At 55.6% G+C, this 54,431-nt stretch carries 42 protein-coding genes (1 of these 42 only partly in view); 30 read left to right on the plus strand and 12 right to left on the minus strand.

Features of this window, described 5'->3' with window-relative positions; genetic code table 11:
* From IM282_RS09805 to yegD, 10 genes are all read right to left on the minus strand, one after another.
* Positions 1-182 carry the start of a hypothetical protein gene (locus IM282_RS09805; protein ID WP_023306583.1) on the minus strand. Its footprint begins 424 nt before the window's first position, so only the first 182 of its 606 coding nucleotides appear in the window; the start codon lies at positions 180-182; its stop codon lies beyond the left edge, outside the window.
* 7 nt (positions 183-189) lie between these two features.
* A complete protein-coding gene (locus IM282_RS09810; protein ID WP_023300559.1) occupies positions 190-1,155 on the minus strand; it encodes a hypothetical protein in 966 nt (321 codons plus the stop codon).
* Between the two features lie 408 nt (positions 1,156-1,563).
* Positions 1,564-2,925, minus strand: a complete 1,362-nt coding sequence (yegQ, locus tag IM282_RS09815) for a tRNA 5-hydroxyuridine modification protein YegQ (RefSeq protein WP_038416385.1) — start codon at positions 2,923-2,925, stop codon at positions 1,564-1,566.
* A 209-nt stretch (positions 2,926-3,134) separates the two neighbouring features.
* Positions 3,135-3,857 carry a two-component system response regulator BaeR gene (baeR, locus tag IM282_RS09820; protein WP_015572364.1) on the minus strand — a complete coding sequence of 241 codons (723 nt, stop codon included), beginning with the start codon at positions 3,855-3,857 and terminating at the stop codon, positions 3,135-3,137.
* Positions 3,854-5,257 (minus strand): two-component system sensor histidine kinase BaeS, encoded by a 1,404-nt coding sequence (baeS, locus tag IM282_RS09825; protein WP_022648650.1) that lies wholly within the window; start codon positions 5,255-5,257, stop codon positions 3,854-3,856. The genes baeR and baeS overlap by 4 nt, the downstream gene beginning before the upstream one ends.
* Positions 5,254-6,669, minus strand: coding sequence for an MFS transporter (locus IM282_RS09830; RefSeq protein WP_032623937.1), 1,416 nt, complete (start codon positions 6,667-6,669; stop codon positions 5,254-5,256). Before IM282_RS09830 ends, baeS begins: the two co-directional genes overlap by 4 nt.
* Positions 6,670-9,747: a multidrug efflux RND transporter permease subunit MdtC gene (gene mdtC, locus IM282_RS09835; protein WP_047716290.1), complete on the minus strand. Its 3,078-nt coding sequence runs from the start codon at positions 9,745-9,747 to the stop codon at positions 6,670-6,672.
* The gene (locus tag IM282_RS09840) at positions 9,748-12,870 is read right to left on the minus strand and encodes an MdtB/MuxB family multidrug efflux RND transporter permease subunit (protein WP_023300557.1); all 3,123 of its coding nucleotides are present in this window, start codon (positions 12,868-12,870) and stop codon (positions 9,748-9,750) included.
* Positions 12,870-14,072, minus strand: coding sequence for an MdtA/MuxA family multidrug efflux RND transporter periplasmic adaptor subunit (locus IM282_RS09845; protein ID WP_032623941.1), 1,203 nt, complete (start codon positions 14,070-14,072; stop codon positions 12,870-12,872). The genes IM282_RS09840 and IM282_RS09845 overlap by 1 nt, the downstream gene beginning before the upstream one ends.
* A 209-nt stretch (positions 14,073-14,281) precedes the next feature.
* Entirely contained in the window at positions 14,282-15,634 is a 1,353-nt protein-coding gene (gene yegD, locus IM282_RS09850; protein ID WP_126490561.1) for a molecular chaperone, read from the minus strand.
* Positions 15,635-15,764: 130 nt separating this feature from the next.
* Between yegD and alkA the strand changes: the two genes are divergently transcribed.
* Positions 15,765-16,637 (plus strand): DNA-3-methyladenine glycosylase 2, encoded by an 873-nt coding sequence (gene alkA, locus IM282_RS09855; RefSeq protein ID WP_126490560.1) that lies wholly within the window; start codon positions 15,765-15,767, stop codon positions 16,635-16,637.
* Here alkA and IM282_RS09860 read toward each other — a convergent pair.
* Complete coding sequence (locus tag IM282_RS09860) at positions 16,602-19,931, minus strand: diguanylate cyclase (protein WP_032623944.1); 3,330 nt, start codon at positions 19,929-19,931, stop codon at positions 16,602-16,604. The two genes, alkA and IM282_RS09860, sit on opposite strands and share 36 nt — an antisense overlap.
* Before the next feature lie 342 nt (positions 19,932-20,273).
* Here IM282_RS09860 and udk point away from each other — a divergent pair, with 342 nt between their 5' ends.
* From udk to asmA, 3 genes are all read left to right on the plus strand, one after another.
* A complete protein-coding gene (gene udk, locus IM282_RS09865; protein WP_000130320.1) occupies positions 20,274-20,915 on the plus strand; it encodes a uridine kinase in 642 nt (213 codons plus the stop codon).
* A 91-nt stretch (positions 20,916-21,006) separates the two neighbouring features.
* Positions 21,007-21,588, plus strand: coding sequence for a dCTP deaminase (gene dcd / locus IM282_RS09870; RefSeq protein ID WP_006811250.1), 582 nt, complete (start codon positions 21,007-21,009; stop codon positions 21,586-21,588).
* 23 nt (positions 21,589-21,611) lie between these two features.
* Positions 21,612-23,462, plus strand: a complete 1,851-nt coding sequence (gene asmA, locus IM282_RS09875) for an outer membrane assembly protein AsmA (RefSeq protein WP_192970359.1) — start codon at positions 21,612-21,614, stop codon at positions 23,460-23,462.
* Between the two features lie 90 nt (positions 23,463-23,552).
* Here asmA and IM282_RS09880 read toward each other — a convergent pair whose 3' ends face one another.
* Entirely contained in the window at positions 23,553-25,136 is a 1,584-nt protein-coding gene (locus IM282_RS09880; RefSeq protein ID WP_015572372.1) for a TerC family protein, read from the minus strand.
* A 693-nt stretch (positions 25,137-25,829) separates the two neighbouring features.
* Here IM282_RS09880 and IM282_RS09885 point away from each other — a divergent pair.
* From IM282_RS09885 to IM282_RS10010, 26 genes are all read left to right on the plus strand, one after another.
* On the plus strand, positions 25,830-26,966 hold the full coding sequence (locus IM282_RS09885; RefSeq protein WP_022648641.1) for a polysaccharide export protein: 1,137 nt from the start codon (positions 25,830-25,832) through the stop codon (positions 26,964-26,966).
* Between the two features lie 6 nt (positions 26,967-26,972).
* The gene (gene wzb / locus IM282_RS09890) at positions 26,973-27,416 is read left to right on the plus strand and encodes a low molecular weight protein-tyrosine-phosphatase Wzb (RefSeq protein ID WP_003862078.1); all 444 of its coding nucleotides are present in this window, start codon (positions 26,973-26,975) and stop codon (positions 27,414-27,416) included.
* 2 nt (positions 27,417-27,418) lie between these two features.
* Positions 27,419-29,581: a tyrosine-protein kinase Wzc gene (gene wzc / locus IM282_RS09895; protein WP_192970360.1), complete on the plus strand. Its 2,163-nt coding sequence runs from the start codon at positions 27,419-27,421 to the stop codon at positions 29,579-29,581.
* Between the two features lie 122 nt (positions 29,582-29,703).
* Positions 29,704-30,546: a colanic acid biosynthesis glycosyltransferase WcaA gene (gene wcaA / locus IM282_RS09900; RefSeq protein ID WP_006811246.1), complete on the plus strand. Its 843-nt coding sequence runs from the start codon at positions 29,704-29,706 to the stop codon at positions 30,544-30,546.
* Positions 30,546-31,037 carry a colanic acid biosynthesis acetyltransferase WcaB gene (gene wcaB, locus IM282_RS09905; RefSeq protein ID WP_023300548.1) on the plus strand — a complete coding sequence of 164 codons (492 nt, stop codon included), beginning with the start codon at positions 30,546-30,548 and terminating at the stop codon, positions 31,035-31,037. Before wcaA ends, wcaB begins: the two co-directional genes overlap by 1 nt.
* Positions 31,034-32,251: a colanic acid biosynthesis glycosyltransferase WcaC gene (gene wcaC / locus IM282_RS09910; protein WP_192970361.1), complete on the plus strand. Its 1,218-nt coding sequence runs from the start codon at positions 31,034-31,036 to the stop codon at positions 32,249-32,251. The genes wcaB and wcaC overlap by 4 nt, the downstream gene beginning before the upstream one ends.
* The gene (wcaD, locus tag IM282_RS09915; protein ID WP_022648637.1) at positions 32,226-33,446 is read left to right on the plus strand and encodes a colanic acid polymerase WcaD; all 1,221 of its coding nucleotides are present in this window, start codon (positions 32,226-32,228) and stop codon (positions 33,444-33,446) included. Before wcaC ends, wcaD begins: the two co-directional genes overlap by 26 nt.
* Positions 33,447-33,462: 16 nt before the next feature.
* Positions 33,463-34,209, plus strand: a complete 747-nt coding sequence (gene wcaE / locus IM282_RS09920; protein WP_192970362.1) for a colanic acid biosynthesis glycosyltransferase WcaE — start codon at positions 33,463-33,465, stop codon at positions 34,207-34,209.
* 16 nt (positions 34,210-34,225) lie between these two features.
* Positions 34,226-34,774: a colanic acid biosynthesis acetyltransferase WcaF gene (gene wcaF / locus IM282_RS09925; RefSeq protein WP_003863512.1), complete on the plus strand. Its 549-nt coding sequence runs from the start codon at positions 34,226-34,228 to the stop codon at positions 34,772-34,774.
* 24 nt (positions 34,775-34,798) lie between these two features.
* Positions 34,799-35,920 carry a GDP-mannose 4,6-dehydratase gene (gene gmd / locus IM282_RS09930; protein ID WP_003863514.1) on the plus strand — a complete coding sequence of 374 codons (1,122 nt, stop codon included), beginning with the start codon at positions 34,799-34,801 and terminating at the stop codon, positions 35,918-35,920.
* Positions 35,921-35,922: 2 nt separating this feature from the next.
* The gene (locus IM282_RS09935; RefSeq protein WP_015572377.1) at positions 35,923-36,888 is read left to right on the plus strand and encodes a GDP-L-fucose synthase; all 966 of its coding nucleotides are present in this window, start codon (positions 35,923-35,925) and stop codon (positions 36,886-36,888) included.
* Positions 36,889-36,890: 2 nt separating this feature from the next.
* Positions 36,891-37,370 carry a GDP-mannose mannosyl hydrolase gene (locus IM282_RS09940; RefSeq protein WP_072201098.1) on the plus strand — a complete coding sequence of 160 codons (480 nt, stop codon included), beginning with the start codon at positions 36,891-36,893 and terminating at the stop codon, positions 37,368-37,370.
* Positions 37,367-38,590: a colanic acid biosynthesis fucosyltransferase WcaI gene (gene wcaI / locus IM282_RS09945; protein WP_022648633.1), complete on the plus strand. Its 1,224-nt coding sequence runs from the start codon at positions 37,367-37,369 to the stop codon at positions 38,588-38,590. The genes IM282_RS09940 and wcaI overlap by 4 nt, the downstream gene beginning before the upstream one ends.
* A 3-nt stretch (positions 38,591-38,593) precedes the next feature.
* Positions 38,594-40,030 (plus strand): mannose-1-phosphate guanyltransferase, encoded by a 1,437-nt coding sequence (gene cpsB / locus IM282_RS09950; protein WP_192970363.1) that lies wholly within the window; start codon positions 38,594-38,596, stop codon positions 40,028-40,030.
* Positions 40,031-40,138: 108 nt separating this feature from the next.
* Complete coding sequence (gene cpsG, locus IM282_RS09955) at positions 40,139-41,509, plus strand: colanic acid biosynthesis phosphomannomutase CpsG (protein WP_022648631.1); 1,371 nt, start codon at positions 40,139-40,141, stop codon at positions 41,507-41,509.
* 128 nt (positions 41,510-41,637) lie between these two features.
* A complete protein-coding gene (gene wcaJ, locus IM282_RS09960; RefSeq protein WP_038416372.1) occupies positions 41,638-43,032 on the plus strand; it encodes an undecaprenyl-phosphate glucose phosphotransferase in 1,395 nt (464 codons plus the stop codon).
* Position 43,033: 1 nt separating this feature from the next.
* Positions 43,034-44,512 carry a colanic acid undecaprenyl disphosphate flippase WzxC gene (gene wzxC, locus IM282_RS09965; protein WP_126291219.1) on the plus strand — a complete coding sequence of 493 codons (1,479 nt, stop codon included), beginning with the start codon at positions 43,034-43,036 and terminating at the stop codon, positions 44,510-44,512.
* Positions 44,513-44,527: 15 nt separating this feature from the next.
* Positions 44,528-45,808, plus strand: coding sequence for a colanic acid biosynthesis pyruvyl transferase WcaK (wcaK, locus tag IM282_RS09970; protein WP_126291221.1), 1,281 nt, complete (start codon positions 44,528-44,530; stop codon positions 45,806-45,808).
* On the plus strand, positions 45,805-47,025 hold the full coding sequence (wcaL, locus tag IM282_RS09975; protein WP_180243355.1) for a colanic acid biosynthesis glycosyltransferase WcaL: 1,221 nt from the start codon (positions 45,805-45,807) through the stop codon (positions 47,023-47,025). The genes wcaK and wcaL overlap by 4 nt, the downstream gene beginning before the upstream one ends.
* Positions 47,026-47,037: 12 nt before the next feature.
* Positions 47,038-48,429: a colanic acid biosynthesis protein WcaM gene (gene wcaM / locus IM282_RS09980; RefSeq protein ID WP_192970364.1), complete on the plus strand. Its 1,392-nt coding sequence runs from the start codon at positions 47,038-47,040 to the stop codon at positions 48,427-48,429.
* 174 nt (positions 48,430-48,603) lie between these two features.
* On the plus strand, positions 48,604-49,500 hold the full coding sequence (galF, locus tag IM282_RS09985) for a GalU regulator GalF (RefSeq protein WP_023306567.1): 897 nt from the start codon (positions 48,604-48,606) through the stop codon (positions 49,498-49,500).
* 359 nt (positions 49,501-49,859) lie between these two features.
* Positions 49,860-50,945, plus strand: a complete 1,086-nt coding sequence (rfbB, locus tag IM282_RS09990) for a dTDP-glucose 4,6-dehydratase (RefSeq protein WP_192970365.1) — start codon at positions 49,860-49,862, stop codon at positions 50,943-50,945.
* Positions 50,945-51,844 (plus strand): dTDP-4-dehydrorhamnose reductase, encoded by a 900-nt coding sequence (gene rfbD, locus IM282_RS09995; RefSeq protein WP_192970366.1) that lies wholly within the window; start codon positions 50,945-50,947, stop codon positions 51,842-51,844. The genes rfbB and rfbD overlap by 1 nt, the downstream gene beginning before the upstream one ends.
* Positions 51,845-51,896: 52 nt before the next feature.
* On the plus strand, positions 51,897-52,775 hold the full coding sequence (gene rfbA, locus IM282_RS10000) for a glucose-1-phosphate thymidylyltransferase RfbA (protein ID WP_045341336.1): 879 nt from the start codon (positions 51,897-51,899) through the stop codon (positions 52,773-52,775).
* A 3-nt stretch (positions 52,776-52,778) separates the two neighbouring features.
* The gene (gene rfbC, locus IM282_RS10005; RefSeq protein ID WP_063150030.1) at positions 52,779-53,315 is read left to right on the plus strand and encodes a dTDP-4-dehydrorhamnose 3,5-epimerase; all 537 of its coding nucleotides are present in this window, start codon (positions 52,779-52,781) and stop codon (positions 53,313-53,315) included.
* A 14-nt stretch (positions 53,316-53,329) separates the two neighbouring features.
* Positions 53,330-54,431: flippase (locus tag IM282_RS10010; RefSeq protein WP_192970367.1), on the plus strand; the 1,102-nt coding region annotated here is incomplete at its 3' end.

Consider the following 54,431-nt stretch of genomic DNA (forward strand, 5'->3'; position numbering starts at 1 on the left):
CAAAAAATAGCCAGTAACGTGCTCACTGCCAAAGGAATTCCTGTCATATGGACGCCCACAGGAACGCCGAACCGATCTTTTAACTGTTCTTTTAATGTTTCAAGCTGGTTGGGATCATCGGTCGCCATTTTACTTTTAACCAAAGCACTTAATGCAAGGCTATCTTTAATGTATTTCATCATGGACGGGTCAATAACTTCCTGTAAATGAAAAAGACTGAATTAAACCAAAAATGTATTTACCCGTTTGTGCAACATTCTGTGGATTTCTGATATTTCCTGAGATGGCACTTCCAACGAAGGCAGAAGAATTTGAAATGGTATTCAGCAACTCACGCTGTAAGAGCAACTGCAACGCTTCTGACGGATAACGTTTGGGATACACGCCTGCCTTCATTGCTGCTTTTACACCTGAATTCGAGATGCCGGGATTGCGGATACGAATAATCTCCTCTGTTAATCGCGTACGGTCGGCCCGGCTCATTTTTTGTAATAAGGAGAGCAAACTCTCAGACGATGAACGGTTAAGAAGGCGATATGTTAATGCAGCGCTTTTTAAACCCGCAGCAGCCCCGGCAAGAGAAATCGCATCCAGGGCTGTGTTGGTTGCTGTATACCACTCCTGGGAGTCCATCCACGCAACGTAGTCATCGTGATTCATAGCAATCAACGATAGTCGGCCAAGCCCATTTGCACATTGAATTCCAGTTGCTACACCACCGGCTAAAATCACAGCGGCTATAGCACCGGAAGACCCTGCAGTGAGAGGTATAGCCATACCGGCCCCTGCCGCAAGTACAACAGTAAGAATTGCGGCTCCGCAGGAAATTGCCGTTGAACCAATTTCAGTCGCCAGGGAAGGGGACTGAATCGTAGCCGTTGTTGCGTGAACGGGGTTAACTTGTGAGGCATTTACTTTGGTTATGACTACATGACTAACCGAGCTTTCGTTTGGTGTCGCAATCCTTCTTGATGGCCGTACTAGCCACTGACGTGTACCGTCTGAGTAGATAATCCCGGCCTGGCTAAAATTTCTGCTGCAGTCCAGTTGACCTGCAAGTGCTGTGAAATTTATATCGCCGCCAGAGGCAAGACCAAGACTGCGTGCGAGTTCGTAATCTGGAAGATCCTTTGAAAGTTGTCCTGTGAATGTCACTTCATCTCTCCGTCCGTGTGAAGCATTGATTGTTAATAAATCAAGAGTAAAGGTCCTGTTAACACTTAAAATTAGGAATGTTCCGAATAGTGTTCATCCCTCTCAAATCCATTAAAAATGTGATTAGGATCCTTTGTTCGTTCGACTTGCTTAGATGATACGCCTAATGCTGACACAAACCTTTCCCGGGTCAATGCAACGCCATATTTATCAGGGGGAAAAATTTCAGGAGTTAACAAAAAAATAAGCCCGCGTAAGGGAGATTACGCAGGCTAAGGAGGTGGTTCCTGGTACAGCTAGCATTTATGGGTTATGTTTTTCAGCGGGGGGATAATACTCGTATTGAACGAAGCGGTATGTGATCCGATTCTAAGAATTATCCCAGCGTGAAAAAATCCCGTTGATTGACTATTTGCCGTGCGGATTTCGGGTATTTTCACCTTCAAAATTGCGCATCAGCAGCGCAAACTCCAGCTCTACTTCTTCAGGAACCGGCAGCCAGACCACATGGCCGTCGCCAGGTGCGACCTCAATCGCCTCACCTTTTTTGTTTTCCAGATGCTCCAGGCGGAAGTTCATGTTGCCCTGCGGTGTCATCAGCTCCAGGCTGTCGCCTTTAGTGAATTTGTTTTTTACGGCGACGGCGGCCAGCGGGCCTTTACGCTCGCCGGTGAAGTCGCCTACAAACTGCTGGCGTTCGGAAATCGAATAGCCATGCTCGTAGTTCTGGTAGTCGTCGTGGGTATGTCGACGCAGGAAACCTTCGGTATAACCGCGATGCGCCAGGCCTTCCAGCGTTTCCAGCAGGCTGGTGTCGAACGGTTTACCGGCGGCGGCATCGTCGATGGCTTTGCGATACACCTGCGCGGTACGAGCGCAGTAGTAATAGGACTTGGTGCGGCCTTCGATTTTCAGGGAGTGCACGCCCATCTGGGTTAAACGCTCCACGTGCGCGATGGCGCGCAGATCCTTCGAGTTCATGATGTAGGTGCCGTGCTCGTCTTCGAAGGCGGTCATGTACTCACCCGGACGTTTGGCTTCTTCGATCATAAACACGCTGTCGGTAGGCGCGCCGATACCCAGCGTTGGCTCAACGTTGGTGACCGGGATCGGCTCGTGTTTATGCACGATGTTACCGATGTCATCCTCTTTGCCTTCCTGAACGTTATATTCCCAGCGGCAGGCGTTGGTGCAGGTGCCCTGGTTCGGGTCACGCTTGTTGATGTAGCCAGAGAGCAGGCAGCGGCCGGAGTAGGCCATGCACAGCGCGCCGTGGACGAAGATTTCGATTTCCATATCCGGCACCTGGGTGCGGATTTCTTCGATCTCTTCGAGAGACAGCTCGCGAGACAGAATGACGCGGGTCAGCCCCATCTGCTTCCAGAATTTCACCGTTGCCCAGTTGACGGCGTTAGCCTGCACCGAGAGGTGAATGTCCATATCAGGGAAGTTCTCCCGAACCAGCATGATTAAACCCGGGTCTGACATGATCAGTGCGTCCGGCCCCATCTCCACGACCGGCTTCAGGTCACGAATGAACGTTTTCAGCTTGGCGTTGTGCGGCGCGATGTTCACCACCACGTAGAATTTTTTGCCCAGGGCATGCGCTTCGTTGATGCCGAGCTGAAGATTCTCGTGGTTGAATTCGTTGTTACGCACGCGCAGCGAATAGCGCGGCTGGCCCGCGTAGACGGCGTCGGCACCATAGGCGAAAGCGTAACGCATATTTTGCAGCGTTCCCGCCGGGGAAAGGAGTTCCGGTTTAAACATGTTTGTTCTCGTTCTGATGACAGGTCAGATCCGCGTGCACCAGGTGCAGCGGTAAGGGGAGATCCCCCACTTTAAGGGCGGGCATTGTAGCGCTGCGGGGCGGGGAGGTAAAGCCCGGACCCCTCACCCTAACCCTCTCCCCAGGGGGGAGAGGGGACTAAAACACCCTCTCCCCCCTGGGGAGAGGGCAGGGTGAGGGGAGAATGTTGTCAGGCAATCCTGCACGCATCCGCTTCCCAGCGATACCCCACGCCGTACACCGCGCGAATAAACGACTGGTCGGCGTCGAGCGCCTCCAGCTTGCGGCGCAGGTTTTTGATGTGGCTGTCGATGGTGCGGTCGGTCACTACGCGGTAATCATCATACAGATGGTTGAGCAGCTGCTCGCGGGAAAACACTTTGCCCGGCTCGTGGGAGAGCGTTTTCAACAGGCGAAACTCTGCGGGGGTGAGATCCAAAAGTTTGCTGCGCCAGCTTGCCTGGAAGCGGCTTTCGTCGACGATCAGCGGGCTTTGCGCATCGAGCACCTGCAATTCACGCTGCGGCTTACAGCGGCGGAGGATGGTTTTCACGCGAGCGACCACCTCCCGCGGGCTGTAAGGCTTGCAGATGTAATCGTCGGCGCCGATTTCGAGCCCCAGCAGACGATCGATCTCTTCGATTTTGGCCGTCACCATCACGATGGGCACATCGGAGAAACGACGAATTTCGCGGCACAGGGTCAGGCCGTCGGTACCCGGCAGCATCAGATCCAGCAGGATCAGATCCGGCGGCGTCTGGCGCACGTAGGGCAGCACCTGGTCGCCGTGGCTGATAAGCGTTGGCGCATAGCTCGCAGCGCGCAAATAGTCGATCAGCAGTTGCCCAAGTTTAGGCTCGTCTTCCACAATCAAAATACGCGGTGTGTTGTCGTCAATCGGTAACTCGGTCATGCTTCCCTCGATAAATCCCGTTCCAGAGGTAACTCTACTGTAATGCTAACCCCGCCAAAAGGCGAATGGGCGGCGCGGATGGTGCCACCATGCGCCTCCACAATGTTTACGCAAATCGCCAGCCCAAGGCCGGAGCCCCCGCTGGCGCGGTTACGCGAACCTTCGGTGCGATAGAAGCGCTCGAACAGTTTTTCCAGCTGCGCATCCTTCACGCCAGGGGCGGAGTCCGCAAAGGTCAGGGCAAAGCGCCCGTTTTCCTGCTTGCCGGAGATATGCAACCCGCCGCCGCCGTCGGTGTAGCGGAGGCTGTTCTCCAGCAGATTATTGAACAGCTGCATCAGGCGATCTCTGTCGCCGAATACCACCGCGCTGTCAGGCAGCGAGAGGTTGATTTTCAGGTCACGGCTGGCGAAGCGTTCGCGGAACGCGCCGGTCACGACTTCAAGGATATTGATCACGTCGATTGGGGCTTTCTGGTAGGCCAGGGCGCCTTCATCGGACATGGAAAGCTGATGCAGATCGTCCACCAGTTTGGTCAGCGTACCGACTTCCGCCTGTAGCGAGGCCACGGATTCGGGGGTGAACTGCCGCAAGCCGTCCTGAATCGCCTCCAGCTCACCGCGCAGCACCGCCAGTGGGGTGCGCAGCTCGTGCGAAATGTCGGCCATAAAGTCGCGGCGCATCTGCTGGTTTTTCTCCAGCGTGCTGGCGAGCTGGTTGAAGTCCTGCGCCAGCTTGCCCAGTTCATCCTGGCTGCGGGTGTCCACGCGGGTCGAGAAATCACCCGCCGCCAGCTTATGCGTGCCTTCCACCAGGCGTTTAACCGGCGCCAGCAGGCCGCGCGCCAGCGGGAAGGTGGCGAGCGCCGCAAGCAGGGTAGAAAGCGCGACAATCAGCCAGCTGGTCTGGCGCTGCTGGCGATCAAAGTTGATGTCGGTGTTGCGCGTCAGCCGCTCGACCGGCGAGGCAATAACCCAGCCCACCGTGGCGCCGTTCGAGGTAATGGCGCGCTTTGTACCGTCCGGCGGTACCGGCGAGCGCGGGCCAACGAGCACGCGCATCTCCTGATCGATCACCCAGAACTGGGTGCGCCAGCCGTGCGGCGGCATGCCCGGCCCCGGGCGGTCGTCGTCATTATCGTGCTCCAGCGAGCGCAGAATTTGAAATATAAAACGATCGTTATTGCGCAGAAAACGCCAGTTACCGTGCAGGCTATACTGTTCCCCCAGCGCGTCGCTTAAGCCCTGTAAGCGCTGTTCGTTACCGTGCTTGATGTAGTCAATAAAGCCGCGCTCAAAGCTGACCCGCACCGCCCAGTGCATGGTAATCAGCAGGACGATACAGGTGGCGAAAATCGCCACAAAAAGCTTACCGGTGATCCCCGGACGCCAGAATTTCATGGTGCACTCCTTTTGCCGCGTCGGATCACAACGTTTTTGGTCGTGTCATTCGGTACTCTGGCAAAGATAAAAGCGGGCAGGGCGATAATTACCGCCATGCTGAGGTAGGTGTATAAAAAGACCTGATGCGCGACGGGGGTGTCGGCGCTGAGATGGTGCTGACCGTACATGCCGAGCAGCAATCCGGCGACCGTGACCCCCACGCTCATAGAGAGCTGCATGATCATCGACAGCAGGCTGTTACCACTGCTCGCCAGTTCGTCCGGCAGATCTTTCAGCGTCAGGGTGTTCATCGACGAGAAGCGCATGGAGTTGATGATCCCCTGGCAGAACAGCACCAGTGGCAGGATGTAGTACCAGCCCAGCAGCGCCACGGTCATAAACAGCAGACTAACCAGCGCCAGCCCGAGCGTGGCGGCCACCAGCACCCGGCGATAGCCAAAGCGGTTTACCACCTGCACCACAATACGCTTCATCCCCATGCTGCCGAGCACCATCGGGATCATCATCAGCCCGGCATGGAACGGCGAGAAGCCCATCCCAATCTGTAAAAATACCGGCGTCATAAACGGCAACATGCCGCTGCCGATGCGTCCGGCAAAGCTGCCGAACAGACCAAGACGGTAGGTGGGATTCTTGAACAGGTTCAGGCTAAACAGCGCGTTAGCGTTGCCTCTGGCATGCCACAGATACCAGAGAATGGCGGTGACACCCAGCGCTACCAGCAGGGCGAGCGACAGGGAGGAGATCCCCAGCCCTTTTTGCCCGTCGAGCGCCAGGGTGAGCGTCGCCATGCCAGCTGCCAGCAGGATGAAGCCAAAGAAATCAAAGCGCCGGGTCTGCATTTTATAGTTCGGCATCAGCGTCAGGGTAGCAATCGCGCCGATAATACCGACCGGCAGGTTGATCAGGAAGATCCAGTGCCAGGAGGCATACTCCACCAGAATACCGCCCAGCGCCGGGCCCAGCAGCGGGCCGACCTGACCGGGCAGGGTGACGAAGGTCATCGCCGCCATATACTGCGCGCGCGGAACAATTTTCATCACCGTTAACCGCCCGACGGGCACCATCATCGCACCGCCGACGCCCTGTAGCACGCGCGCCATCACCAGCTGGTCGAGGGTATTGGCCTGGGCGCAAAACAGCGACCCGGTGGTAAACAGCACAATGGCGGTGAAGAAGATGTTCCGTACGCCCACTTTATCCGCCAGCCAGCCGCTGGCGGGCAGCATCACGGCGACCGTCAGCACGTAGGCGACAATCACCATATGCATGTGCAGCGGGCTCTCCCCCAGGCTTTTCGCCATTGAGGGGAGGGCTGTGTTCACGATGGTCGTGTCCAGCGACTGCATAAAGAAGCCGAACGCGACGATCCACAATTGCCAGCGAACGTTACTGGGTAGGTCGGTCATTTACTCGGTCACCGTGGTTCTCTTTTTTCGCGAAAAACGCAGCCGCAGGCGGTCAAAGAACAGATAGACTACCGGCGTGGTGTAGAGCGTCAGCAACTGGCTCATCACCAGGCCGCCAACGATCGTGATCCCCAACGGCTGGCGCAGTTCAGAGCCGTCACCGCCGGATATGACCAGCGGCAGTGCGCCGAACAGCGCGGCCAGCGTAGTCATCATGATCGGGCGAAAACGCAGCAGACAGGCCTGGAATATCGCCTCGTCCGGCGTCAGGTTGCCGTTGCGCTGGGCGTCCAGGGCAAAGTCAACCATCATTATCGCGTTTTTCTTCACAATACCTATTAATAGCATGATCCCAATGAGCGCGATGAGGCTGAATGGAGCACCGAACAGCTCCAGCGCCAGCAGCGCCCCCACGCCCGCAGAGGGAAGCGTGGAGAGAATGGTCAACGGATGCACGTAGCTTTCGTACAGCACGCCCAGCACGATGTACACCGTGGCAATGGCCGCCAGGATCAAAATGACCTGCGAGTTCATGGTGTCCTGGAACACCTGCGCCGTACCGGCAAAGCTGCCGCGCACGGAGGAGGGCACCCCAAGCTGGGTCATGGCGCGGTTAATGGCATCGCTGGCCTCAGACAGCGACGAGCCGGTTGGCAGGTTAAACGACACGGTCGAGGCGGCGGAAAGCCCCTGGTGGTTCACCGACAGCGGCGCGTTCGACGGCTGCCAGCTGGCGAAGTACGACAGCGGGATCGCCTTGCCGTCATTATTGATCACAAACATCTTGTCCAGCGCGCTGATGTCCTGGGTGTAGCGCGGATCAACTTCCATCACCACCTTGTACTGGTTCATCGGCTGGTAGATGGTGGAGACTTCACGCTGCCCGAAGGCGTTGTTAAGCAGGCTGTTGGCCGCTTCAACGTTAATGCCCAGGCGGGACATGGTTTCGCGATCGTAGGTGAGCGCCATCTCCGCGCCGTTATTCTGGCTGTCGGAGTTCACGTCCGCCAGCTGCGGCAGCGCGGCCAGCGCTTTACGGATCTTAGGCTCCCACTCGCGCAGGGCAGCTAAGTCATCTGAGAGCAGGGTGTACTGATAGCTGGCGTTAGCCTGTCGTCCGCCGACGCGGATATCCTGAACGGCCATCAAAAACAGATTTGCCCCCGGCTCTTTGGCGAGTTTCAGCCGCAGGCGGTCAATGATCTGCTGCGCCGTTTCGTGACGTTCACCGCGCGGCTTAAGGGTAATAAACATCATCCCGCTGTTCACGCGCGAGCCGCCGGTAAAGCCGGTGACGTTATCCACGGCCGGATCTTCCCGGATGATTTTCATAAAGTCTTGCAGTTTGCCCCGCATCGCCTGGAACGAAATGCTCTGGTCCGCCTGAATACCGCCCATCAGCACGCCGGTATCCTGCTCCGGGAAGAAGGTTTTCGGGATGGTGATATACATCCAGACGTTGAGGACAATGGTGCCGATCAGCACCAGCCCGACAAGACGCGTGTGGTTCAGCACCCATTTCAGCGATTTGCCGTAGCCGGACTGCATCGCCATCAGGACGCGGCCAAAGCCTTTCCGGCGCGGCTGTGAGTGTGGTTGGCTGCGCTTTAGCATCCAGCCGCACATCATCGGCGTTAGCGTCAGCGAAATCACCAGTGAGATACCAATGGCGACGGAGAGCGTGACGGCAAATTCGCGCAGCAGTCGCCCCGGCAGGCCGCCCATCAGCAGCAGCGGCAGGAACACCGCCACCAGCGACAGGCTCATGGACAGGACCGTGAAGCCCACTTCGCGCGTCCCCTGAAGCGCCGCCTGGAGCGGCTTCATGCCCGCTTCCAGATGACGCGAGATATTCTCCAGCACCACGATGGCATCATCCACCACAAACCCGGTGGCAATCGTCAGCGCCATCAGCGACAGGTTGTTAAGGCTAAACCCGCACAGGTACATGGCGGCAAAGGTGCCTATCAGCGATACCGGGACCGCCACCGCCGGGATCAGCGTGGCGCGCCCCGAGCGCAGGAACAGGAACACCACCAGAATTACCAGCGCGACGGAGATGATCAGCGTTTGCTCTACCTCTTCAAGCGAGGCGCGGATGGTGGGGGAGCGGTCCTGCGCAATCTGGAGATCGATGGCCGCCGGAATGGTTTCCTGAAGCTCCGGCAGCCGCGCGCGGATGCTGTTCACCGTCTGAATGATGTTGGCTTCCGGCAGCTTGCGGATCATCAGCAAAATCGCCGGTTTGGCATTGGTCATCCCGGCGTTACGCACGTCCTGCACCGAATCGGTGACGCTGGCGACGTCGCTCAGGCGCACCGCCGCGCCGTTATTGTAGTGAATAATCAACGGCTGATACTCGGCGGCGGTTTTCAGCTCGTCGTTGGTCTGGATCTGCCAGCGGTGGCTGCTGTCCTCAATCGCACCCTGCGGCTTACGCACGTTGGCGTTGCTGATAGCGGATCGCACGTCGTCAAGCGACACGCCCTGATTAAACAGCGCCTGCGGATTCAGCCCCACGCGCACGGCGGGCAAGGAGCTGCCGCCGACGTCCACGTCGCCCACGCCGTCAATCTGGGCGATGGTTTGCGCCAGCTGGGTGGAGGCAAAATCGTACAGCTCGCCCTGGGAGTAGGTCTCTGACGTAAGCGTCAGGATCATGATCGGCGCATCGGACGGGTTGGCCTTGCGGTAGGTTGGACGGCTCGGCATGCCGCTCGGCAGCAGGCTTTGGGCGGCGTTAATCGCAGCCTGCACGTCCCGCGCCGCACCGTTGATATCCCGGTCGAAGTTAAATTCCAGAATGATGCGCGTGCTGCCCAGCGAACTGCTGGAGGTCATCTCGTTAACCCCGGCAATCCGCCCAAGCGATCGCTCAAGCGGCGTCGCCACCGATGAGGCCATGGTTTCCGGCGATGCGCCCGGCAGCGAGGCGCTGACCATGATCACCGGGAAATCGACCTGCGGCAGCGGGGCCACCGGCAGCAGCCGGAAGCCGAGCACGCCGCACAGGGTGATAGCGACGGAGAGTAAAATCGTCGCCACCGGACGGTAAATGAAGAGGGCGAAAAACTTCACTTACGCCTCCTCTTCACGTTTCGGGAAGCGGCTTTTTGTCCACAGGGCCAAACGGTCAAACAGCAGGTAGATAACCGGCGTGGTAAACAGCGTCAGCACCTGGCTCACGAGCAGACCGCCGACCATGCCGATGCCCAGCGGACGGCGCAGTTCGGCCCCCACGCCGGTGCTTAGCATCAGCGGCAGGGCGCCCAACAGGGCGGCGAGGGTGGTCATCAGGATCGGGCGAAAACGCAGCAGGCAGGCCTGGTAAATGGCCTCGCGCGGCGCCATACCCTGCTCGCGCTCGGCGGCCAACGCAAAGTCGATCATCATGATGGCGTTTTTCTTCACGATGCCGATAAGCAGGATGATGCCAATTATCGCAATCACGTCCAGTTCGCTCCCCGCCAGCATCAGCGCCAGCAGCGCCCCCACGCCCGCCGTCGGCAGGGTGGAGAGGATGGTGATCGGGTGGATGAAACTCTCATACAGCACGCCAAGCACGATATACATCGCCACCACCGCCGCGACAATCAGCCAGACGGTGCTGCCCAGCGCGGCCTGGAACGCCAGCGTACTGCCCTGGAACTGGGTCTGAATATCGGACGGGAAGCTGAGTTCTTTCTCCGCGCCCAGAATGGCCTCCACCGCTTCGCCCAGCGAATACCCATCCGGCACGTTGAACGAAATGGTGGTGGACGGGAACTGATCGAGATGGTTAATCGACAGCGGGGTGTGGCGCTCTTCCACGCTGGCAATGGCGCTGAGCGGCACAATCCCGCCGTCTTTGCTGGTCAGGCGTATCGAGTCCAGCGCGGCAAGCCCGGGCGTGTTCTCGGTGTTATGTTCCAGCACCACGCGATACTGGTTGGCCTGGGTGTAAATGGTGGAGATCAGTCGCTGACCAAAGGCGTTATACAGGGCGTTATCCACGTCGGACATGGTAATGCCCAGACGGCTGGCAGTGTCGCGGTTGACGTTCACGTACGCCGCCAGCCCTTTATCCTGCCAGTCGCTGCTGACGTCAGAAACCTGCGGCAGTGCTTTCAGCTTATCCACCAGCTGCGGCACCCAGGTGCTGAGTGCATCAAGCGAGGTGGCCTGGAGCGTAAACTGGTACTGCGTGCGGCTCACCTGCGTATCAATGGTTAAATCCTGGATCGGTTGCAGATACAGCTCAATGCCCGGCACGCGCGCCACCGCGCTTTGCAGGCGCTCAATTACCGCGTTGACGCGATCGTCGCGGTCATCAAGCGGTTTAAGGTTAATTTGCAGGCGCGCGCTGTTGAGCGACGGGTTGGTGCCATCCACGCCCACGTAGGCAGTCAGGCTTTCCACCGCCGGATCTTTCATGATGATCTCAGACACCTGCTGCTGGCGCTGCGCCATGTTGGCGAAGGAGACCGTCTGCGGCGCCTGAAGCGTGCCCTGAATAATGCCGTTGTCCTGAATCGGGAAGAAGCCTTTCGGAATGAAAATCCACAGCATCACGCTGAGCGCCAGGGTGCCGAGCGCCACGCCGAGCGTCGCCCAGGGATGGTTCAGGACTTTCGCCAGCACGCGGCCGTAGGCGGCGATAATGCGCTCGAACATCCGCTCGGAGGCGCGCGAGAAGCGGTTTTGCTTGCGCAAAGATTCGTGGCTCAGCATGCGGGCGCACATCATCGGCGTTAGCGTCAGCGACACCACGGCAGAGATCAGAATGGCGACCGCCAGCGTCACGGCAAACTCGCGGAACAGCCGCCCGACGATATCGCCCATAAACAGTAGCGGGATCAGCACCGCAATCAGCGAGAAGGTGAGCGAGATGATGGTAAAGCCAATTTCTCCTGCGCCCTTCAGCGCGGCGGCTAAGGGCTTTTCACCTTTTTCGATATAGCGCGAGATGTTCTCGATGACCACGATGGCATCGTCCACCACGAACCCGGTGGCGATGGTGAGCGCCATCAGCGTCAGGTTATTAATCGAAAAGTCGAGGAACACCATCACCGCAAACGTCCCGACCAGCGAGAGCGGCACGGCGACGGCGGGAATGATGGTTGCCGGAACGTTGCGCAGGAACAGGTAGATGATCATCACCACCAGCGCAATCGCCAGCATCAGCTCGAACTGGGTGTCTGACACCGAGGCGCGAATATTCGTGGTGCGGTCAGAAAGCACTTTCACGCTCACCGATTTTGGCAGGCTTTCCACCAGCTGCGGCAGCATGGTGCGAATGCTGTCGGCGGTATCAATAATGTTCGCGCCCGGCTGGCGCTGAACGTTCATGACAATCGCCTGCTGCTTATTGGCCCACGCCCCGAGCCAGCTGTTTTCCGCGCCTTGTTCGACGGTTGCCACATCGCCGAGGCGGATCGGCGCGCCGTTTTGATAGGCCACAATCAGCTGACGGTACTCATCGGCGGACTGCATCTGGTCGTTGGCGGAGAGCGTAACCGCACGGGTTGGGCCGTCCAGCGAGCCCTTCGCTGAGTTAACGTTGGCGCTGCTGATGGCGGTGCGAATGGTTTCGCTGGTTAACCCCAGCGCGGCAATGGCCTGGGCATTGAGCTTAACGCGCACAGCGGGGCGTTGACCGCCCGCCAGCGTCACCAGTCCCACGCCGGTCACCTGCGAAATCTTCTGCGCCACGCGGGTTTCAACCATGTCTTCCACCTGCGTCATCGGCATGGCCGAGGAGGTGACGGCAAGGGTCATGATCGGCGGGTCTGCCGGGTTGACCTTGCTGTAAACCGGTGGATTCGGCAGGTCAGACGGCAGCAGGTTAGTGGCGGCGTTAATCGCGGCCTGCACCTCCTGCTCGGCGACGTCCAGCGACAGCGTGAGCTGGAACTGAAGCGTGACGACCGAGGCGCCGCCTGAGCTCTGGGAGGACATCTGCTTCAGGCCAGACATCTGGCCAAACTGACGCTCCAGCGGGGCGGTGATGGCGGACGTCACCACATCCGGACTGGCGCCCGGATAGAGGGTGACAACCTGAATGGTCGGGTAGTCCACTTCCGGCAGCGCCGACACGGGCAGAAAACGGTAGCCAATGATCCCGGCCAGCAGGATCGCCACCATCAACAGGGTCGTCGCAACCGGACGTAAGATAAACAGGCGTGATGGCCCACCTGTAGAGCTCGGCGGCATCACCTGCATCAGGCTTTTGCTCCTGTATTCTGCGCTTCCACCACCTCGACCTGCGCCCCTTCGGTCAGACGGTCAATACCGTCGGTCACGACGCGGTCGCCAGCGGACAGCCCGGCACTGATCACCACCGTCTGACTGTCCTGGATCCCGGTTTTCACCAGATGTTTGCTGACCTTGTTTTCGCTGTTCAGCACCCAGACAAAGTTGCCTTCACTGCCCATTTGCAGGGCCGCCGTCGGGATCACCACGGCGTTTTCTTCGGTCGCGACCAGCATTCGCGCATTGACGAACTGATTCGGGAACAGGGCATCGTCCTGATTGTTGAAGCGTGCTTTAAGCTTGATGGTGCCGGTGGTGGTATCGATCTGGTTATCCAGGCTCAACAGCGAACCTTCGCTCAGCTTCTGCTTGTTGGTGCGATCCCAGGCTTCAACCACCAGCGCTTTTCCGGCCTTCTGCGCCTGTATCACCGTCGCAATGTCGCTTTCCGGCAGGGTAAAGACGAGATCGATAGGGTGCGTTTGGGTGATCACCACGATGCCCGTGGTATCGCCGCTGGAGATTTGGTTGCCGATATCAACCTGTTTCAGGCCCACGCGGCCGTCAATCGGCGCGGTGATCCGGCTCCAGTCGAGCTGGAGCTGGGCGCTGGCGACCGCGGCTTCGTCGGCCTTGATGGTGCCCTGAGATTCACTGACCAGAGACTGCTGGGTATCCAGCTCCTGGCGCGACACGAGGTTGGTTTTTACCAGCTGCTGATAGCGGGCTAAATCGCGGCGGGCATTGGCGAGGGTGGCTTTGTCTTTCGCGAGCTGCCCCTGCGCCTGCGCCAGAGCCACCTTAAACTGGCTTGGGTCGATTTCCGCCAGCAGATCGCCGGCTTTCACCTGCTGGCCTTCCTGGAAGTGGATGGCCATCAGCTGACCGTCCACGCGGCTACGTACCGTCACGGTGTTGGCGGCGGTGATGGTTCCCAGCCCGGAGAGATAACGAGGCACCGCTTTATTCACCGCCGTTGCCGCCTGCACCGGTGCCAGCGCCGCGCCGCGCATACCGTGGCGCCCGCCGCCCGTTGGACGTTGTGAGGGGCTATTGGCGCCAGCAGGTGCCGTGGAGTTCGCGGACTGGCTGTGCCAGTACCAGGCGGCGGCCAGGACCACCACAATCAGACCAACGGCGATTGCCCAGCGGGATTTGTTACTGCCTTTCATCGTTATACGTTCTCGTCCTGAAACACTTTCGGGGAATGATACTAGTTTAGTCAGGTAACACAGCGGAAAAATGGAGGAAATATGGAAGACTGTCAGGAATGGTCTGAGTGTGGTGCGTTGTTTCGCCGGGTGGCGGCTTCGCCTTACCCGGCCTACAAGATCCTTGAACCGTAGGCCGGGTAAGCGCAGCGCCACCCGGCACAACCCCATTAGCTAAACACCACCTGCGCCCAGCGGGCCAGTCCTGCCGTAACGGAGCCAAAGTCATCGCCGCCGGCAATCGGGATCCCCGGCAGCTGTTCCGCCAGCGCTTTCTTGATCAGCGGTGAACGGGCGCTACCGCCGGTCAGGTAAATCACGTCCGGTTTCTCTTTGCCATTCTCAAGCGCCAGCTGCACCTGCTCCAGAATACGCTGTAGCGGCTGAGCCAGCGCCATTTCCAGCCCTTCCTGGGTGATAGCCGTAGCCAGATCGTCACTGATAAACGGCAGCGTAACCGCATGCTCAGGACGATCGGAAAGGGCGATTTTGCTCTCTTCGGCGGTGCGCACCACCCGGTAGCTCAGACGCTGACGCCACACCTTATACAGCAGCGCGACCTTCTCTGCATCCTGCGCATCACGCACCAGATCGTTAAGGAAACGCCCATTCGCGGTGCTGTAAAAATCACTCTGGGCAGGGACGTCGTTGATGGCAATCGCATTCCACCATGGCAGGATCGGCAGGGCGATGCCTTTATCGGTTTGACCGCCCATGCCGAGCAGCGGCATCAGGCTCTTGAATGCCAGGGCGATATCCAGATCGTTACCGCCCACGCGGCAGCCGCTGTGTCCCAGCAGGCTGTTTTCACGATCGCGACGATGATGCCACTGCGGACCCATCAGCAGTAATGAACAGTCCGTCGTACCACCGCCGATGTCCACCACCAGCACCCGTTTCTCTTCCGTCAGCGTGGCTTCAAAATCCAGTCCCGCCGCAACCGGCTCATACTGGAACACCACGTCACGGAAGCCAGCCCGGTGCGCTGCACGCTCAAGGATCCCCTGCGCCTGCTGGTTGGCTTCGTCGCCGCCCAGCCCCTGGAAGTTGATCGGACGGCCAATCACCGCCTGGGTGATGGCATCCGGCACCTGGGATTGCGCCTGATTGCGGATGTGCAGCATCATCGCGCAGACCAGATCTTCAAACATCGCCACCTGCTGTGGCTTCAGGCCGCTGGCGCCGAGGAAGGATTTCGGCGATTTAACGAAGTAGACCTCTTCCGGGTCTTCAATGTACTGCCCGAGGGAAGAGAGGCCGAACTGCACGCTGGAAGGGGTAACGTCGATATCTTCCTCGCGGTTAAAGCTGACCGCACGGCGCAGCAGCGCCTGGGTTTCCGCCGCCGTGGCCGGAACCTGATGATGGCGGAACAGCCACTCGCTCACCGCTTCACGCGTGGGCGCACAGAGCATTGACGGCAACAGCGTACTGCCGTTTTCCATTTTCAGGAGCTGCGGTTGTCCGTTTTGCATTATCGCAACCGAGCAGTTTGCGGTGCCGTAGTCGAATCCAATAAACACAATAAATCCCCATGCCGGTGAGAAGGGGCGAGACTTTAGCGAAATGTCTGCCAGGCGACAACAGGAATATGAAAGCAAGGCGCAACGCGATCTTTCGGTTTATGCTGAGGTAAATACAAAAGGAGAGACGATGTACACCCTGAACTGGCAACCGCCCTACGACTGGCAGTGGATGTTTGGCTTTCTTGCCGCGCGTGCGGTCACAGGGGTTGAGACCGCTACGGAGGATTACTACGAACGCAGTTTTGGCTATGCGGGGCATCAGGGCATATTTCGGGTTGTGCCAGACAGCGCAACCCATACGCTGGCGGTGTCGCTCAGCCCTGGCCTGATCCCGGTGGCGGATATTTGCCTGGATCGCATTGCCCGCCTGTTCGATCTTGATTGCGACCCGCTAAGAATTGCGCAGTCCCTGGGCGACCTCGGCGCGGCGCGGCCGGGGTTACGTTTGCCGGGCGCGATGGATGCCTATGAGCAGGGCGTGCGCGCCATTCTCGGGCAACTGGTGAGCGTGGCGATGGCGGCAAAACTGGCGTCAAGAGTGGTGGCGCTGTGCGGTGAACCCATCCAGGACGCGCCGGGCTACCTCTGTTTTCCTCCGCCAGAGGTACTGGCCGCGGTGGATCCGCTGGCGTTGAAAGCCCTTGGGATGCCGCTCAAGCGTGCGGAGTCGTTGATTCATCTGGCGCAGTCGGTGGTGGACGGTGAATTCCCGCTGTTCCCGCCTGCGAACGTCGAGGCCGGGATGAAGGCGCTACAGCAGCGCCCCGGCATCGGGCGCTGGACCGCTAATTATCTGGCCTTGCGCGGCTGGCAGGCGAAGGATGTTTTCCTGCCGGATGATTATCTCATTAAACAGCGCTTTGCCGGTATGACGCCCGCGCAGATCCGTCGCTATGCCGAGCGCTGGCAGCCGTGGCGCTCGTATGCGCTGTTACATATCTGGTACACCGACGGCTGGTCGCCGTCAGTTGATGGCGAAATAGCTGGTATTCAGCAGTAGATCGAGCGGCTGCGCTTCCCCGATGGTGTCGCCGTAAATAAAGTCAATGCCGATGCCCGACAGCGTATTCATCATGATCGACTGATGGCATGGCCCGGCAATGGTTTTTATGCCCAGACGCTGGGCGTGGCCCTGAATGATGGTCACCATCATCTCATCCATCAGATTGCCGTGGACGTTGGTTACCACGTCTGCATCCAGCAGCAAATAATCAGCGGTGTTGGCGCTGAGCTGGCTGAAGACGTTCATATCGCGTCCAACCCGGGTCAGCACCACGCGACAGCCAGCCTGACGAAGCTTTTGCAGACCCTGCTGCACGTTTTCATCCGTATTGCTCAGCACATCAACGGCGATCGCCAGATGCAGCAGCCGCGCCGGCAGCGGACCTCTGGTGATCAGGTCGAGCAGCTCATCCACCAGCGTGACGCTGGCTAAACCCGCTTCTGAGAGCGGCAGCGCGACGCCCATCCCTTTGGCCGCCACCTGTGCGGCATAGGTACGGAAAAATTCGCTGAATATACGTCGGTCAAGGGCGTGCAGCAGCTCCGGCTCCGCCAGCCCGGCGCGGAAGGCATGCTCTTCCAGCACTTCCCCCTGGCTGGTCCACAACCGCAGGGAAATCAGCCAGAAGCTACTGCTCTCGGGAATGCGCGGTGAGGCGACGCTGCGGGCGATCATCAGCAGATGATTATCTTTGATCATGTGCCACTGCTCATCCAGCGACATCATGCTGCGCGTGCTGTGGATCCGCTCCTGCTGGGGTTCATAGACGGTGACCACACCGCGCCCGCTGTTTTTCGAGGCGTAACAGGCGATATCGGCCTGAGACATCACTTCCGCTGTCTGATAATTAGCGTCGTCAATCAATGTGATCCCCGCGCTGGCGCCGATGCGGTGCAGGCGTCCTTCCCAGGAAAAATGATAGTTGTTGATGGCGTCGATCAACCGGCCCGCAATATAGCGTGCGCTTTCGACGTTGCAGTCCGGCAGCAGCAGGCCAAACTCGTCGCCGCCCAGACGCGCCAGCACGTCGCTGGAGCGCAGCATGGTCAGCATCAGCGAAGAGAGTTCGCGCAGGAGCGCGTCGCCCGCCGCGTGGCCTGCGGTATCGTTCACCGCCTTAAAACGGTCAAGATCGATAAAGACCAGCGCGTGACGCTGATGGGTCTCCTGTACCGTCTGCAACAGGCGCTTAAGATGGTTTTCAAAACTGACGCGGTTCGCCAGGTGGGTAAGGGCGTCATGGGAAGCGCTGTAGCTCAGCTGGCGCAGCATTTTGCGCGACTCGGTGACATCCTGAATCACCAGCACCGAGCCGATAGCGTGCCCCTCCAGGGTGCTGAGCGGGGTAATGCTGTAATGAATGTCGAAACTGCCGCCATTCCGGCAGTTAAGCACCACATCCTGTTCGATATCGGTACGGGACATATCGCCGCTGTGGATGTTTTCCATTAACGGGCCGTTCTCGCCGAAGGTAATGTGCAGCACCTTCAGAACGGGCTGACCCAGCGCTTCGCTTTGCGACCAGCCGCTCATCTTCTCGGCGACCGGGTTCATAAAGGTGATGTTCATGTCGATATCGGTGCACAGCACCGCTTCGCCGATGGAGTCGAGGGTGATATGCAGGCGCTCTTTTTCCTGAAACAGCGCCTCGTTCAACTGCTTCACCTCGGTCATATCCATGTTGATCCCTAACAGCCGCTCCACTTCGCCCTGTTTGTTCAGCACCCGGTTCGCCAGCGAACGAATGTGGCGAATGCCATCCTTGACGCGAATGCGAAATTCCAGCTTGAAAGGCACCCTGGCCTGGAGTGACTCACGCAGTACCTGTTCGGCGTGCGGACGATCTTCAGGCACCATGGCCGCATGCCAGAGCTGCCAGGTAGGTTTAATGTGCGGGGGGATCTCGTACAGCTCAAACATCCGTTTATCCCAGCTGATCACGTCCGGCTCGAGATCCCACTCCCAGATCCCGATGCCGCCGGCTTCGTTCGCGAGGGTGATACGCTCCATCAGACGCTTATTCACCCACTCGGTCTGTTTCAGGTCGTTGATGTCTTCAATCTGGGCAATAAAGTAGAGCGGCGTACCGTCGGCATGGCGCACAACGGAAACGGCCAGCAGCGCCCACACCACCTCGCCGCTGCGGGTGTAGTAGCGTTTTTCGAGGCTGTAGCTGTTGATCTCCCCGTTAATCAGCTGTTGCAACTGCTCCAGGTCGGTATTTAAATCTTCCGGCCAGGTTAACTGCTGGAACGTGAGCGACTGAAGCTCAGACTGACTGTAACCGAGGAAATTGCACAGCGCCTTGTTGGCCTGAAGCCACTGGCCCTCAATGCCCACCAGCGCCATACCAATGGCGGAATATTCCATCGCATTACGAAAACGTTCTTCGCTTTCCGTAATATGTTTACGCTCGGCCCGGAAGGCATACATCACCATCGTCATAATGTTGGCGGGGAGCAGCATCATCAGGAAGGGAAGCCATGGCGCGTTGAAGGTCACCATCATGTTTGAAGGTGTCATGGAGGGCGGGTTTCGCGCCATCATCAAGGACACCATCATGATGGTGAATAAAAAAATCAGGAATGCTTCCATTCGCGGCAGGCGTACCGCGCTCCACATCAGCAAAACGATGATGCAGGTGAACGGCCACGGCAGCCAGGTGATTGCCGTCCAGCTAAGAACCAGCGTAACGACCAGGGTCACCAGCGTTTCCAGCAGCAGTCTCGGGTTGCGGTGGCGCAGCAGGTAATGCGGTTTAAACAGCAGACCTAACGGTACAAGCGCCAGCGCGCCAATGGCTTCTGAAAGTACCCAAAACAGAAAATTACGCAGCGGCTCCGCGCCTGGCACCAGAAAATGAACCAGAATGCCGCCCACCAGCGGCGGCACCAGGGCGCTGCCGAGGGCAAGGCGTATCCAGTCGTTGAGGTTTTGCAGCGGGTTATACCAGGGGAGCAGCTTACGCAGCAACACCGCACCAACACAGGCCTCAATAATATTGATTGCCGTGTAGGTTAAGTTGATTGATTCCCATGAAAAGAGCATCCACGAGGCAAAAATATTGCCAAAGGAGCAGGCGAGGGCGATGCCGGGCCACATTTTTCCCGCATGGCGGTAAAACGCCACCATCATAATGGAGGTCGGGAACCACAATGGCGCCAGCAGCGTACCGAAGCGAGTCAGCTCAAGGGAAAATAAGGTGAAGATAAACGTGACCAGGCCCAGACAGACAAGCCGCAGTAAAGGATGTGGGGTAGTAACCAAAACCCGCTGGTATTGTTTATTCATTACCGCTCTATCCAGGGACGCCGTGTTGTCAGGAGCCAGCTCCGGACGCGTGAAATCATTAATTTGGTTTATGCTAGTACAAACATTTTACAATTCATATGCTGAGTGCTCAGATTTTGACTTCATAGACTTATAAAATAGTTACTCTGCGAAGAAGGGGGATGAAATGGTGAAAATCCGTGCGTAAAAATTTCGCTAAAGGCGTGAAACGGCGCTTTTCAGCCCGCCTCGCATAACCTGCGCATTCGACTGGTATCACGCCCCCGAAATCCCTATAATTGCCGCGTTTGACGCTCCGGCGTCGTCCTTCCTTACATCCAGGTTAATCAGGTCGCTAAATTTATGACTGATAAGTCTCATCAGTGCGTCATCATAGGCATCGCCGGCGCATCGGCTTCAGGTAAAAGTCTTATTGCCAGTACGCTTTATCGCGAACTGCGTGAACAAGTGGGTGATGAGCATATCGGTGTTATTCCCGAAGATAGCTATTACAAAGATCAATCCCATCTTTCGATGGAAGAGCGCGTAAAAACCAACTACGACCACCCCAGTGCGATGGATCACAGCCTGCTGTTCCAGCATCTGGAAGCGCTGAAGCGCGGCGAGGCGATTGAGCTGCCCGTCTACAGTTACGTGGAACATACCCGCACCCAGGAAACGATCCGCATTGAGCCCAAGAAGGTGATTATTCTTGAAGGGATTTTGCTGCTCACCGACGCCCGTCTGCGCGAATCAATGAACTTCTCGATTTTCGTCGATACCCCGCTGGATATCTGCCTGATGCGGCGTATTAAACGCGACGTTAACGAACGCGGTCGCTCCATGGACTCCGTGATGGCGCAGTATCAGAAAACCGTTCGTCCGATGTTCCTGCAATTTATTGAGCCTTCTAAACAATACGCCGATATTATTGTGCCTCGCGGCGGTAAAAACCGTATTGCCATTGATATCTTAAAAGCGAAAATCAGTCAGTTTTTTGAATAAGCCGTGTGAATTGTGTACCGTTCAGAGATAACCTGGTTTTGCCCTGACGCCGTAAGGATTCAGGGCGCGATGCACGAAAGGAGAAAGTGCCATGCGTCTTTGTGACCGCGATATAGAAGCCTGGCTGGATGAAGGCCGCCTGTCTATCACCCCGCGTCCGCCGGTTGAGCGTATTAACGGCGTGACCGTCGATGTACGTCTGGGGAATAAGTTCCGCACCTTCAGCGGCCACACGGCACCGTTTATCGACCTCAGCGGGCCGAAAGACGAAGTCAGTGCGGCGCTGGATCGCGTCATGAGTGACGAAATCGTCATCGAAGAAGGAGAGGCGTTTTATCTCCATCCTGGCGAACTGGCGCTGGCGGTGACCTTTGAATCGGTCACGCTGCCTGCGGATCTGGTCGGCTGGCTTGACGGACGCTCTTCTCTGGCGCGTCTGGGCCTGATGGTGCACGTCACCGCGCACCGTATCGATCCGGGCTGGTCTGGCCGTATCGTGCTGGAGTTCTTTAACGCCGGTAAACTGCCGCTGGCGCTTCGCCCGGGAATGATGATCGGTGCGTTGAGCTTCGAACCGCTGACCGGCCCGGCAGACCGTCCTTATAACCGCCGTCAGGACGCAAAATATCGCGACCAGCAGGGTGCGGTTGCCAGCCGTATCGATAAAGACTGATCTGTGAGTTCACTGAGGAAGCCATGAGAAGAGTTCTGACAACGCTGATGATTTTGCTGGTGGTGCTGGTGGCTGGCCTTTCAGCGTTGGTGCTGCTGGTTAACCCGAATGACTTCCGGGCCTACATGGTGCGGCAGGTTGAAGCGCGCAGCGGGTATGAACTCAAGTTGGACGGGCCGCTGCGCTGGCACGTCTGGCCGCAGCTCAGCATTCTCTCCGGACGTATGTCGCTCACCGCGCCGGGCGCGGCGCAGCCGCTTGTTACGGCGGATAACATGCGTCTTGATGTCGCGCTCATCCCGCTCTTATCCCATCAGCTCCAGGTTGAACAGGTGATGCTGAAAGGGGCGGTGATTCAGCTTACGCCACAAACCGAAGCCGTTCGTCAGGCGAATGCTCCGGTCGCACCGCGTGAAAATACTTTGCCTGACGTTCCGTCTGACACTGGCTGGTCTTTCGATATTGGTAATCTGAAAGTCGCTGACAGCGTGCTGGTTTTCCAGCATGAGGATGACGAACAGATCACCGTCCGCAATATCAACCTCAGGATGGAGCAGGACGCCAACCATCACGCGACCATGGAGTTCTCCGGGCGGATCAACCGTAATCAGCGCGATCTCAACCTGTCGATGAATGCGAACGTGAACGCCTCTGACTACCCGCACCAGCTGACGGCGGACGTTGAGCAGGTCAACTGGCAGCTGACCGGCGCGGATTTACCCGCGAAGGGGATCGCCGGCCAGGGCACGATGCAGGCGGTGTGGCACGAAGAGCGCAAACAGCTCGAACTGAACGCGCTCAACCTCCAGGCCAACGACAGTTCCCTGAAGGGGCAGGCGAGCGTCACGCTTGATGAGAAACCCAAGTGGGTGTTGGATCTGCAATTCGACAAACTGAACCTTGAGAACCTGCTCGCGGCCCAAACGGTGAATGCGACCGATGAGGGTGTCGCGCAGGTAGGGCAAAGCCAGGTCACGCAGTCGCGTCCGGTGATCTCCTCCAGTCTCGATCTGCCTGACTACAATGGTCTGCGCGGATTTACCGCCGACATTCTGCTGAAAGCGAACAGCGTGCGCTGGCGTGGGATTGATTTTACTGACGTCAACAGCCAGATGTTCAACCACAACGGCCTGCTGGTCATCTCTGAGCTCAGCGGAAAAATGGGGGCAGGAAATCTCTCCCTGCCGGGCACGCTGGACGTACGTAAAGACATTGCCAGCGCCGCGTTCCAGCCGCGTCTGGAAAACGTTGAGATTGGCACCATCCTGAAAGCCTTTAATTACCCGATTTCCCTCACGGGGCAGCTGTCGCTGGCCGGGGATTTCTCCGGCACGAAGATTGATGCGGACGCCTTCCGTCGTAGCTGGAAGGGGCAGGCGCACGTTGAACTAAAAGATTCGCGCATGGAAGGGCTGAACTTCCAGCAACTGGTGCAGCAGGCGGTAGAGCGCAGCAGCAGCGTGAAGGCGAATGAAAACTACGACAGCGCAACCCGTCTCGACAGCTTTACCAGCGAGCTTGCCCTCGACAACGGTCAGCTCTCGCTCGACGAGATGCAGGGAATCTCGTCCCTGCTGGCGCTGACCGGAAACGGCGCGCTGGATCTGGTGAAAGAGACGGTTGACACCCGCTTCAACGTCCGCGTGAAGGCCGGCTGGGAAGGGGAAGGCCAGCTTGTCGAGTTCCTGAAACAGACGCCGATACCGCTGCGCGTGTACGGAAAATGGCAGGAACTGAATTACAGTTTGCAGGTCGATCAGATCCTGCGTAAGCACCTTCAGGATGAAGCGAAACGTCGGCTGAATGACTGGGCGGACCGCAATAAAGAGTCTCAGTCTGGTAAGGACGTGAAAAAGTTGCTCGATAAGCTCTGATGCCTGTTGTGCCGGGTGGCGGCTTCGCCTTACCCGGCCTACAAAAGCCAGACACCGTAGGCCGGGTAAGCGAAGCGCCACCCGGCTTTTTTACACCTCAAAATCCATCTCATCTTCACCGCGCAGCGGTATCAGCTGCACCTTCTGCACGCGATGGCTCTCTACCTGCAAGGTTTTGATCATGTAATCCCCCACCTGGACCTCTTCGCCCGGCTGCGGAATACGTTGCAGATATTCCATCAGCAAACCGGCGATGGTGTGGTATTCGCGCTTCTCGTCCAGCGGAAGCGGAACGAACTGCACCAGATCTTCGAGCGGCATATGGCCGTTGGCGGTCCAGCTGCCGTCTGCGTTTTTCTGAATATCGTGGCGTGCATCGATCTCATCCACCTCATTAGGCAGATTACCCGCGATGGTTTCCATCACGTCGCTGAGCGTCACCAGCCCTTCCACAGAACCAAACTCATCAACGACAAACGCGAAGTGAGTACGCGCGTTGCGGAACTGCTCCAGCGCGGAGAGCAGCGGCAGCGCTTCCGGGAAGACCAGCGGCTGGCGCACCAGCGCGCGCAGGTTGAGCGGCTCACCGTGAAGCTGCTGTTGCAGCAGGTCAATCACGTGTACCACGCCCAGCAGCTCTTCTTCCTCTTCTCCGCCGGTCACCACCACGCGGGTGTGCTGGTTTTTATCCAGCAGGGCACGGATCTGCTCTTCCGGTGCCGTCAGGTCAATATGCTCAATGTCGTGGCGGGAGGTCATGATACTGCTGACCGAGCGCTGGTTGAGGTTAAGCACGCGCTCTATCATCCGGCGTTCCTGCGGGTTGAAGATCTGCCCGTCGCTGTGGTCGGCTAGCATCGCAGCGGATTCAGCATCCAGCTCGGCATCCTCTTTTTTGCCGCTCAGCAGGCGCATCACCGTATCTGCGGTGCGCTGTCGTAATGTCTGGTTCGCGGAAAGAAAACGGCGGCGGTTGAAAATGGCCAGCTGGTTAAGAAACTCAATAAGCACCGAGAAACCAATGGCTGCGTACAGATATCCTTTCGGGATATGGAAGCCAAAACCATCCGCCACCAGGCTAAAGCCAATCATCAGCAGGAAGCTCAGACAGAGAATGACGATAGTCGGGTGACTGTTCACGAAGCGCGTCAGGGCTTTACTGGCGAGCACCATCAGGGTGATGGCAATGATCACGGCGGCCATCATCACCGCCAGATGGTCAACCATCCCGACGGCAGTAATCACGGAGTCGAGAGAAAAGACGGCATCCAGCACCACTATCTGCGCGACCACCGGCCAGAATTTAGCGCCGCGCCGCTGGGTGGGGTTTTCACTGTCTTTTCCTTCCAGCCGCTCATTAAGCTCAACCGTGGCTTTGAACAGCAGGAACAATCCGCCGAAAAGCATGATCAGGTCGCGGGCGCTAAAGCTCAGACCCTGCACGCTGAATAAGGGTTTGGTGAGCGTGACCAGCCATGATATTGAGGCCAGTAACAGCAGACGCATCACCATGGCGAGCAGAAGACCCGTCACGCGGGCGCGGTCGCGTTGTGAAGGGGGTAATTTATCGGCAAGGATGGCGATAAACACCAGGTTATCAATGCCGAGCACTAATTCGATGACGACCAGCGTCACCAGCCCGGCCCAGATTGATGGATCGGCAATCCATTCCATAGTAAATGCAATACCTTCTGTTATATGACTAATGTCACACTTCGATCATGGATAAAGCAGACGGAAATTGCAATGCCGGGGTGAGATTTCTCTTAATGCTACACTCAGGTAAAACTCATTTGCGGGGCTGTGTAAATAAGTTAAATGCGAAGATTTAATTACAAAAGACGATATTTAGGATATATCGCAATAAATGGTCTCGCGCTCTATTTTGTCAATATAAAGAAAATCCGAAAACCTCAAAACTTTGCTCTTAATATTAATCTTAAAAACGAATATTAGGACGGTTGTCTCCTTGCCTGCTATTAGGTTAGCTGCAACAATTCTTCCAGCATCAAATGTTAAATCTCCTTGTTGCTATTTTTGTTTCAGTCTTTGGTGAAGGTTATACATTATCAATCACCCGTTTAAGGTGGCGGATATATTTCTCAAAAGGCCTGATCCAAGAGGGTGTCTAACCATAACGCATTGTTTAGTCAGTGGATTGGTAACTGAAAGCCAAGGGCGGTAGCGTGCCTGAAAGCGTGTGAATCAGCCTCAATTATTCTGTCAATAGCCAATGGATGAATAAGCTTTTTTTAGGACTGATGCCAGTTATATTGCTAAATGATTAACTGCATTCTGATTGTCACCACGACCCGCGCTTATTTTAATTGCACAGGATAATTACTCTGCCAAAGTGATAAATAATCAATGATGAAATCCAAAATGAAATTGATGCCATTATTGGTGTCTGTGACCTTGATGAGTGGTTGCACGGTCTTTCCCGGCAGCAATATGTCAACAATGGGCAAGGATGTGATTAAACAGCAGGATGCTGATTTTGATCTCGACAAAATGGTGAATGTTTACCCATTAACCCCACGTCTGGTAGAACAATTACGCCCACGTCCGAATGTTGCTCAGCCAAATATGTCTCTGGACCAGGAAATTGCCTCTTACCAGTATCGCGTTGGTCCGGGTGACGTCATTAACGTGACCGTCTGGGATCACCCGGAACTGACCACACCTGCGGGCCAGTACCGTAGCTCAAGCGACACCGGTAACTGGGTACAGTCCGATGGCACCATGTTCTATCCCTACATTGGCAAAGTGCACGTCGCGGGCAAAACGCTTGCTGAGATCCGTAGTGATATTACCGGCCGCCTGGCGCAGTACATTGCTGACCCGCAGGTGGACGTTAATATCGCCGCGTTCCGATCCCAGAAAGCCTATATCTCAGGCCAGGTCAACAAATCCGGCCAGCAGGCTATCACCAACGTCCCGCTCACCGTGCTTGATGCGATCAATGCCGCAGGCGGCTTAACCGACGGTGCTGACTGGCGCAACGTGGTGCTGACCCACAACGGCAAAGAGCAGCGCATTTCGCTTCAGGCGCTGATGCAAAACGGTGACCTGACCCAGAACCGTCTCCTCTATCCGGGCGATATTCTTTACGTGCCGCGCAACGACGATCTGAAAGTGTTCGTGATGGGTGAAGTGAAGAAACAGAGCACCCTCAAGATGGACTTCAGCGGTATGACCCTGACCGAAGCCCTGGGCAACGCGGAAGGTATCGATCTGACCGCCTCCAACGCCAGCGGTATCTTTGTGATCCGTCCGATCAAAGGCGAAAACGCGAAAGGCAAGATTGCCAACATCTACCAGCTGGACATGTCCGACGCGACGTCGCTGGTCATGGCAACGTCGTTCCGTCTCCAGCCATACGATGTGGTCTATGTCACCACCGCGCCGGTTGCCCGCTGGAACCGTCTGATCAACCAGTTGCTGCCTACCATCAGTGGCGTTCGCTACATGACGGATACGGCGAGCGACATTCATACCTGGTAAGCCGCGATGTTTAACAAAATTCTGGTGGTGTGTGTGGGGAACATTTGCCGTTCCCCCACGGCTGAAAGGCTGTTGAAAAATTACCAGCCTGCGTTAACGGTCGACTCCGCAGGGCTGGGCGCGCTGGTCGGAAAAGGTGCCGACGAACGTGCCGCAAGCGTCGCCCTTGAGCATAACCTCTCACTCGACGGGCACGTTGCCCGTCAGGTCTCTGGCCGAATGTGCCGGGAATATGACCTGATCCTCGCGATGGAAAAACGCCACATTCACGCGCTGTGCGATATCGCACCGGAGATGCGCGGCAAGGTGATGCTGTTTGGTCACTGGGATGGTGAGCGCGAAATTCCCGATCCGTATCGCAAGAGCCGCGAGGCCTTTGAGGCGGTATACACCTTACTAGACCAGTCTGCCCGCCAGTGGGCGCAGGCACTGAAAGCTCAGCAGGGATAACAATGACAGAAAAAACAAGACCTTCTGCCGCCCCGACGTCGGGCAGTGATGAAATCGATATCGGTCGCCTGGTCGGGACCGTTATTGAAGCGAAATGGTGGGTGCTGGGTATAACCGCCATCTTTGCCGTGGCGGCGATCGTTTATACGCTGTTCGCGACGCCTATTTACAGCGCCGACGCGCTGGTGCAGATCGAACAAAATACCGGAAACTCGCTGGTTCAGGATATCGGCTCTGCGCTGGCCAACAAGCCGCCGGCATCGGAGGCTGAAATTCAGCTGATCCAGTCGCGCCTGGTATTGGGCAAAACGGTTCACGATCTGGGGCTGGATATCGCGGTCACCAAAAACACCTTCCCGGTGTTTGGCGCAGGCTGGGATCGCCTGATGGGGCGCAGTAACGATACGGTAAAAGTGACCGACTTCGTGATTCCAAAAGGGGCAGGGGACCAAACCTTTACCCTGACCGTGCTGGGACCAAAACAGTATCAGCTGACCAGCGACGCAGGCTTCAGCGCGCGCGGCGAAGTGGGGCAGATGCTGACCAAAGAGGGCGTGAGCATCAGGGTTGGTGCCATCCAGGCGCACGAGGGCGGTGAGTTTACGGTCACCAAATTCTCGACGCTCGGAATGATCAACAATCTGCAAAACAACCTGACCGTCACCGAAAACGGCAAGGACACCGGCGTCCTGAGCATGACCTTCACCGGTGAAGACAAGGATCAAATCCGCGACATCCTGAACAGCATCACCCGTAACTACCTGGAGCAGAACGTTGAGCGCAAGTCAGCGGAAGCCGCTAAAAGCCTCGCGTTCCTCAGTAAACAGTTGCCGGAGGTGCGCGCCCGTCTGGATGACGCCGAGAACAAGCTGAACGCATACCGTCAGGATAAAGACTCCGTCGACCTGCCGCTGGAGGCGAAATCGGTTCTCGACTCCATGGTCAATATTGATGCGCAGCTAAACGAGCTGACCTTTAAAGAGGCGGAAATTTCCAAGCTCTATACCAAACGTCACCCGGCGTACCGCACGCTGCTCGAGAAACGTCGTACCCTGGAAGAAGAGAAGGCGAAGCTGAATGACCGCGTGACCGCGATGCCGAAGACGCAGCAGGAAATCGTACGCCTGACGCGTGATGTGGAATCCGGCCAGCAGGTTTACATGCAACTGCTGAACAAGCAGCAGGAGCTGAAAATCACCGAAGCCAGCACCGTGGGCGACGTGCGTATCGTTGACCCGGCGATTACCCAGCCGGGCGTGCTGAAGCCGAAGAAAGCGCTGATTATCCTCGGCAGCATTATTCTCGGCCTGATGCTCTCTATCGTCGGCGTGCTGCTGCGCTCGCTGTTCAACCGCGGTATCGAAAGCCCGCAGGTGCTGGAAGAGAACGGGATCAGCGTGTACGCCAGCATCCCGCTTTCGGAGTGGCAGAAGTCCCGTGACAGCGTCAAAACCGTTAAGGGCGTCAAGCGTTACAAACAGAGCCAGCTGCTGGCCGTGGGTAACCCGACCGACCTGGCGATTGAAGCGGTGCGTAGCCTGCGTACCAGCCTCCACTTCGCCATGATGCAGGCCAAAAACAACGTCCTGATGATGACCGGTGTCAGCCCGTCAATTGGTAAGACCTTCGTCTGTGCCAACCTGGCGGCGGTGGTGAGCCAGACCAACCAGCGCGTGCTGCTGATCGACTGCGACATGCGTAAGGGCTACACCCATGAGCTGCTGGGTACCAACAACGTTAACGGTCTGTCGGAAATCCTGCTGGGTAAAGGGGAGATCAGCGAGAGCGCCAAGCCGACCTCGATTCCGAAATTTGACCTGATCCCGCGTGGCCAGGTACCGCCGAACCCGTCTGAACTGCTGATGAGCGAGCGCTTCACGCAGCTGATCGAGTGGGCAAGCAAAAACTATGACCTGGTGCTGATCGATACCCCACCAATTCTGGCGGTCACCGACGCCGCCGTGGTAGGGCGTCATGCGGGCACCACGCTGATGGTTGCACGCTATGCGGTGAACACCCTGAAGGAAGTGGAAACCAGCCTGAGCCGCTTTGAGCAGAACGGTATTGAGGTGAAAGGGGTCATTCTGAACTCCATCTTCCGCCGTGCGACGGGTTATCAGGATTACGGCTACTACGAGTACGAATACAAGTCTGACTCTAAATAACAAAACACACCCCACATCCCTCACCCTAACCCTCTCCCCTGAGGGGAGAGGGGACTGCCTGGTGCGGTCTTTCACCCTCTCCCCTCAGGGGAGAGGGCCGGGGTGAGGGGCAGGAGGAATACATGAGCACACAACGCCCTTTGATTTCTATCTATATGCCGACATGGAATCGTCAGCAGCTGGCGATCCGCGCGATTAAATCGGTCCTGCGTCAGGATTACGATAACTGGGAACTGATTATCGTGGATGACTGTTCCTCCTCTTACGAACAGCTGCAAAAGTTTGTCGAAGACCTGAACGACCCGCGCGTGGTGTACACGCACAACGCCATCAACTCCGGGGCGTGCGCGGTGCGCAATCAGGCGATTATGCAGGCGAAAGGGCAGTATCTGACCGGTATCGACGATGATGACGAATGGACGCCAAACCGTCTGTCGATCTTCCTGTCGCACAAAGCGCAGCTGGTGACCCACGCGTTTCTGTATGCCAACGACTATGTCTGTCAGGGCGAGGTCTATTCGCAGCCGGCCAGCCTGCCGCTGTATCCGAAATCACCGTATTCCCGCCGCCTGTTCTACAAGCGCAACATCATTGGCAATCAGGTATTTACCTGGGCCTGGCGCTTTAAGGAGTGTCTGTTCGATACCGAGCTGAAGGCCGCGCAGGATTACGACATCTTCCTGCGGATGGTGGTGGAGTACGGCGAGCCGTGGAAGGTGGAAGAGGCCACGCAGATCCTGCACATCAACCACGGGGAGATGCAGATCACCTCGTCACCGAAAAAATTCTCGGGCTACTTCCATTTTTACCGCAAGCACAAGGACAAGTTTGACCGTGCCAGTCGGAAGTATCAGCTCTTTACCCTCTATCAGATCCGCAATAAGCGCATGAACTGGCGCACGCTGCTGACGCTGCTGTCGGTGCGTAACGGCAAGCGTCTGGCTGACGGGCTTCGGGGGAAATAATGTTTCTGGAAGATTGCCGCGCTAACAGCTGGAGCCTGCGCCCGTGCTGCATGGTTCTGGCCTACCGTATTGCGCACTTTTGCTCGGTGTGGCGCAAAAAAAATGTGCTGAACAATATCTGGGCCGCGCCGGTGCTGGTGCTGTACCGCATCATCACCGAATGCTTTTTTGGCTATGAAATTCAGGCCGCTGCCACCATTGGCCGCCGCTTTACCATTCATCACGGCTATGCGGTCGTCATCAACAAGTTCGTCGTCGCGGGTGATGATTTCACCATTCGCCACGGGGTGACAATCGGCAACCGTGGGCCAGACAGCCTGGCCTGCCCGGTGATTGGCAATAACGTCGAGTTGGGCGCCAACGTGGTGATGATCGGGGAGATTACCGTGGGCAATAACGTGACGGTTGGCGCAGGCAGCGTGGTGCTGGACAGCATTCCGGACAATGCGCTGGTGGTGGGCGAGAAAGCCCGCGTGAAGGTGATTAAATGAACATTCTGCAATTTAACGTACGCCTCGCAGAGGGCGGGGCGGCAGGCGTAGCGCTGGATCTGCATCAGCGCGCGCTGCAAAAAGGATTACAGTCGCGCTTTGTTTACGGTTACGGCAAGGGCGGCAAGAAAAGCGTCAGCCATGATAACTATCCGCAGGTGCTGAAGCAGACGCCACGTCTGACCTCCATCGCCAATATTGCGCTGTTCCGTCTGTTTAACCGCGACCTGTTCGGCAACCTGAATAACCTCTACCGCACCGTCACCCACACCCGCGGGCCGGTTGTACTGCACTTCCACGTGCTGCACAGCTACTGGCTGAATCTGGAAGAGGTGGTAGCGTTTTGTGGCAAAGTGAAGGCGCACAAGCCGGACACCCGTTTCGTCTGGACGCTACACGACCACTGGAGCGTGACCGGACGCTGCGCCTTTACCGACGGCTGCGAAGGCTGGAAAGATAACTGCCAGAAATGCCCTACGCTCAGCAACTATCCGCCGGTGAAGGTCGATCGCGCGCATCAGCTGGTTGAGGGCAAGCGTCAGCTGTTCCGCGACATGCTCTCGCTCGGCTGCACCTTTATCTCTCCAAGCCAGCACGTGGCAGATGCCTTCAATAGCCTGTACGGAGCAGGGCGCTGCCAGATTATCAACAACGGTATTGATGTGGCGACGGAAGAGATCCTGGCCGAACTGACGCCCGTAGCCATTACCACGGGCAAGCCGAAAATCGCTGTCGTCGCCCATGACCTGCGCTACGACGGCAAAACCAACCAACAGCTGGTGCGCGACATGATGGCGCTCGGCGACAAAATTGAACTGCATACCTTCGGCAAATTCTCGCCGTTCGAAGGCGCTAACGTGGTGAATCACGGGTTTGAAACCGACAAGCGCAAATTGATGAGCGCGCTCAACGGTATGGACGCGCTGGTGTTCAGCTCTCGAGTGGACAACTACCCGCTGATCCTGTGCGAAGCGCTCTCCATTGGCGTGCCGGTCATTGCCACCCACAGCGACGCGGCGCGCGAAGTGCTGGAGAAATCGGGCGGTAAAACCTTCAGTGAGAACGAGGTGCTGCCGCTGGTGCAGCTGTCGAAGGCCGATATCGCGCAGGCTGTTTTTGGCACGGACCTGGAATCGTTCCGCAACCGCAGCCGCAAAGCGTACAGTGGACAACAGATGCTGGAGGAGTATGTCTCGTTCTATCAGAATCTGTAGTTATCTGCTGCTGCCGCTGATCTACCTGCTGGTCAACGTCAAGATTGCCCAGCTCGGTGAAAGCTTCCCAATCACCATCGTCACCTTCCTGCCGGTTCTGCTGTTGCTATACGTTGATAAGCTTAACCTCAAAAAGCTGATGATTGCGCTGGGGATCGGGTTTGGTCTGACGGCGTTTAACTACATCTTTGGTCAGTCGCTGGACGCCAGCAAATATGTCACCTCCACCATGCTGTTTGTTTATATCGTTATCATTATTGGCATGGTGTGGAGTATTCGTTTTAAAACTATCTCTCCGCACAATTATAGGAAAATCCTCAGGTTCTTTTATATTGTCGTCGGGCTGATTGTTATGCTTGCGGCATTGGAGATGGCGCAAATTATTCTCACAGGCGGCAGTAGCCTGATGGAAATAATTTCGAAATATCTTATATACAGTAACAGCTATGTACTGAACTTCATTAAGTTTGGTGGCAAGCGTACCACTGCGCTCTATTTTGAACCGGCGTTTTTTGCTCTGGCATTAATCTCAATTTGGCTCAGCATCAAACAGTTCGGTATCAAAACCCCCAAGACCGATGCTATGATTCTTGCAGGAATCGTTCTGTCAGGGTCGTTCTCAGGGGTAATGACGTTTATTCTGTTTTACCTGCTGGAGTGGGCGTTCCAGTACCTGAACAAAGAGGCGATTAAGAAAAAACTGCCGCTGGCGATCATTTCTCTGACGGTATTTTTAGTGGGCGTAATATTCGCCTTCCCGTACATTTCTGAACGTCTGGGTGATTTGGGAACGGAAGGTTCGTCGTCCTATTATCGCATCATTGGTCCACTGGTGATGGTGGGTTATTCCTTAACCCATATTGATGGCGTAGTAAGATTCGGCTCACTTTACGAATATGTTGCATCATTCGGAATCTTTAACGGTGCGGATGTCGGTAAAACCATAGACAATGGTCTGTATCTGTTAATTATCTATTTTTCCTGGTTCGCCGTACTGTTGACACTGTGGTATCTGTTTAAAGTTTTCAAAATGATGATTAACGCGTTTGGTGATAACCAGAACTTTCGCGTGCAACTTTATCTGTTCACACCGGTGTCGTTGTTTTTTACCGGGTCAATATTTAGCCCGGAATATGCATTCTTAATTGTATGTCCGTTTATTTTGCGCAAAGCGCTGAATATTACGAGCGTATGACGAAATGAGGTGATTTATGTTTCTTAGCGTCATTACTGTCGCCTTTCGTAACCACGAAGGGGTGGTAAAAACCTGGCGCTCGCTGCGCAACCTGGCGCGCGATCCGAGCCTCACCTTTGAGTGGATCGTGGTCGATGGCGGCTCGAACGACGGCACGGCGGAGTTCCTGGAAAAACTTAACGGTGAGTTCAACTTACGTTACATCAGCGAGAAAGATAAAGGCATTTACGATGCCATGAATAAAGGCATCAACATGGCGCAGGGGCGCTACGCCATCTTCCTCAATTCCGGCGACGTGTTCCATGAAGATGTGGCGCTGTTTGCACGCCAGCTGGCGCGCCAGAAAGAAGATGCCATGTTTTTCGGTGATGCGCTGCTTGATTTCGGCGAGGGGAAAAAAGTCCTGCGCGGCGCGAAACCAGGCTGGTATATCTACCACAGCTTGCCGGCAAGCCATCAGGCTATTTTCTTTCCGATGAGCGGCCTGAAAAAGCAGCCTTACGATTTGCAATATAAAGTGTCATCAGATTATGCCCTGGCCGCCAGCCTGTACAAATCTGGCTACCCGTTCCGTCGAATTAAAGGACTGGTATCCGAATTTTCAATGGGCGGCGTGTCAACCTCGAATAATCTGGAATTGTGCCAGGATGCCAAAAACGTGCAGCGTAAAATATTACGCGTGCCGGGGTTCTGGGCGGAATTATCTTATTTCTTACGTCTGAAAACGACGGGTAAAGCGAAAGCCTTATATAACAAAGCCTGAGATATAAGGAAACGTAATGCAGGAATTAAATGGATTCTCCGTGCCGAAAGGTTTTCGGGGCGGGAGCGGTATTAAAGTTCAACTGTGGTGGGCTGTACAGGCAACGTTATTTGCCTGGTCGCCGCAAATACTGTACCGCTGGCGCGCATTTTTACTGCGTCTGTTTGGCGCAAAAATAGGAAAAAACGTAGTCATTCGTCCTTCGGTGAAAATTACTTATCCCTGGAAATTAACGCTTGGGGATTACGCCTGGGTAGGGGATGACGCGGTGTTATATACCCTTGGCGAGATTACGATTGGCGCAAATTCGGTGGTTTCACAGAAGTGTTATTTGTGCACCGGCAGCCACGATTTTATGAGCCCGCATTTTGATATTACCGCTTCGCCTGTTGTGATCGGTGAAAAATGCTGGCTGGCAACAGACGTCTTTGTTGCACCCGGTGTTTCTGTTGGCGATGGCACGGTAGTCGGTGCCCGCAGCAGCGTTTTTAAATCGCTACCGGCAAATAAAATTTGCCGTGGCAACCCCGCAGTGGTGATACGCGAACGCGTTGAAACTGATTAAATTCATAAGTAGAGGAATATAAACATGTCTAAAGTCGCTCTCATCACCGGCGTTACCGGGCAGGATGGTTCTTACCTGGCAGAGTTACTGCTGGAAAAAGGGTATGAAGTACACGGTATTAAACGTCGTGCCTCTTCATTTAACACCGAACGTGTCGATCATATTTATCAGGATCCTCACGCGGCGAACCCGAAATTCCACCTGCACTACGGCGACCTGACCGATACCTCCAACCTGACCCGCATCCTGCAGGAAGTACAGCCGGATGAAGTCTACAACCTGGGCGCGATGAGCCACGTTGCGGTTTCCTTCGAATCCCCGGAATACACCGCTGACGTGGACGCCATGGGTACGCTGCGTCTGCTGGAAGCGATTCGCTTCCTGGGTCTTGAGAAGAAAACCCGTTTCTATCAGGCATCTACCTCTGAGCTGTACGGCCTGGTGCAGGAAATTCCGCAGAAAGAGACTACGCCGTTCTACCCACGTTCTCCGTACGCGGTAGCGAAACTGTACGCTTACTGGATCACTGTGAACTACCGTGAATCCTACGGCATGTACGCCTGTAACGGCATTCTGTTCAACCACGAATCCCCACGTCGTGGCGAAACCTTCGTGACCCGTAAAATCACCCGCGCTATCGCCAACATCGCTCAGGGTCTGGAATCCTGCCTGCACCTCGGCAACATGGACTCCCTGCGTGACTGGGGCCATGCGAAAGACTACGTGAAAATGCAGTGGATGATGCTGCAGCAGGAACAGCCAGAAGACTTCGTGATCGCGACCGGCGTGCAGTACTCCGTACGTCAGTTCGTTGAGATGGCTGCGGCACAGCTGGGCATCAAGCTGCGCTTCGAAGGCACCGGCGTGGAAGAGAAGGGTATCGTTGTTTCCGTGACCGGCCACGACGCACCGGGCGTGAAGCCAGGCGACGTGATTGTTCAGGTGGATCCGCGTTACTTCCGTCCTGCTGAAGTGGAAACCCTGCTGGGCGACCCAACCAAAGCGCACGAGAAGCTGGGCTGGAAACCAGAAACCACCCTGCAAGAAATGGTATCCGAGATGGTGGCCAAAGATCTTGAAGCAGCGAAAAAACACTCCCTGCTCAAGTCCCATGGCTACGAGGTTGCCATCGCGCTGGAGTCCTGAGAATGACAAAACAACGTATTTTTGTCGCCGGTCATCGCGGAATGGTGGGTTCCGCGATTGTCCGCCAGCTTGAACAGCGCGGCGACGTTGAGGTGATTGTTCGCACGCGTGACGAGCTGAACCTGCTTGACAGCAAAGCGGTGCAAGACTTCTTCGCCAGCGAACGTATCGACCAGGTGTATCTGGCGGCGGCGAAGGTGGGCGGTATTGTCGCTAACAACACCTACCCGGCGGATTTCATCTACGAGAACATGATGATTGAGAGCAACATCATTCACGCGGCGCATCTGCACAACGTGAACAAGCTGCTGTTCCTCGGTTCATCCTGTATCTACCCAAAAATGGCGAAACAGCCGATCGCCGAGAGCGAACTGTTGCAGGGCACGCTGGAAGCCACCAACGAGCCGTACGCGATTGCCAAAATTGCCGGGATCAAGCTGTGTGAATCGTACAACCGTCAGTATAACCGCGACTATCGCTCGGTGATGCCGACCAACCTGTACGGACCGCACGACAACTTCCACCCGAGCAATTCGCACGTGATCCCGGCGCTGCTGCGTCGTTTCCACGAGGCGACTGCCGAAAACGCCCCGGACGTGGTGGTGTGGGGCAGCGGCACGCCAATGCGCGAGTTCCTGCACGTGGACGATATGGCGGCAGCCAGCATTCACGTCATGGAGCTGGATCGCGAGGTGTGGCAGGAAAATACCGAGCCGATGCTGTCGCACATTAACGTCGGGACCGGCGTGGACTGCACCATTCGCGAGCTGGCGCAGACCATCGCGCAGGTGGTGGGCTACAAAGGACGCGTGGTGTTTGATGCCACCAAACCGGACGGCACGCCGCGCAAGCTGCTGGACGTGACCCGTCTGCATCAGCTGGGCTGGTATCACGAGGTCTCACTGGAGCAGGGGCTGGCCAGCACCTACCAGTGGTTCCTGGAAAACCAGCACCGCTTCCGGGGGTAATGATGTTTTTAAGTCAGGAAGATTTTGCCACGGTGGTGCGTTCCACTCCGCTCATCTCAATTGATTTGATCGTGGAGAACGAACGCGGCGAGTTCTTGCTGGGGAAACGAACCAATCGTCCTGCACAGGGCTTCTGGTTCGTGCCCGGCGGGCGCGTGCAGAAGGATGAGACGCTAAGCGATGCGTTTGAGCGTCTCACTCTGGCGGAACTGGGCCTGCAACTGCCGATGGCAGCGGGCCAGTTTTACGGGGTCTGGCAGCACTTCTATGACGATAACTTTTCGGGCACCGGGTTCACCACGCACTATGTCGTGCTGGGGTTCCGCCTGAAGGTGAGTGAGGCAGACCTGCGTCTGCCTGATTCTCAGCATGACGATTACCGCTGGTTAACGCCAGAGGCGCTGCTGGCAAGCGACAACGTCCATGACAACAGTCGGGCGTACTTCCTTGCGGAACGTCAGGCCGAGGTGCCAGGCCTATGAAAATCCTCGTCTACGGAATTAACTACTCGCCGGAGCTTACCGGTATCGGGAAATACACCGGCGAGATGGTCGAGTGGATGGCGAGCCAGGGACATGACGTGCGGGTGATTACTGCCCCGCCGTATTACCCGGAGTGGAAGGTAGGCGAACGCTATTCCAGCTGGCGCTACCGCCGCGAAGAGGGGGCTGCGACCGTCTGGCGCTGCCCGCTCTACGTGCCGAAACAGCCCTCGACGCTGAAACGTTTAATTCATCTGGGCAGCTTTGCCCTGAGCAGTTTTTTCCCGCTGATGGCGCAGCGTCGCTGGAAGCCGGATCGCATCATCGGCGTGGTGCCGACGCTGTTCTGCACGCCAGGCATGCGCCTGCTGGGCAAACTCTCCGGCGCGCGCACCCTGCTGCACATTCAGGATTATGAAGTGGACGCCATGCTCGGACTGGGGATGGCCGGGAAAGGCAAGGGCGGCAAGGTGGCGAAGCTCGCCAGCGCCTTTGAGCGCAGCGGCCTGCACAACGTGGATTACGTCTCGACCATCTCGCGCTCGATGATGAACAAGGCGCAGGAGAAGGGTGTCCCGGCGGAGAAGGTGATCTTCTTTCCGAACTGGTCCGAAGTGGCGCGTTTCCGCGATGTGACAGACCAGGATGCGCAGGCGTTACGCGCGCAGCTCGGTTTGCCTGAAGATCAAAAAATCATTCTTTACTCAGGCAACATCGGTGAAAAACAGGGGCTGGAGAGCGTGATTGACGCCGCGCTTCAGCTGAGCGAACACCCGTGGATGTTCGTGATAGTCGGGCAGGGCGGGGGTAAAGCGCGGCTGGAAAAAATGGCCAGCGAGCGCGGACTGACCAACATCCGCTTCTTCCCGCTTCAGTCTTATGACGCGCTGCCCGCGCTGCTGAAAATGGCGGATTGCCATCTGGTGGTGCAAAAACGCGGCGCGGCGGATGCGGTGCTGCCGTCCAAGCTGACCAACATTCTGGCAGTGGGCGGAAATGCGGTGATTACGGCAGAAGCCGCAACAGAATTAGGCCAGCTGTGCAACAGCTACCCGGGCATTGCCGTTTGCGTAGAGCCAGAATCGGTTCCTGCGCTGGTGACCGGAATTGAGCAGGCACTCGCCATGCCAAAAGAGAACACGGTGGCACGTGAATATGCCGAACGCACGCTCGAGAAAGAGAACGTGCTGAGCCAATTTATTGCAGATATACGGGGATAAATCATGAGTCAAACCACTTTGTATCCGGTCGTAATGGCGGGTGGATCCGGGAGCCGGTTGTGGCCACTGTCCCGCGTGCTTTATCCAAAACAATTTCTGTGCCTGAAGGGCGACCTCACCATGCTGCAAACGACGGTTAACCGTCTGCACGGCGTGGAGTGTGAAAGCCCGGTGGTGATCTGTAACGAGCAGCACCGCTTTATCGTTGCCGAGCAACTGCGCCAGCTGAATAAACTGACCGAAAATATCATTCTGGAGCCTGCCGGACGCAACACCGCGCCTGCTATTGCTCTTGCGGCGCTGGCGGCAAAACGCAGCAGCCCGGACTGCGACCCGCTGATGCTGGTGCTGGCGGCTGACCACGTTATTCAGCAGGAAGACGCCTTCCGCGACGCGGTTCGCGCGGCGATTCCTTACGCTGAGAACGGCAAGCTGGTGACCTTCGGCATCGTGCCGGATCTCCCGGAAACCGGCTATGGCTACATTCGCCGCGGCAGCGTTACGCCTGGTGAAGGCGACAGCGTGGCCTTTGACGTGGCGCAGTTTGTCGAAAAACCGAATCTGGAAACCGCCCAGGCCTACGCGGCCAGCGGTGAATACTACTGGAACAGCGGTATGTTCCTGTTCCGCGCCGGTCGCTATCTGGAAGAGCTGGAAAAATATCGCCCGGATATCTTACATGCCTGCGAAAAAGCGATGGCGGTGGTGGATCCGGATCTCGATTTTATCCGCGTGGACGAAGAAGCCTTCCTCGCCTGTCCGGAAGAGTCCATTGACTATGCGGTGATGGAACGTACGGCAGATGCGGTAGTGGTGCCGATGGATGCGGGCTGGAGCGACGTTGGCTCCTGGTCGTCACTGTGGGAGATTAGCGCGCATACCCCGGAGGGTAACGTCCATCACGGTGATGTGATCAGCCACAAAACGGAAAACAGCTACGTCTACGCCGAATCTGGCCTTGTCACCACGGTAGGGGTGAAAGATCTGGTGGTCGTGCAGACCAAAGACGCGGTGCTGATTGCCGACCGTAATGCCGTGCAGGACGTTAAAAAAGTGGTGGAGAAGATCAAGGCCGATGGCCGCCACGAACACCATATTCACCGTGAAGTCTACCGCCCGTGGGGCAAATATGACTCCATTGACGCTGGCGAGCGTTACCAGGTGAAACGCATCACCGTGAAGCCGGGTGAAGGGCTGTCGGTGCAGATGCACCATCACCGCGCCGAACACTGGGTAGTGGTGGCGGGAACCGCCAAAGTGACCATCAACGGTGAAGTGAAGCTGCTCGGTGAAAACGAGTCCATTTATATTCCGCTGGGTGCCACGCACTGCCTGGAAAACCCGGGGAAAATTCCACTCGACTTAATTGAGGTGCGTTCCGGTTCGTATCTGGAAGAGGACGATATCGTGCGCTTCCAGGACCGCTACGGGCGGGTGTAGCGCCGTCTTAACGCCGGATGGCGCTTCGCTTATCCGGCCTACGAATGAATAAAAAACAATTAAGCCTGTTAACGGGCGGGCCAACTGTTGCCTGAAAAAGGGGTCATCATGGAAAAATTAACCTGTTTTAAAGCCTACGATATTCGCGGCAAGCTGGGCGAAGAGCTGAACGAAGACATTGCGTGGCGCATCGGCCGCGCGTACGGCGAATACCTGAAACCACAAACTATCGTGCTGGGCGGCGACGTGCGTCTCACCAGCGAATCCCTGAAACTGGCGCTGGCGAAAGGGCTACAGGACGCGGGCGTCGACGTGCTGGACATTGGCCTTTCCGGTACCGAAGAGATCTATTTTGCCACCTTCCACCTGGGCGTGGACGGCGGTATCGAAGTGACGGCCAGCCATAACCCGATGGACTACAACGGCATGAAGCTGGTGCGCAAGGGCGCGCGTCCTATCAGCGGCGACACCGGTCTGCGCGACGTGCAGCGTTTGGCCGAGGCCAACGACTTCCCGCCGGTGAACGAAGCGAAGCGCGGCAGCTATAAGCAGATCAACCTGCAAAAAGAGTACATCGACCACCTGCTGGGCTACATCAACGTGGCGAACCTCAAACCGCTGAAGCTGGTGATTAACTCCGGCAACGGCGCGGCAGGCCCGGTTGTCGATGCACTTGAAGCCCGCTTTAAGGCGCTGAACGTGCCGGTGACCTTCGTCAAAGTGCACAACACGCCTGACGGAAACTTCCCGAACGGTATTCCTAACCCGCTGCTGCCGGAGTGCCGCGACGACACCCGCAACGCGGTGATTGAGCACGGCGCCGATATGGGTATCGCCTTTGACGGCGATTTCGACCGCTGCTTCCTGTTCGACGAGAAAGGGCAGTTTATCGAAGGCTACTATATCGTTGGCCTGCTGGCGGAAGCGTTCCTCGAGAAAAACCCGGGGGCGAAAATCATTCACGATCCGCGCCTCTCCTGGAACACCGTCGACGTGGTGAAGGCCGCGGGCGGCGAGCCGGTGATGTCCAAAACCGGCCACGCGTTTATCAAAGAGCGTATGCGCGAGGAAGACGCCATCTACGGCGGCGAGATGAGCGCCCACCACTATTTCCGTGATTTTGCCTACTGCGACAGCGGGATGATCCCGTGGCTGCTGGTAACCGAGCTGCTGTGCCTGAAAGGACAGAGCCTGGGCGAACTGGTGCGCGACCGCATGGCGGCGTTCCCGGCGAGCGGCGAGATCAACAGCAAACTGGCACAGCCAGCCGAGGCCATCGCCCGCGTCGAACAGCACTTTGCCATTCATGCGCTGGAAATTGACCGTACGGATGGTATCAGCATGGCGTTCCCGCAGTGGCGCTTCAACCTGCGCTCCTCCAACACCGAGCCGGTGGTGCGCCTGAACGTGGAGTCCCGCGCCGATACCGCGCTGATGGAAGCCCGAACGAAGGACATTCTGGCGCTGTTGAATCAGTAAAAAGAAAACCTTACCCCTCACCCTAACCCTCTCCCCAAAGGGGAGAGGGAACTTGAACACCCTCTCCCCTTTGGGGAGAGGGCCGGGGTGAGGGGCGAGGGGAAAGGTTTAGAACTAAAGGAACAACGATGACAAATCTAAAAAAGCGCGAGCGAGCGAGAACGAATGCATCGTTAATCTCTATGGTGCAGCGTTTTTCTGATATCACCATCATGGTCGGCGGACTGTGGGCGGTGTGTTGGGTCAGCGGGCAGTCGTTCTTATACATGCACTTGCTGATGGCGTTGATTGCGCTGGTGGTGTTTCAGATGATCGGCGGCATGACCGATTTCTATCGTTCATGGCGTGGCGTCAAAATGACCACCGAACTGATGCTGCTGCTCCAGAACTGGACCTTAAGCCTGATTTTCAGCGCAGGCCTGGTGGCGTTCAGCCATGATTTTGATAATCGGCTTGTGACCTATCTCTGCTGGTATCTGTTAACCAGCGTTGGCATGGTGGTCTGCCGCTCGCTGATCCGCTTTGGCGCGGGCTGGCTGCGCAACCGTGGGTATAACCGTCGCTTTGTTGCCGTGGCGGGCGACCTGCCGGTGGGACAGGTGTTGCTCGACAGCTTCCGCAAAGAGCCGTGGTTAGGTTTTGAAGTGGTCGGCGTTTATCACGACGCGAAGCCCGGCGGCGTACCATCTGACTGGGCGGGCAGCTACGAACAGCTGATAGAAGACGCGAAAGCCGGCAAAATTCACAACGTCTACATCGCCATGCAGATGAAAGATGAATCCCGCATCAAGACACTGATGCGCGAGCTGGCCGATACCACCTGCTCGGTGATCCTCATCCCTGACGTGTTTACCTTCAATATTCTCCACTCCCGTATTGAAGAGGTGAACGGGGTACCGGTTGTTCCGTTGTACGACACGCCGCTGTCGGGGATTAACCGCGTGCTGAAGCGCGTGGAGGATATCGTACTTTCGTCCCTGATCCTGCTGCTCATCTCCCCGGTGCTGTGCTGCATTGCGCTGGCGGTGAAGCTCAGCTCTCCAGGGCCGATCATCTTCCGTCAGACCCGCTACGGCATGGACGGTAAGCCGATCATGGTGTGGAAATTCCGCTCCATGAAGGTGATGGAGAACGACAAGGTGGTGACCCAGGCGACGCAGAACGATCCGCGCGTCACCCGCGTGGGCAACTTCCTTCGCCGCACCTCGCTGGACGAGCTGCCGCAGTTCATTAACGTGTTCACCGGCGGGATGTCCATCGTCGGGCCGCGTCCTCACGCTGTTGCCCACAACGAGCAGTATCGCACCCTGATTGAAGGCTACATGCTGCGCCATAAGGTGAAGCCGGGCATCACCGGCTGGGCGCAGATTAACGGCTGGCGCGGCGAGACCGACACGCTGGAAAAAATGGAAAAACGCATCGAGTTCGACCTGGAGTATATCCGCGAGTGGAGCCTCTGGTTCGATATCAAGATTGTTTTTCTGACCATTTTCAAAGGTTTCGTGAACAAAGCGGCGTACTAAGATGAGCTTACGAGAAAAAACCATCAGCGGCGCAAAATGGTCAGCCATGGCCACCATCGTCATCATTGGCCTCGGCCTGGTGCAGATGACGGTGCTGGCGCGCATTATCGATAACCACCAGTTTGGTCTGCTGACCGTCTCGCTGGTGATTATCGCCCTGGCCGATACGCTGTCGGACTTTGGTATCGCCAACTCCATTATCCAGCGCAAAGAGATCAGCCATCTTGAGCTGACCACCCTCTACTGGCTGAACGTCGGGCTGGGTATCTTCGTCTTTGTGCTGGTGTTCCTGCTGAGCGATGTGATTGCCGGCGTGCTGCATAACCCGGACCTGGCGCCGCTGATGCGCACCCTGTCGTTTGCTTTCGTGGTGATCCCGCACGGGCAGCAGTTCCGCGCGCTGATGCAGAAAGAGCTGGAGTTCAATAAGATAGGCATGATTGAAACCAGCGCCGTGCTGGCGGGCTTTACCTTCACCGTTGTCAGCGCCCATTTCTGGCCGCTGGCGATGACCGCCATTCTCGGCTACCTCGTTAACTCTGCCGTGCGCACGCTGCTGTTTGGCTTCTTTGGCCGCAAGATTTATCGCCCGGGACTGCATTTTTCGCTGGCGTCTGTTTCATCCAACCTACGCTTCGGCGCGTGGCTGACGGCAGACAGCATTATCAACTATGTGAATACTAACCTCTCTACGCTGGTGTTGGCGCGCATTTTGGGCGCGAGCGTCGCGGGCGGCTACAACCTGGCGTATAACGTCGCGGTTGTCCCACCGATGAAGCTCAACCCAATCATTACCCGCGTGCTGTTCCCGGCGTTCGCCAAAATTCAGGACGATACCGAGAAGCTGCGCGTGAACTTTTACAAGCTGCTCTCCGTGGTGGGGATCATCAACTTCCCGGTACTGCTGGGGCTGATGGTGGTCGCCAGCAATTTCGTACCGCTGGTGTTTGGCGAGAAGTGGAACAGCATCATCCCGATCCTGCAACTGCTGTGCGTTGTGGGGCTGCTGCGCTCGGTGGGGAATCCAATTGGTTCTCTGCTGATGGCGAAGGCGCGCGTGGATATCAGCTTCAAGTTCAACGTGTTTAAAACCTTCCTGTTTATTCCGGCAATCATTGTGGGCGGGCACATGGCGGGCGCCATTGGCGTGACGCTCGGCTTCCTGCTGGTGCAGATCGTCAATACCGTGCTGAGCTACTTCGTGATGATCAAACCGGTTCTGGGCTCCAGCTACCGTCAGTACATTCTCAGCCTGTGGCTGCCGTTTTATCTCTCCTTACCGACACTGGCGGTGAGCTACGGTCTGGGCGTGGTGCTCAACGGGCATCTGCCGCTGGCGGCGCTGCTTGCGGTGCAGGTCGCGACAGGCGCGCTGGCATTCGGCGTGATGATTGTACTGTCACGCAATGCGCTGGTGGTTGAGATAAAGCGCCAGTTTTGCCGTAACGAAAAAATGAAAACGCTGCTTCGCGCAGGCTAATTTTACGAGGCCATTATGAAATTACTTATTCTTGGCAACCATACCTGCGGCAACCGTGGCGACAGCGCCATCCTGCGCGGTTTATTGGATGCAATTAACACCCTTAAGCCTGAGACAGAAGTGGATGTGATGAGCCGTTATCCGGTCAGCTCATCCTGGTTACTGAACCGCCCGGTGATGGGCGACCCGCTCTACAGCCAGATGAAACAGCACAACAACGCTGCGGGCGTGATGGGGCGCGTGAAGAAAGTACTGCGTCGCCGCTACCAGCATCAGGTGCTACTTTCTCGCGTAACCGACACCGGCAAGCTGCGCAACATCGCCATCGCGCAGGGCTTTACCGATTTCGTGCGTCTGCTGTCCGGCTATGACGCCATTATTCAGGTGGGCGGTTCGTTCTTCGTCGACCTGTACGGCGTGCCGCAGTTTGAGCATGCGCTCTGCACCTTTATGGCGAAAAAACCGCTGTTTATGATTGGCCACAGCGTCGGGCCGTTCCAGGATCCGCAGTTCAACCAGCTGGCGAACTATGTCTTCGGCCACTGTGACGCGCTGATCCTGCGCGAATCGGTCAGCCTCGACATGATGAAGCGCAGCGAAATCGACACCACCAAAGTGGAGCACGGCGTAGACACCGCCTGGCTGGTGGATCATCAGGATGACAGCTTCCAGGCCAGCTACGCGGTACAGCACTGGCTGGACGTGGCGGCAAAACAGAAAACCGTCGCCATTACCCTGCGTGAACTTGCGCCGTTCGATAAACGCCTCGGCACGACTCAGGCGGCGTATGAAAAAGCCTTTGCCGAGGTGGTGAACCGCGTGCTGGACAGCGGTTACCAGGTGCTGGCGCTTTCCACCTGTACCGGTATCGACAGCTACAACAAAGATGACCGCATGGTGGCGCTCAACCTGCGCAACCTGGTCAACGACCCATCCCGCTACCACGTGGTGATGGACGAGCTGAACGACCTGGAGATGGGCAAGCTGCTCTCCGCCTGCGAACTGACCGTGGGCACGCGTCTGCACTCAGCCATTATCTCGATGAACTTCGGCACGCCAGCCATCGCCATCAACTACGAACACAAGTCCGCGGGCATTATGCAGCAGCTCGGTATGCCGGAAATGGCCGTCGATATTCGTCATCTGCTGGACGGATCGCTGGGTGCGATGGTGGGCGACACGCTCGGCCAGCTGCCTGCGATCAACGAACGTCTGGCGGTGGCGGTGAAAGCCGAACGCGAAAAAGGTATTGGCATGGTGAAATCCGTCCTCGACCGCGTCCGGGAGGGGAAATGAAGGTTGGTTTCTTCTTACTGAAATTTCCGCTGTCGTCTGAAACTTTTGTGCTGAACCAAATCACCGCGTTTATCGATATGGGGTATGACGTGGAGATTATCGCCCTGCAAAAGGGCGATACGCAAAACACCCATGCGGCGTATACCCAGTATGGGCTGGAGGCGAAAACCCGCTGGTTGCAGGACGAACCCGCCGGACGGATGAACAAACTGCGCCATCGCGCCGGACAGACGCTGCGCGGCCTGCATCGCGCCTCGACGTGGCGGGCGCTGAATATGTCGCGCTATGGGGCGGAGGCCCGCAACCTGATCTTATCCGCCATTTGTGGGCAAACGACCCAGCCGTACCGGGCCGATGTCTTTATCGCTCACTTTGGCCCGGCTGGCGTCACGGCGGCAAAACTGCGTGAGCTGGGGGTGATTGACGGCAAAATCGCCACCATTTTCCACGGTATCGATATCTCCAGCCGTGAAGTGCTGAACCACTACACGCCGGAATATCAGCAGCTGTTTCGCCGTGGTGACATGATGCTGCCGATAAGCGACCTGTGGGCCGGGCGCCTGAAAACCATGGGGTGCCCGAGCGAGAAAATCACCGTTTCACGCATGGGCGTGGACATGGAACGCTTCACCCAGCGACCTGTCAAGGTGCCGGGCAAGCCGCTGCAAATTATCTCTGTTGCCCGCCTGACCGAAAAGAAAGGTCTGCACGTAGCCATCGAAGCCTGTCGGCAGCTGAAGGCACGCGGTGTGGACTTCCACTACCGCATCCTGGGTATCGGGCCGTGGGAACGTCGCCTGCGCACGCTGATCGAACAGTATCAGCTGGAAGACGTGGTCGAGATGCCCGGCTTCAAGCCGAGCCACGAAGTGAAAGCCATGCTCGATGACGCGGATGTGTTCCTGCTGCCTTCCGTAACCGGCGCCGACGGCGATATGGAAGGCATTCCCGTGGCGCTGATGGAGGCGATGGCCGTCGGCATTCCGGTGGTCTCGACGTTACACAGCGGCATCCCGGAGCTGATCACCTCTGAGCATTCCGGCTGGCTGGTCCCTGAAAACAATGCGCTGGCGCTGGCGGACCGTCTGGCCGCGTTCAGCGATATCGATCAGCAGACGCTGATCCCTGTGCTGCAAAATGCGCGGCAAAAAGTTGAAGCAGAATTCAATCAGCAGGTGATTAATCGCCAGTTAGCGAGCCTGCTGCAAACGCTGTAACGCTGAGGTTGTATGCTGAATAAGATTACCCGACGCCGATTTGTCTCTTCTTTATCCGTCCTGGCTGCTATGCCGCTGTTGTCGCCCCGCGCTGCGCGGGCGGCAACCGGGAAGACGGTTTCTGTCGATCGCTACAACAATAACGACTGGATCGCCGCCTTCAGGCAGGCATTTGCCGAGGGCGATACCGTTGTTGTTCCCGCCGGGTTAACCTGTGAAAACATCAATACCGGCATTTTCATTCCTGATGGCAAAACCCTGCTGATCCGCGGTGCGCTGAAGGGCAACGGGCGCGGGCGGTTTGTGCTTCAGGAGGGCTGCGAGGTCATTGGGGAAGGAGAAGGGCGCACGCATAACATCACGCTGGACGTGCGTGGCTCCGACTGTGTCATTAAAGGGCTGGCGATGAGCGGCTTCGGCCCCGTCACCCAGATCTACATCGGCGGTAAAAAACGGCGAGTGATGCGCAACCTGCTCATCGATAACATCACCGTGACGCAGGCCAACTACGCGATCCTGCGTCAGGGGTTCCACAATCAGGTGGACGGTGCGCGCATTACCAACAGTAAATTCAGCCACTTGCAGGGTGACGCGATTGAGTGGAACGTGGCGATTAACGACCGTAACATCCTGATCTCGGACCACGTGATCGATAACATCAACTGCACCAACGGCAAGATCAACTGGGGCATAGGCATTGGGCTGGCCGGCAGTACGTACGACAATGATTATCCGGAACAGCAGACCGTTAAAAACTTCGTGGTGGCAAATATCACCGGCAGCAACTGTCGGCAGCTGGTGCATGTCGAAAACGGTAAACACTTTGTGATCCGTAATATCAAGGCCAGCAATATTACTCCTGACTTCAGTAAAAAGGCCGGAATTGATAACGCGACGGTAGCTATTTATGGCTGTGATAATTTCGTTATTGATAATGTCGATATGGTCAACAGCGCCGGAATGCTAATTGGCTATGGCGTGATCAAGGGCGATTATCTGTCGATACCGCAGAACTTCAAACTTAACGATATTCGCCTGGATAACCGACAGCTTGCCTATAAGCTGCGCGGAATACAGATTTCCTCCGGCAATGCCACGTCGTTTGTTGCCATCACCAACGTGGAGATGCAGCGGGCAACGCTTGAGCTGCATAATAAACCCCAACACCTTTTCTTACGTAATATCAACGTGTTGCAGGAGTCAACGACGGGACCGGCTCTGAAGATGAACTTCGATTTGCGCAAAGACGTGCGCGGGAAATTTATGGCTAAAAACGAGACGTTGCTGTCGCTTGCGAACATAAAAGCGGTTAATGAAAAGGGGCAGAGCTCGGTGGATATTGATCGCGTTGATCAACACGTGGTGAATACGGAACGGTTGAATTTTGCGCTGCCGCACAGGTAATCATCCAGACTATTTTGCGACAATTCCTGGAACGAAATCGCGATCTATTCAGATTACAACTACTGTAATTTGTGGTGGGGTGACCTAGGATTACTTCATATTTACGGCAAAACATGCTGGCGAAAACAGGTTTAAAAGCTATAATTCGTCAACCATTTTAAGGTGGAAGAAATAATGATTAATTTGAAAGCAGTCATACCGGTAGCGGGTCTGGGCATGCATATGTTGCCAGCCACGAAGGCAATTCCTAAAGAGATGCTGCCGATCGTTGACAAGCCGATGATTCAGTACATCGTCGACGAGATTGTTGCTGCAGGGATCAAAGAAATCGTTCTGGTGACGCACTCTTCGAAGAATGCGGTAGAGAACCACTTCGACACCTCTTATGAACTCGAAGCGTTGCTTGAGCAGCGCGTTAAGCGTCAGCTTCTGGCGGAAGTTCAGTCTATCTGCCCTCCTGGCGTGACCATCATGAACGTGCGTCAGGCGCAGCCGCTGGGTTTGGGCCACTCGATCCTGTGCGCGCGTCCGGTCGTAGGCGATAACCCGTTTATCGTGGTATTGCCCGATATCATCATTGATACCGCCTCTGCCGATCCGCTGCGTTACAACCTGGCGGCAATGGTTGCACGCTTCAACGAAACGGGTCGCAGCCAGGTGCTGGCGAAACGTATGAAGGGTGATCTCTCTGAGTACTCTGTTATTCAGACTAAAGAGCCGCTGGAGTCGGAAGGGCAGGTGAGCCGTATCGTTGAGTTTATCGAAAAACCCGATCAGCCGCAGACCCTGGACTCCGACCTGATGGCAGTTGGTCGTTATGTGCTGAATGCGGATATCTGGGCTGAGCTGGAAAAAACCGAGCCGGGTGCCTGGGACCGTATCCAGCTGACCGATGCGATTGCTGAGCTGGCGAAGAAGCAGTCGGTTGATGCCATGCTGATGACCGGTGACAGCTATGACTGCGGTAAGAAAATGGGGTATATGCAGGCGTTTGTGAACTATGGCCTGCGTAACCTGAAGGAAGGGGCGAAGTTCAGAAGCCGGATTGAGAAGTTGCTGGCTAACGACTGATAGTCCTTCCGCAGTCTGAAAGACTTTATGCGCGGCAGCCATCATTTTGTTATGTTGTTACATAAACAAAATGATGGCTGCCGCTTTTTGTTATTAATTCCTGTGATAACAGAGAGTTACCTGCTTCAAATCTGGACTGATTTGTAACGATTTGTGCTTGTTTCCGAGTCCATTTAGGACGACAATTAACGCCAGTTTTTTGTCTGAAATCAGACAGTCAATTTTATATTCAATACTCGCTCAGTGCACTGGTAGCTGTTAAGCCAGGGGCGGTAGCGTGCAAAAATTTCTAATCCTGAATTAATACCAGGATTAAGAACGCCAATATCTCGACATATCTACAAAACGGAATAGATAACGTGAAAATTCTTGTGACGGGTGGGGCCGGCTTTATCGGCTCAGCGGTTGTACGACATATTATTACCAATACCCAGGATGAAGTCGTCAATGTGGATAAACTGACGTATGCCGGTAACCTGGAATCCCTTAACGATGTCAGCGCCAGCGAACGTTATGTGTTTGAGCATGCGGATATTTGTGATAAAGCGGCTATGGACCGTATTTTTGTTGAGCATAAACCGGATGCGGTGATGCACCTCGCGGCAGAAAGCCACGTTGACCGTTCCATTACCGGCCCGGCGGCATTTATTGAAACCAACATTGTTGGGACCTATGTGCTTCTGGAAGCTGCCCGTGCTTACTGGTCAACGCTCGATGACGCAGCGAAAAAAGCGTTTCGCTTCCATCATATCTCCACCGATGAAGTTTACGGCGATCTTCCGCATCCGGATGAACATCCGGCATCCTCAGAGCTTCCGCTGTTTACCGAAACCACAGCCTACGCGCCAAGCAGTCCGTACTCTGCCTCCAAAGCATCCAGCGACCATCTTGTTCGTGCGTGGCTGCGCACTTACGGCTTCCCGACCATCGTGACTAACTGTTCGAATAACTACGGACCGTATCATTTCCCTGAGAAGCTGATCCCGCTTGTGATCTTGAACGCCCTGGACGGTAAAGCGTTGCCGATTTACGGCAAAGGCGACCAGATCCGCGACTGGCTCTATGTAGAAGACCATGCGCGTGCGCTTTACACCGTTGTGACTCAGGGCAAACCGGGTGAGACTTACAACATCGGTGGTCATAACGAAAAGCAAAACCTGGACGTTGTGCACACTATTTGCGATCTACTGGATGAGATCGTCCCGAAAGAAGGCTCTTACCGCGACCAAATTACCTATGTTGCCGATCGACCAGGCCATGACCGCCGCTATGCGATTGATGCGCATAAAATTGGCGTTGAGCTGGGCTGGAAGCCTGAAGAGACGTTCGAAAGTGGGATCCGTAAGACCGTAGAATGGTATCTGAGCAACCAGGACTGGGTTAACAACGTAAAAAGTGGTGCTTATAAAACCTGGATCGAACAGAACTATGGGGAACGTCAATAATGAACATTCTTCTGTTCGGCAAAACAGGTCAGGTGGGTTGGGAGCTTCAGCGCGCGCTGGCGCCACTTGGCAATTTGATTGCGCTTGATGTGCATTCTAAAGATTACTGTGGCGATTTCAGCAACCCGGAAGGGATTGCTGAGACGGTTCGTAATATCAAACCGGATGTGATCGTCAACGCAGCTGCACATACCGCAGTGGATAAAGCAGAATCAGAGCCAGAGTTTGCACAGCTATTGAATGCGACAAGCGTTGAGGCTATCGCCAAAGAAGCTGCAAAGATTGGCGCCTGGGTTGTTCACTACTCCACGGATTACGTCTTCCCCGGTGATGGCGAAACCCCCTGGAGTGAGACGGATGCGACGGCACCGCTGAATGTTTATGGTCAGACGAAACTGGATGGCGAGAAAGTATTGCAGGATAACTGCCCTAATCACCTGATTTTCCGTACCAGCTGGGTATATGCAGGTAAAGGCAACAATTTTGCTAAGACCATGCTGCGTCTGGCGAAAGAACGCAAGGAACTTTCCGTCATTAATGATCAGGTGGGTGCCCCAACCGGCGCTGAGCTGTTAGCCGACTGTACCGCACACGCCATTCGTGTAGCGATGATGAAACCCGAAGTTGCCGGGCTTTACCATCTGGTCGCTTCTGAGACGACAACCTGGTACGACTATGCGGCGTTGGTGTTTGAAGAAGCCCAAAAGGCAGGCGTTGAGTTGGCGATTGAAAAGCTGAATGCTGTACCAACTACGGCATATCCGACGCCTGCGCGTCGCCCGCATAACTCACGCTTAAATACCATGAAGTTCCAGCAGAACTTCAACCTGGTCTTGCCAGCATGGCAGGTTGGTGTGAAACGTATGCTTGCTGAGCTTTTCACGACGCAATCCATTTAATCAATTGAAAAATGCCCGTTTACGGGCATTTCGTGTTTATAGAGAAATTATAATGGCTACACGTAAAGGTATTATCCTTGCCGGCGGATCCGGCACTCGTCTCTACCCTGTGACCATGGCTGTAAGCAAGCAACTGCTGCCAATTTACGACAAACCCATGATTTACTACCCGCTGTCTACGCTGATGCTGGCAGGGATTAAAGATATTCTGATCATCAGTACGCCGCAGGATACCCCGCGCTTTGAGCAGCTTCTGGGTGACGGTAGCCAGTGGGGGCTAAACCTTCAGTATAAGGTCCAGCCAAGCCCGGATGGACTGGCACAGGCCTTTATCATTGGCGAAGAGTTTATTGGTGACGATAGCTGTGCGCTGGTGCTGGGCGATAACATTTTCTATGGTCATGACTTGCCAAAACAGCTGGAAGCAGCAGTAAACAAAGGTGACGGTGCAACCGTATTCGCTTACCACGTCAACGATCCTGAACGTTATGGCGTGGTAGAGTTCGATAAAGATGGCACGGCAATCAGCCTGGAAGAGAAACCGCTGGAGCCGAAGAGCAACTATGCCGTTACGGGACTCTATTTCTACGATAACGATGTAGTGGAAATGGCAAAGAACCTGAAGCCTTCTGCGCGCGGTGAGCTGGAAATTACTGACATCAACCGTATTTATCTGGAGCAGGGTCGTCTGTCTGTTGCAATGATGGGCCGTGGGTATGCGTGGCTGGATACCGGTACACACCAGAGCCTGATCGAGGCAAGCAACTTTATTGCGACGATTGAAGAGCGTCAGGGATTGAAAGTGTCCTGCCCGGAAGAGATTGCGTATCGCAAAGGGTTTATTGATGCAGAGCAGGTGAAGAAGCTGGCTGAACCATTGAAGAAAAATGCCTATGGCCAGTACCTGCTGAAGATGATTAAAGGTTATTAAGACATGAACGTAATTAAAACTGATATTCCTGATGTGCTGATTTTTGAACCAAAAGTATTTGGTGACGATCGTGGTTTTTTCTTTGAAAGTTTCAGCCAGAAAGTGTTTGAAGAGGCGGTAGGGCGTAAAGTTGAGTTTGTGCAGGACAATCATTCAAAATCCTGTAAAGGCGTTCTGCGTGGTCTACATTATCAACTTGAACCCTATGCACAGGGCAAACTCGTGCGTTGTGTCGCTGGGGAAGTATTTGATGTAGCGGTTGATATTCGAAAATCTTCGCCAACGTTTGGGAAATGGGTTGGTGTGAATCTTTCTGCTGAAAATAAACGGCAGCTTTGGATCCCTGAAGGGTTTGCCCATGGATTTCTGGTACTAAGTGATATTGCAGAATTTGTATATAAAACTACAAATTACTATCATCCAGAAAGTGACCGTGGATTGCTGTGGAATGATGAATCGTTTTCGATAAAATGGCCTATTGAAGGAAGCCCAATCTTATCTGATAAAGATAAGAAAGCAAAAAAGATGACTGATCTTTAATTAAGAGAAATCTTGTGAGTTTAATAAAAAACACATTTTGGAATCTTAGCGGTTATATTATACCTTCTTTGATAGCTATTCCATCGCTAGGATATTTAGCAAGACATTTAGGCCCTGAGAAATTTGGGCTTTTTACATTGGCTACGGCACTTGTAGGTTATGCTAGTATTTTCGATGCAGGACTTACCAGAGCCGTTATTAGGGAAATATCATTTTATAGAGATAACTCACAAGAAGTAAAGAAAATAGTATCTAATTCGACAGTAATTCTTACAATGCTTGGCTTCCTCGGAGGGGGATGTATTTATTTTGGAGCAGGAAATATAGTTGGTTTCCTAAATGTCAAAGAAGCGTTACGCGTTGAAACAAAAACCGCTATAGAAATACTTGGCATAACGCTCCCACTTTTTTTGCTTAATCAAGCTTGGTTGGGAATATTAGAAGGCTATGAGAAATTCAAGAAAATTAATTTTATCAAAACTTTCAATAGCTCGTTTATAGTAGGGCTGCCAGCTTTTTTTGTTTTCTTCAATAATTCATTGGTCTATGCAGTGATTGGTTTGCTCACTGCTCGTTTATTATCAATAATAATTACATTTGTAGCATGTAAGCATCATATATTAAAGTCAGGTCTGAGACTGGACTATGGAACAGCTACTAGGTTATTAAAATATGGTGGGTGGATTACTGTAAGTAATATCATTAGCCCTTTAATGGCATATTTAGATAGGTTTTTCATATCAAATATACTTGGTGCAGCACATGTTGCCTTCTATACAGCACCGTCTGAAGGAGTGCAACGATTATCCATATTCCCAGGAGCCCTATCTAGAGCGGTTTTCCCCAAATTAAGCAGTTTAAGTGCAAAAAACGAAAAAAATAAGCAAAAAAAATTAGCGTACTTATTAATGGCTGGAGCTATTTTTCCACTTTGTTTAATAGGATTTGTCTTTTCAGAAGAAATTATGGTCACATGGATGGGCACGGAATTCTCTGGTGTGCCATCGTTAATTTTAAAAATTCTTATTATTGGTTATTTTTTTAATTGCATAGCACAAATACCTTTTGCTGATATACAGGCCTCGGGTAAATCTAAAACTACGGCAATGTTACATC

The sequence above is a fragment of the Enterobacter cloacae complex sp. P29RS genome (genome assembly GCF_014893445.1).
Classification (GTDB): Bacteria; Pseudomonadota; Gammaproteobacteria; order Enterobacterales; family Enterobacteriaceae; genus Enterobacter; species Enterobacter intestinihominis.

Coding starts and splice junctions, on each gene's coding strand:
- yegQ (WP_038416385.1), bottom strand. CDS start 2,925: ATGTTTAAACCGGAACTCCTTTCCCCGGCGGGAACGCTGCAAAATATG.
- baeR (WP_015572364.1), bottom strand. CDS start 3,857: ATGACCGAGTTACCGATTGACGACAACACACCGCGTATTTTGATTGTG.
- baeS (WP_022648650.1), bottom strand. CDS start 5,257: ATGAAATTCTGGCGTCCGGGGATCACCGGTAAGCTTTTTGTGGCGATT.
- IM282_RS09830 (WP_032623937.1), bottom strand. CDS start 6,669: ATGACCGACCTACCCAGTAACGTTCGCTGGCAATTGTGGATCGTCGCG.
- IM282_RS09840 (WP_023300557.1), bottom strand. CDS start 12,870: ATGCAGGTGATGCCGCCGAGCTCTACAGGTGGGCCATCACGCCTGTTT.
- IM282_RS09845 (WP_032623941.1), bottom strand. CDS start 14,072: ATGAAAGGCAGTAACAAATCCCGCTGGGCAATCGCCGTTGGTCTGATT.
- alkA (WP_126490560.1), top strand. CDS start 15,765: ATGTACACCCTGAACTGGCAACCGCCCTACGACTGGCAGTGGATGTTT.
- IM282_RS09860 (WP_032623944.1), bottom strand. CDS start 19,931: ATGAATAAACAATACCAGCGGGTTTTGGTTACTACCCCACATCCTTTA.
- udk (WP_000130320.1), top strand. CDS start 20,274: ATGACTGATAAGTCTCATCAGTGCGTCATCATAGGCATCGCCGGCGCA.
- dcd (WP_006811250.1), top strand. CDS start 21,007: ATGCGTCTTTGTGACCGCGATATAGAAGCCTGGCTGGATGAAGGCCGC.
- asmA (WP_192970359.1), top strand. CDS start 21,612: ATGAGAAGAGTTCTGACAACGCTGATGATTTTGCTGGTGGTGCTGGTG.
- IM282_RS09880 (WP_015572372.1), bottom strand. CDS start 25,136: ATGGAATGGATTGCCGATCCATCAATCTGGGCCGGGCTGGTGACGCTG.
- IM282_RS09885 (WP_022648641.1), top strand. CDS start 25,830: ATGATGAAATCCAAAATGAAATTGATGCCATTATTGGTGTCTGTGACC.
- wzb (WP_003862078.1), top strand. CDS start 26,973: ATGTTTAACAAAATTCTGGTGGTGTGTGTGGGGAACATTTGCCGTTCC.
- wzc (WP_192970360.1), top strand. CDS start 27,419: ATGACAGAAAAAACAAGACCTTCTGCCGCCCCGACGTCGGGCAGTGAT.
- wcaA (WP_006811246.1), top strand. CDS start 29,704: ATGAGCACACAACGCCCTTTGATTTCTATCTATATGCCGACATGGAAT.
- wcaB (WP_023300548.1), top strand. CDS start 30,546: ATGTTTCTGGAAGATTGCCGCGCTAACAGCTGGAGCCTGCGCCCGTGC.
- wcaC (WP_192970361.1), top strand. CDS start 31,034: ATGAACATTCTGCAATTTAACGTACGCCTCGCAGAGGGCGGGGCGGCA.
- wcaD (WP_022648637.1), top strand. CDS start 32,226: ATGTCTCGTTCTATCAGAATCTGTAGTTATCTGCTGCTGCCGCTGATC.
- wcaE (WP_192970362.1), top strand. CDS start 33,463: ATGTTTCTTAGCGTCATTACTGTCGCCTTTCGTAACCACGAAGGGGTG.
- wcaF (WP_003863512.1), top strand. CDS start 34,226: ATGCAGGAATTAAATGGATTCTCCGTGCCGAAAGGTTTTCGGGGCGGG.
- gmd (WP_003863514.1), top strand. CDS start 34,799: ATGTCTAAAGTCGCTCTCATCACCGGCGTTACCGGGCAGGATGGTTCT.
- IM282_RS09935 (WP_015572377.1), top strand. CDS start 35,923: ATGACAAAACAACGTATTTTTGTCGCCGGTCATCGCGGAATGGTGGGT.
- IM282_RS09940 (WP_072201098.1), top strand. CDS start 36,891: ATGTTTTTAAGTCAGGAAGATTTTGCCACGGTGGTGCGTTCCACTCCG.
- wcaI (WP_022648633.1), top strand. CDS start 37,367: ATGAAAATCCTCGTCTACGGAATTAACTACTCGCCGGAGCTTACCGGT.
- cpsB (WP_192970363.1), top strand. CDS start 38,594: ATGAGTCAAACCACTTTGTATCCGGTCGTAATGGCGGGTGGATCCGGG.
- cpsG (WP_022648631.1), top strand. CDS start 40,139: ATGGAAAAATTAACCTGTTTTAAAGCCTACGATATTCGCGGCAAGCTG.
- wcaJ (WP_038416372.1), top strand. CDS start 41,638: ATGACAAATCTAAAAAAGCGCGAGCGAGCGAGAACGAATGCATCGTTA.
- wzxC (WP_126291219.1), top strand. CDS start 43,034: ATGAGCTTACGAGAAAAAACCATCAGCGGCGCAAAATGGTCAGCCATG.
- wcaK (WP_126291221.1), top strand. CDS start 44,528: ATGAAATTACTTATTCTTGGCAACCATACCTGCGGCAACCGTGGCGAC.
- wcaL (WP_180243355.1), top strand. CDS start 45,805: ATGAAGGTTGGTTTCTTCTTACTGAAATTTCCGCTGTCGTCTGAAACT.
- wcaM (WP_192970364.1), top strand. CDS start 47,038: ATGCTGAATAAGATTACCCGACGCCGATTTGTCTCTTCTTTATCCGTC.
- galF (WP_023306567.1), top strand. CDS start 48,604: ATGATTAATTTGAAAGCAGTCATACCGGTAGCGGGTCTGGGCATGCAT.
- rfbD (WP_192970366.1), top strand. CDS start 50,945: ATGAACATTCTTCTGTTCGGCAAAACAGGTCAGGTGGGTTGGGAGCTT.
- rfbA (WP_045341336.1), top strand. CDS start 51,897: ATGGCTACACGTAAAGGTATTATCCTTGCCGGCGGATCCGGCACTCGT.
- rfbC (WP_063150030.1), top strand. CDS start 52,779: ATGAACGTAATTAAAACTGATATTCCTGATGTGCTGATTTTTGAACCA.